At 59.3% G+C, this 55,528-nt stretch carries 57 protein-coding genes and 1 tRNA gene (2 of these 58 cut by a window edge); 27 read left to right on the top strand and 31 right to left on the bottom strand.

Going from position 1 to position 55,528, the window contains the following annotated elements; translation table 11 throughout:
• The 4 genes from ACYZUA_RS09805 to ACYZUA_RS09790 form a co-directional block, all read left to right on the top strand.
• Window positions 1-736, top strand: partial view of a LysR family transcriptional regulator gene (locus ACYZUA_RS09805; protein WP_461962930.1) — the 3' portion only. It extends 194 nt beyond the left edge of the window; the window shows 736 of its 930 coding nt (coding positions 195-930); its start codon lies beyond the left edge, outside the window; its stop codon occupies window positions 734-736.
• Between the two features lie 111 nt (window positions 737-847).
• Window positions 848-2,770: an IucA/IucC family protein gene (locus ACYZUA_RS09800; protein ID WP_461962929.1), complete on the top strand. Its 1,923-nt coding sequence runs from the start codon at window positions 848-850 to the stop codon at window positions 2,768-2,770.
• On the top strand, window positions 2,760-3,971 hold the full coding sequence (locus tag ACYZUA_RS09795; RefSeq protein WP_461962928.1) for an MFS transporter: 1,212 nt from the start codon (window positions 2,760-2,762) through the stop codon (window positions 3,969-3,971). The genes ACYZUA_RS09800 and ACYZUA_RS09795 overlap by 11 nt, the downstream gene beginning before the upstream one ends.
• 13 nt (window positions 3,972-3,984) lie before the next feature.
• Window positions 3,985-6,096 carry a TonB-dependent receptor gene (locus ACYZUA_RS09790; protein WP_461962927.1) on the top strand — a complete coding sequence of 704 codons (2,112 nt, stop codon included), beginning with the start codon at window positions 3,985-3,987 and terminating at the stop codon, window positions 6,094-6,096.
• Between the two features lie 79 nt (window positions 6,097-6,175).
• Here the strand turns inward: ACYZUA_RS09790 and ACYZUA_RS09785 are convergent, their stop codons facing one another.
• The 3 genes from ACYZUA_RS09785 to ACYZUA_RS09775 are packed head-to-tail and all read right to left on the bottom strand — an operon-like array spanning window position 6,176 to window position 8,037.
• Window positions 6,176-6,718, bottom strand: coding sequence for a DUF2937 family protein (locus ACYZUA_RS09785; protein ID WP_074874312.1), 543 nt, complete (start codon window positions 6,716-6,718; stop codon window positions 6,176-6,178).
• Between the two features lie 12 nt (window positions 6,719-6,730).
• The gene (locus tag ACYZUA_RS09780) at window positions 6,731-7,507 is read right to left on the bottom strand and encodes a class II glutamine amidotransferase (RefSeq protein WP_461962926.1); all 777 of its coding nucleotides are present in this window, start codon (window positions 7,505-7,507) and stop codon (window positions 6,731-6,733) included.
• A gap of 32 nt (window positions 7,508-7,539) precedes the next feature.
• Complete coding sequence (locus ACYZUA_RS09775; protein WP_461962925.1) at window positions 7,540-8,037, bottom strand: MFS transporter; 498 nt, start codon at window positions 8,035-8,037, stop codon at window positions 7,540-7,542.
• A gap of 204 nt (window positions 8,038-8,241) precedes the next feature.
• Between ACYZUA_RS09775 and ACYZUA_RS09770 the strand changes: the two genes are divergently transcribed.
• Window positions 8,242-10,296: a S9 family peptidase gene (locus tag ACYZUA_RS09770; protein WP_461962924.1), complete on the top strand. Its 2,055-nt coding sequence runs from the start codon at window positions 8,242-8,244 to the stop codon at window positions 10,294-10,296.
• A 224-nt stretch (window positions 10,297-10,520) separates the two neighbouring features.
• Window positions 10,521-10,994, top strand: a complete 474-nt coding sequence (locus ACYZUA_RS09765; protein WP_461962923.1) for a cyclic nucleotide-binding domain-containing protein — start codon at window positions 10,521-10,523, stop codon at window positions 10,992-10,994.
• On the opposite strand, the gene ACYZUA_RS09760 is transcribed toward ACYZUA_RS09765, so the two are convergent.
• The gene (locus ACYZUA_RS09760) at window positions 10,991-11,281 is read right to left on the bottom strand and encodes a hypothetical protein (RefSeq protein WP_461962922.1); all 291 of its coding nucleotides are present in this window, start codon (window positions 11,279-11,281) and stop codon (window positions 10,991-10,993) included. The genes ACYZUA_RS09765 and ACYZUA_RS09760 overlap by 4 nt on opposite strands.
• Before the next feature lie 98 nt (window positions 11,282-11,379).
• Here ACYZUA_RS09760 and ACYZUA_RS09755 point away from each other — a divergent pair, with 98 nt between their 5' ends.
• The 4 genes from ACYZUA_RS09755 to ACYZUA_RS09740 all read left to right on the top strand — a co-directional run bounded on the left by ACYZUA_RS09755 (window position 11,380) and on the right by ACYZUA_RS09740 (window position 13,639).
• Window positions 11,380-12,066: a spermidine synthase gene (locus ACYZUA_RS09755; RefSeq protein ID WP_007898703.1), complete on the top strand. Its 687-nt coding sequence runs from the start codon at window positions 11,380-11,382 to the stop codon at window positions 12,064-12,066.
• 49 nt (window positions 12,067-12,115) lie between these two features.
• Window positions 12,116-12,490 (top strand): YajD family HNH nuclease, encoded by a 375-nt coding sequence (locus ACYZUA_RS09750; RefSeq protein ID WP_157712199.1) that lies wholly within the window; start codon window positions 12,116-12,118, stop codon window positions 12,488-12,490.
• A gap of 208 nt (window positions 12,491-12,698) precedes the next feature.
• Window positions 12,699-13,169: an RNA methyltransferase gene (locus ACYZUA_RS09745; protein ID WP_129441984.1), complete on the top strand. Its 471-nt coding sequence runs from the start codon at window positions 12,699-12,701 to the stop codon at window positions 13,167-13,169.
• A gap of 92 nt (window positions 13,170-13,261) precedes the next feature.
• Window positions 13,262-13,639 (top strand): YgaP family membrane protein, encoded by a 378-nt coding sequence (locus tag ACYZUA_RS09740; RefSeq protein WP_461962921.1) that lies wholly within the window; start codon window positions 13,262-13,264, stop codon window positions 13,637-13,639.
• Window positions 13,640-13,767: 128 nt separating this feature from the next.
• On the opposite strand, the gene ACYZUA_RS09735 is transcribed toward ACYZUA_RS09740, so the two are convergent.
• Together ACYZUA_RS09735 and ACYZUA_RS09730 are read right to left on the bottom strand one after the other, a co-directional pair.
• Window positions 13,768-14,997, bottom strand: coding sequence for a hypothetical protein (locus ACYZUA_RS09735; RefSeq protein ID WP_461962920.1), 1,230 nt, complete (start codon window positions 14,995-14,997; stop codon window positions 13,768-13,770).
• A gap of 88 nt (window positions 14,998-15,085) precedes the next feature.
• On the bottom strand, window positions 15,086-15,535 hold the full coding sequence (locus ACYZUA_RS09730; RefSeq protein WP_461962919.1) for a YcgN family cysteine cluster protein: 450 nt from the start codon (window positions 15,533-15,535) through the stop codon (window positions 15,086-15,088).
• A 166-nt stretch (window positions 15,536-15,701) separates the two neighbouring features.
• Between ACYZUA_RS09730 and ACYZUA_RS09725 the strand changes: the two genes are divergently transcribed.
• On the top strand, window positions 15,702-16,295 hold the full coding sequence (locus tag ACYZUA_RS09725) for a nitroreductase family protein (RefSeq protein ID WP_461962918.1): 594 nt from the start codon (window positions 15,702-15,704) through the stop codon (window positions 16,293-16,295).
• A 126-nt stretch (window positions 16,296-16,421) separates the two neighbouring features.
• Here the strand turns inward: ACYZUA_RS09725 and ACYZUA_RS09720 are convergent, their stop codons facing one another.
• The 5 genes from ACYZUA_RS09720 to ACYZUA_RS09700 form a co-directional block, all read right to left on the bottom strand.
• Window positions 16,422-17,354 carry a D-2-hydroxyacid dehydrogenase gene (locus ACYZUA_RS09720; RefSeq protein ID WP_461962917.1) on the bottom strand — a complete coding sequence of 311 codons (933 nt, stop codon included), beginning with the start codon at window positions 17,352-17,354 and terminating at the stop codon, window positions 16,422-16,424.
• Between the two features lie 120 nt (window positions 17,355-17,474).
• Window positions 17,475-17,768, bottom strand: coding sequence for a YcgL domain-containing protein (locus ACYZUA_RS09715; protein WP_007898694.1), 294 nt, complete (start codon window positions 17,766-17,768; stop codon window positions 17,475-17,477).
• The gene (gene rnd / locus ACYZUA_RS09710) at window positions 17,765-18,898 is read right to left on the bottom strand and encodes a ribonuclease D (RefSeq protein WP_461962916.1); all 1,134 of its coding nucleotides are present in this window, start codon (window positions 18,896-18,898) and stop codon (window positions 17,765-17,767) included. The genes ACYZUA_RS09715 and rnd overlap by 4 nt, the downstream gene beginning before the upstream one ends.
• A 154-nt stretch (window positions 18,899-19,052) precedes the next feature.
• A complete protein-coding gene (locus ACYZUA_RS09705) occupies window positions 19,053-20,702 on the bottom strand; it encodes a phosphoethanolamine transferase (protein ID WP_461962915.1) in 1,650 nt (549 codons plus the stop codon).
• 172 nt (window positions 20,703-20,874) lie between these two features.
• Window positions 20,875-22,257: a glutamine synthetase family protein gene (locus ACYZUA_RS09700; protein WP_461962914.1), complete on the bottom strand. Its 1,383-nt coding sequence runs from the start codon at window positions 22,255-22,257 to the stop codon at window positions 20,875-20,877.
• 510 nt (window positions 22,258-22,767) lie between these two features.
• Between ACYZUA_RS09700 and ACYZUA_RS09695 the strand changes: the two genes are divergently transcribed.
• The 3 genes from ACYZUA_RS09695 (at window position 22,768) to ACYZUA_RS09685 (ending at window position 25,953) form a co-directional block, all read left to right on the top strand.
• Window positions 22,768-23,952, top strand: coding sequence for a cyanate transporter (locus ACYZUA_RS09695; RefSeq protein WP_461962913.1), 1,185 nt, complete (start codon window positions 22,768-22,770; stop codon window positions 23,950-23,952).
• A gap of 15 nt (window positions 23,953-23,967) precedes the next feature.
• On the top strand, window positions 23,968-24,885 hold the full coding sequence (locus tag ACYZUA_RS09690) for a DMT family transporter (protein ID WP_461962912.1): 918 nt from the start codon (window positions 23,968-23,970) through the stop codon (window positions 24,883-24,885).
• A gap of 132 nt (window positions 24,886-25,017) precedes the next feature.
• Complete coding sequence (locus tag ACYZUA_RS09685) at window positions 25,018-25,953, top strand: LysR family transcriptional regulator (protein ID WP_461962911.1); 936 nt, start codon at window positions 25,018-25,020, stop codon at window positions 25,951-25,953.
• 3 nt (window positions 25,954-25,956) lie between these two features.
• Here the strand turns inward: ACYZUA_RS09685 and ACYZUA_RS09680 are convergent, their stop codons facing one another.
• The 4 genes from ACYZUA_RS09680 to ACYZUA_RS09665 all read right to left on the bottom strand — a co-directional run bounded on the left by ACYZUA_RS09680 (window position 25,957) and on the right by ACYZUA_RS09665 (window position 28,255).
• Window positions 25,957-26,322 carry a 5-carboxymethyl-2-hydroxymuconate Delta-isomerase gene (locus tag ACYZUA_RS09680; protein WP_461962909.1) on the bottom strand — a complete coding sequence of 122 codons (366 nt, stop codon included), beginning with the start codon at window positions 26,320-26,322 and terminating at the stop codon, window positions 25,957-25,959.
• A 57-nt stretch (window positions 26,323-26,379) separates the two neighbouring features.
• The gene (locus ACYZUA_RS09675; RefSeq protein WP_461962908.1) at window positions 26,380-27,303 is read right to left on the bottom strand and encodes a LysR family transcriptional regulator; all 924 of its coding nucleotides are present in this window, start codon (window positions 27,301-27,303) and stop codon (window positions 26,380-26,382) included.
• 170 nt (window positions 27,304-27,473) lie between these two features.
• Window positions 27,474-27,665 (bottom strand): YegP family protein, encoded by a 192-nt coding sequence (locus ACYZUA_RS09670; protein WP_008074435.1) that lies wholly within the window; start codon window positions 27,663-27,665, stop codon window positions 27,474-27,476.
• Window positions 27,666-27,910: 245 nt separating this feature from the next.
• Window positions 27,911-28,255, bottom strand: a complete 345-nt coding sequence (locus tag ACYZUA_RS09665) for a hypothetical protein (RefSeq protein WP_461962907.1) — start codon at window positions 28,253-28,255, stop codon at window positions 27,911-27,913.
• A gap of 308 nt (window positions 28,256-28,563) precedes the next feature.
• Between ACYZUA_RS09665 and ACYZUA_RS09660 the strand changes: the two genes are divergently transcribed.
• A complete protein-coding gene (locus tag ACYZUA_RS09660; protein ID WP_461963930.1) occupies window positions 28,564-29,730 on the top strand; it encodes an MFS transporter in 1,167 nt (388 codons plus the stop codon).
• Between the two features lie 108 nt (window positions 29,731-29,838).
• Here ACYZUA_RS09660 and ACYZUA_RS09655 read toward each other — a convergent pair.
• The 5 genes from ACYZUA_RS09655 to dapA all read right to left on the bottom strand — a co-directional run bounded on the left by ACYZUA_RS09655 (window position 29,839) and on the right by dapA (window position 33,528).
• Window positions 29,839-29,928 (bottom strand) — tRNA-Ser (locus tag ACYZUA_RS09655).
• Window positions 29,929-30,011: 83 nt separating this feature from the next.
• Window positions 30,012-30,725 carry a phosphoribosylaminoimidazolesuccinocarboxamide synthase gene (gene purC / locus ACYZUA_RS09650; protein WP_008034929.1) on the bottom strand — a complete coding sequence of 238 codons (714 nt, stop codon included), beginning with the start codon at window positions 30,723-30,725 and terminating at the stop codon, window positions 30,012-30,014.
• 28 nt (window positions 30,726-30,753) lie between these two features.
• The gene (locus ACYZUA_RS09645; RefSeq protein ID WP_461962906.1) at window positions 30,754-31,512 is read right to left on the bottom strand and encodes an MBL fold metallo-hydrolase; all 759 of its coding nucleotides are present in this window, start codon (window positions 31,510-31,512) and stop codon (window positions 30,754-30,756) included.
• A 4-nt stretch (window positions 31,513-31,516) separates the two neighbouring features.
• The gene (bamC, locus tag ACYZUA_RS09640; protein ID WP_461962905.1) at window positions 31,517-32,632 is read right to left on the bottom strand and encodes an outer membrane protein assembly factor BamC; all 1,116 of its coding nucleotides are present in this window, start codon (window positions 32,630-32,632) and stop codon (window positions 31,517-31,519) included.
• Between the two features lie 17 nt (window positions 32,633-32,649).
• Window positions 32,650-33,528: a 4-hydroxy-tetrahydrodipicolinate synthase gene (gene dapA, locus ACYZUA_RS09635; RefSeq protein ID WP_046046122.1), complete on the bottom strand. Its 879-nt coding sequence runs from the start codon at window positions 33,526-33,528 to the stop codon at window positions 32,650-32,652.
• 328 nt (window positions 33,529-33,856) lie between these two features.
• On the opposite strand from dapA, the gene ACYZUA_RS09630 reads away from it, so the two are divergent.
• Window positions 33,857-34,417, top strand: a complete 561-nt coding sequence (locus tag ACYZUA_RS09630; protein WP_008034925.1) for a glycine cleavage system transcriptional repressor — start codon at window positions 33,857-33,859, stop codon at window positions 34,415-34,417.
• 11 nt (window positions 34,418-34,428) lie between these two features.
• Window positions 34,429-34,902, top strand: a complete 474-nt coding sequence (locus tag ACYZUA_RS09625; protein WP_461962904.1) for a peroxiredoxin — start codon at window positions 34,429-34,431, stop codon at window positions 34,900-34,902.
• Window positions 34,903-35,032: 130 nt separating this feature from the next.
• Here ACYZUA_RS09625 and ACYZUA_RS09620 read toward each other — a convergent pair whose 3' ends face one another.
• Both ACYZUA_RS09620 and ACYZUA_RS09615 read right to left on the bottom strand, forming a co-directional pair.
• Window positions 35,033-36,103: an AI-2E family transporter gene (locus tag ACYZUA_RS09620; protein ID WP_461962903.1), complete on the bottom strand. Its 1,071-nt coding sequence runs from the start codon at window positions 36,101-36,103 to the stop codon at window positions 35,033-35,035.
• Between the two features lie 31 nt (window positions 36,104-36,134).
• A complete protein-coding gene (locus tag ACYZUA_RS09615) occupies window positions 36,135-36,374 on the bottom strand; it encodes a sulfurtransferase TusA family protein (RefSeq protein WP_007930235.1) in 240 nt (79 codons plus the stop codon).
• 98 nt (window positions 36,375-36,472) lie between these two features.
• Here ACYZUA_RS09615 and ACYZUA_RS09610 point away from each other — a divergent pair, with 98 nt between their 5' ends.
• Complete coding sequence (locus ACYZUA_RS09610; protein ID WP_461962902.1) at window positions 36,473-37,906, top strand: M48 family metalloprotease; 1,434 nt, start codon at window positions 36,473-36,475, stop codon at window positions 37,904-37,906.
• A gap of 75 nt (window positions 37,907-37,981) precedes the next feature.
• Here the strand turns inward: ACYZUA_RS09610 and ACYZUA_RS09605 are convergent, their stop codons facing one another.
• The 4 genes from ACYZUA_RS09605 to rpoE form a co-directional block, all read right to left on the bottom strand.
• Window positions 37,982-39,409 (bottom strand): DegQ family serine endoprotease, encoded by a 1,428-nt coding sequence (locus tag ACYZUA_RS09605; protein ID WP_461962901.1) that lies wholly within the window; start codon window positions 39,407-39,409, stop codon window positions 37,982-37,984.
• A 181-nt stretch (window positions 39,410-39,590) separates the two neighbouring features.
• A complete protein-coding gene (locus tag ACYZUA_RS09600; protein ID WP_461962900.1) occupies window positions 39,591-40,544 on the bottom strand; it encodes a MucB/RseB C-terminal domain-containing protein in 954 nt (317 codons plus the stop codon).
• Window positions 40,545-40,552: 8 nt separating this feature from the next.
• Window positions 40,553-41,140 carry a sigma-E factor negative regulatory protein gene (locus ACYZUA_RS09595; protein ID WP_461962899.1) on the bottom strand — a complete coding sequence of 196 codons (588 nt, stop codon included), beginning with the start codon at window positions 41,138-41,140 and terminating at the stop codon, window positions 40,553-40,555.
• 30 nt (window positions 41,141-41,170) lie between these two features.
• On the bottom strand, window positions 41,171-41,752 hold the full coding sequence (gene rpoE / locus ACYZUA_RS09590) for an RNA polymerase sigma factor RpoE (RefSeq protein WP_007944079.1): 582 nt from the start codon (window positions 41,750-41,752) through the stop codon (window positions 41,171-41,173).
• 559 nt (window positions 41,753-42,311) lie between these two features.
• Here rpoE and nadB point away from each other — a divergent pair.
• A complete protein-coding gene (nadB, locus tag ACYZUA_RS09585; RefSeq protein WP_461962898.1) occupies window positions 42,312-43,928 on the top strand; it encodes an L-aspartate oxidase in 1,617 nt (538 codons plus the stop codon).
• On the opposite strand, the gene ACYZUA_RS09580 is transcribed toward nadB, so the two are convergent.
• Together ACYZUA_RS09580 and ACYZUA_RS09575 are read right to left on the bottom strand one after the other, a co-directional pair.
• Window positions 43,897-44,349 (bottom strand): protein YgfX, encoded by a 453-nt coding sequence (locus ACYZUA_RS09580; protein WP_461962897.1) that lies wholly within the window; start codon window positions 44,347-44,349, stop codon window positions 43,897-43,899. The genes nadB and ACYZUA_RS09580 overlap by 32 nt on opposite strands.
• Entirely contained in the window at window positions 44,333-44,587 is a 255-nt protein-coding gene (locus ACYZUA_RS09575) for an FAD assembly factor SdhE (protein WP_007944081.1), read from the bottom strand. Before ACYZUA_RS09575 ends, ACYZUA_RS09580 begins: the two co-directional genes overlap by 17 nt.
• A 149-nt stretch (window positions 44,588-44,736) precedes the next feature.
• On the opposite strand from ACYZUA_RS09575, the gene ygfZ reads away from it, so the two are divergent.
• The gene (gene ygfZ, locus ACYZUA_RS09570; RefSeq protein ID WP_461962896.1) at window positions 44,737-45,678 is read left to right on the top strand and encodes a CAF17-like 4Fe-4S cluster assembly/insertion protein YgfZ; all 942 of its coding nucleotides are present in this window, start codon (window positions 44,737-44,739) and stop codon (window positions 45,676-45,678) included.
• A 34-nt stretch (window positions 45,679-45,712) separates the two neighbouring features.
• Window positions 45,713-46,534 (top strand): HDOD domain-containing protein, encoded by an 822-nt coding sequence (locus ACYZUA_RS09565; RefSeq protein WP_461962895.1) that lies wholly within the window; start codon window positions 45,713-45,715, stop codon window positions 46,532-46,534.
• Between the two features lie 117 nt (window positions 46,535-46,651).
• Here the strand turns inward: ACYZUA_RS09565 and ACYZUA_RS09560 are convergent, their stop codons facing one another.
• Both ACYZUA_RS09560 and ACYZUA_RS09555 read right to left on the bottom strand, forming a co-directional pair.
• Window positions 46,652-48,037, bottom strand: a complete 1,386-nt coding sequence (locus ACYZUA_RS09560) for a sensor histidine kinase (RefSeq protein ID WP_461962893.1) — start codon at window positions 48,035-48,037, stop codon at window positions 46,652-46,654.
• On the bottom strand, window positions 48,030-48,701 hold the full coding sequence (locus ACYZUA_RS09555; protein ID WP_008153060.1) for a response regulator: 672 nt from the start codon (window positions 48,699-48,701) through the stop codon (window positions 48,030-48,032). The genes ACYZUA_RS09560 and ACYZUA_RS09555 overlap by 8 nt, the downstream gene beginning before the upstream one ends.
• Window positions 48,702-48,935: 234 nt before the next feature.
• Here ACYZUA_RS09555 and ACYZUA_RS09550 point away from each other — a divergent pair, with 234 nt between their 5' ends.
• From ACYZUA_RS09550 to ACYZUA_RS09530, 5 genes are read left to right on the top strand one after another with little or no spacing between them, the layout of a single operon-like run.
• Window positions 48,936-50,228, top strand: coding sequence for an OprD family porin (locus tag ACYZUA_RS09550; RefSeq protein ID WP_461962892.1), 1,293 nt, complete (start codon window positions 48,936-48,938; stop codon window positions 50,226-50,228).
• A gap of 39 nt (window positions 50,229-50,267) precedes the next feature.
• Window positions 50,268-51,245 (top strand): Bug family tripartite tricarboxylate transporter substrate binding protein, encoded by a 978-nt coding sequence (locus ACYZUA_RS09545; RefSeq protein WP_461962891.1) that lies wholly within the window; start codon window positions 50,268-50,270, stop codon window positions 51,243-51,245.
• 59 nt (window positions 51,246-51,304) lie between these two features.
• Complete coding sequence (locus tag ACYZUA_RS09540) at window positions 51,305-51,763, top strand: tripartite tricarboxylate transporter TctB family protein (protein ID WP_461962890.1); 459 nt, start codon at window positions 51,305-51,307, stop codon at window positions 51,761-51,763.
• Window position 51,764: 1 nt separating this feature from the next.
• Complete coding sequence (locus tag ACYZUA_RS09535; protein WP_461962889.1) at window positions 51,765-53,279, top strand: tripartite tricarboxylate transporter permease; 1,515 nt, start codon at window positions 51,765-51,767, stop codon at window positions 53,277-53,279.
• Window positions 53,272-54,312, top strand: a complete 1,041-nt coding sequence (locus ACYZUA_RS09530) for an AbrB family transcriptional regulator (RefSeq protein ID WP_461962888.1) — start codon at window positions 53,272-53,274, stop codon at window positions 54,310-54,312. The genes ACYZUA_RS09535 and ACYZUA_RS09530 overlap by 8 nt, the downstream gene beginning before the upstream one ends.
• Window positions 54,313-54,400: 88 nt before the next feature.
• On the opposite strand, the gene ung is transcribed toward ACYZUA_RS09530, so the two are convergent.
• On the bottom strand, window positions 54,401-55,093 hold the full coding sequence (ung, locus tag ACYZUA_RS09525; RefSeq protein ID WP_461962887.1) for a uracil-DNA glycosylase: 693 nt from the start codon (window positions 55,091-55,093) through the stop codon (window positions 54,401-54,403).
• A 132-nt stretch (window positions 55,094-55,225) separates the two neighbouring features.
• On the opposite strand from ung, the gene ACYZUA_RS09520 reads away from it, so the two are divergent.
• Window positions 55,226-55,528, top strand: the 5' portion of a protein-coding gene (locus tag ACYZUA_RS09520; protein ID WP_461962886.1) for an enoyl-CoA hydratase/isomerase family protein. It continues 801 nt past the right edge of the window; 303 of the gene's 1,104 nt are visible here — the first part of the coding sequence; the start codon lies at window positions 55,226-55,228; its stop codon lies off the right edge, out of view.

Raw genomic sequence — 55,528 nt, 5'->3', positions numbered from 1 at the left:
CGAATACGCCGAGCAAATGATGGACACCATGCAAGCCCTCAAGCAGTCGATCGAAACCCGCTCGAGCAAAGTCGGACGGGTTCGCATTGGCGTGATGGACACGGTCATCCATACCTGGTTGAGCCCGTTGGTGGCGCAAATGATGGATCACTATCCGCTGGTGGAAATCGAGTTAGTGGCCGATACCGCACTCAACCTCTGCGATCAGCTGCAAAAAGGCTTCCTCGATCTGATCCTGCAAACCGACCTGTTGCGTCAGGAAAGTGTGCGCAGCCTTGAGCTGGCCAGTCACCCGATGGGCTGGATTGTGGCGACTAACTCGATCTACAACCGCGAGTATTCAGGGATTGCCGACCTGGCGCGGGAACGGATCATTACCTATTCGAAAAACTCCCATCCGCATCAGGAGATTCTCGCCCTGATGCAGGCCAACGGCATCATGACGCCACGGTTGAACTGCGTGAACTCGGTATCGGCGATCACCCGGTTGCTGCGGGACGGTTTCGGTATTGGCGCGCTGCCGCCGGTGCTGGTCGCCGAGGAACTGGCGCGGGGGGAATTGACCTTGCTGGCCATCGATCAACGGCCACCGAATTTGCAGGTGGTGGTGTCGTGGCGGGTTGGCGTGGAGTGGGTCGAAGAAATCGTGGCGTTGTGTCAGCACGTCGTGGAGCGCTATGCGCAGAAAGTGGGCGAGCAGTACATCGTTTTGAGCAAGCCCATGGTCAGGATCTGAAGGACATTTCCCAAGTTTTAAATATGAACCACTATCATTTGCATTATTTTTTCATGACGGTATTCTCTGCGCGCTTTCAGCTAAACAACTGTCCACAAGGAATCGGACCTGATGCGCGCCTACACGCAAAAACAGCAGCAATTGCTCGCTCACTGGAGCGAAGCCCTCGGCACTGAGGCTTTCCAGTCCCACCGCATCACCCTCGATCATTTGAGCAATGCGCTCGAGCCCGCCGCCCAGCGCTGCTTCCAACGCCTGATCCAGGCGCTGTTTCGTGAAGGTCTGATCAACCCCGATGCTTGCCAATACGACGACAATAGTCACTGCTGGCTGCCGCTTGGCGATGGTGCGCATCTTTGCTTCGAGCACTTGTCCGGCGGAAGAATGAACAGCTGGGACGTGCGCGGCAGCATCGTCCTGCACACCCCCGACAGACTGCCCCACAAAATCCAGCTGCCCAGCGAATTGCTCGCTCACCTCAGCACTCAGCTCAACCCGCCAGCTTCACCGCAGGTACTGGAACGTCTGGCCCTGGAACTGGATGACAGCTTCAGCAACGACACCCTGTGCCTGGCGTTTCACCATGGATGGACCGAGCGCCTGAGAGAGCAGATCGATACCGAGTACGACGACAATCTGCTCGCTTGGCTCAAAGCCGGCCCCAGCCACCAGAACCCGACGTCACTGCTCGAACAGTGGGGCACTCTCGGCCATCCGTGGCACCCGAACTACAAGACCAAACTGGGCTTGAGCGCCGCTCAGGTCATCGCTTTCTCGCCAGAATTCGAAGCCAGTTTTCCGATTGTCCTGTGCGCCCTGCACCGCAAGTACACACACGTCGAAGCGCTGGCGGGTACCGCCGATTACTGGGACTGGTGGCAAGGTCACTTCCCACAGGCCGCCGAGCAATTGCAACGCCATTTGCAACAGCTGGGTCTGGAAATAAAGGACTACCTCCCGCTCCCATCGCACCCATGGCAAGCCCATGAAGAGCTACCACATTCGTTCGCCAACGAGATCGCCGACAACCTGCTGATCGTCACTGACATCGTGGCTTTTACCGGCCACTCGACCATGTCCTTCCGCACGGTCCTGCCGGAGGCCAGTCGCGTGGCGCCGATGGTCAAACTGCCGGTGGCTTTGCGACTGACCAGCGTGCAGCGCACCGTGTCGCCGCGCTCCGCCCGGATGGGTCCGCGCATCAGCCAACTGGTATTGGATATTCTCGATCAGGAGCCGCAGATTCAGCGTCTGCTGAACATCGTTCCCGAGCGCATCGGCGTGCACTACGCACCACTGCCGGCCGATGACGAGCGCTCCCGACATGCTGCCGTACTGTATCGCGACAACCCGCTTACCCTCCTGCAAGAAGGCGAGTTGGCGGTGCCGGTCGGCAGCCTGTTCGCCGTCAACGAATTCGAACAACCGCTGCTGCGTGATTGGGTAAGACTGGCTCAGGGCAGTGACGACAGCGAGGCCATGTTGGCGTTCTTCGATGATTACCTGTCGATTGCCGTACCGAGTCTGCTGGGCATTTACCTGATGTATGGCGTGGCGTTCGAAGCGCATCAGCAAAACAGTTTCATGGTGATGGGCGCTGACGGGCAGTTGAATCGGCTGCTGTTGCGTGATTTCGGTGACGTTCGTATCGATCGCAAAACCCTGCACGCCAAGGGCCTGGATATCCAGTTGCACGATCCGAAAATGACCCTGTATGACGAGTCCGGCTTTGTCCGCGACAAACTCCTGCACACCACATTCATGTGCCACCTCGGTGAGTTGACTTTGCTCTGTGCCCGCCATTGGAATGTGCCGGAAACTATCCTTTGGGAGAAATTGGCATCGCACGTTGCACAGTGCTTCGAGACCTTGCGCGACCGCGTTGAACCGGCACGCTGGGAAAGCGAGCGCCGGGCTTTGCTGGAACAGGATTGGCCCGCCAAATCGTTCATGCGCATGCGTTTGCTCGACAGTCATGCCGACATCGTCGGGCGCCTGAGTAACCCGCTGCGACCAAACGCCCATGCTTGCTGACGGTCGCGCCTTGCGACTGCTGATCATCATCCAGTTCGTCTCCATGGGCGCAATGGAAATGAGCGGCCCGTTCTGGCCCTTGCAGATCCAGCATCTGCTCGGGCCGGAGGGCGCCGGCTACACCGCACTGTTATCCGCGATGGTCTATGCCGGTCCGATGCTGGCGGCCATGCTCCTGACTCCCATGTGGGGCCGGTTGGGGGATCGCACCGGACACAAACCGATGATTGTTCGGGCGTTGCTGGCACTCGCGATGTGCCAAGGGTTGGCAGCCATCACCCTCGACCCATGGCTGCTGGTGGGTATTCGCGTGATGCAGGGCGCGTTGGCCGGTTTTCTGGCTGCCGCGCAAGCCTATGCCTTGGCCTGCTGCGACAGTTCCAGACGTGGTCACACCCTGGCCCGCCTGCAATCGGCAACCGCCGTCGGCTCACTGATCGGCCCAGTGCTGGGTGGCTGGCTGATGGACGTCTCGGGGTTTGCCCTGCTCTGTTATGGCGCGACGGCGGTTTGTCTGCTGTGCGCACTGGGGAGTTTTTTCCTGCCAGCCGACAAGGCTCGGACTTCGAAGAAAAAAGCTGTTGAACCGGTGGCCCTGCCCAAAGGCTGGCTCGGTGGAATCCTGTTGGTGATCGTGTTGATTCAGGCCGCGAAGATGATGCCGCAGTCGTTCTACGCGCTGTACGTCGCGAACATTCTGCATGCCCCAAACTGGCTTATCGGCGCCACCTACGCGGCGAGCGCCGCGACCCTGGCCATTTCCGCACCGCTGTGGGGACGCCTGTTCGACCGTTGGCAGCCGGCCTACACCTTGCGCGTCATTGAAAGCGTGGCCTGGCTGTGTGCCCTGACGCTGGCGGCCACGGCATTGGCCAACGAATGGCTTGGGTTTCTCGTCAGTCGACTCGTCTGGGGCATCTGGCAAGGCGCCCTGCTGCCCGTCGCCTATGCACTGATCGCCAACACCATATCCATAACCCAGCAGGGCTTCGCGCTCGGCCTCGGCAACAGCGCGGCAAAGGCTGGCGCTCTGCTCGGTGTCGTCCTTGGCGGGATCGGCATGGGCCTGGTCGGCCTGGCTCACAGTTTCTGGTTGGTGGCGCTGACCTACGCCATAGCCGCCATCGGGATCCGCTGGGTGCGGTCGTTCAACTCCGCGCCTGACCGCTCAACCTTATCGCCACACACTTATCACAACTAAAAAAGACCACATAATGACCCGGACCAAGCTCTCCCTGCTGATCCCGCTGCTCAGTACCTTCAGCGCCCAGACCTGGGCCGAGGATACCGAGCAGCAGCCCGGCATCTTGAACATGCAAGCCACCGTTGTCTCCGCTACTCGCAGCGAAGCGAGCATTGCTTCGATTCCGGGCTCGGTCCAGGTGATCGACGAACAGCAGGTCCGTGAACAGAGCGGCGCGGGTCGCCGGGTCGCCGATATCCTCGGGCAACTGGTCCCCGGCCTGGCGCCGTCCAGTGGCGGGATGAGCAACTTCGGTCAGACCCTGCGCGGACGCAACATGCTGGTGTTGATCGACGGCGTATCGCAGAACGCCACGCGCGACAACTTCCGCCAGCTCAACAGCATCGCCCCGGCCAGCATCGAACGCATCGAAGTAATCTCCGGCGCCAGCAGCATCTACGGTGCCGGTGCTTCAGGCGGCATCATCAACATCATCACCAAGCGCAATCAGGGCCAGGAAATTGCCTACAGCAGCAAACTGGGCCTGACCAGCGGCAACAACCTCAACCGCAAAGGCTTCGCCTACGAAGCCTTTCAGAGCGCGACCGGGCGCAAGGATGCCCTGGACTGGTACGTCTCCGCCGACCTGACCCAGCGTAACGATCAGTACGACGGCAACGGCAACCGCATCCCTCAGGACACCTCCCAGGGCAGCAACATGGACACCGAAACCTATGACCTGCAAGGTCGTTTCGGTTACGAGCTGGATGCCGACAAAAAACTCAGCCTGTCGCTGCAGGACTACAAGGATCAACAGGACACGGGCTACACCAAAGACCCGACAAACCGGCAGCAAGCCGTGGCAGTCAAAGGGCTGAAACTCGACGACCAACCCTATACCCATAACCAGTCGGTCAACCTCAATTACACCGACAAGGACTTCTACGGCCAGGGCCTGCAACTGGAAAGCTACTGGCGTCGCGCCGATGCACTGTTCTTCCCGGACCTGTCGCGGGGCAAGGCCGGGATCTCCGACAACAACAGCGTGCAGGATGTCTACGGCCTGCGCGCGGCCATCGACACGCCGCTGCCGGCCATCGGCAGCGCCACGGGCAACCTGGTCTGGGGCGCCGACTATGATCATGAGCGCTCCCGTCAACGAGGTGATCAATACACGCTCAAGGGCCTGACCTACACCAAGACCGGCACCACCTACGAGCTGGGCCCGGACATCGAAACCACCACCAGATCGCTGTTCGGGCAGATGTCCTGGGACATCGGTGACTGGACCTTGCGTGGCGGTGTGCGCCGTGAATGGATCGAAAGCGACATCTCCGACAGCATTGCTTATGGTCAGATCGTCCAGACCGGCGTACGCGCAACGCTGCCCGGCGACACCCTCAAATACGATGCCACGCTGTATAACCTGGGGGCGGTCTACCACCTGAGTGAAAACCAGGACATCTTCGCCAATTACAGCCAGGGGTTTTCGCTGCCGGATATCCAGCGCTTCATGCGTGACGTCAGCAGCACCTTCGACATTCAGAGTCTCAACGCCCAGGCCATCAAGGTCGACAGTTACGAGCTGGGCTGGCGCGGTAACTGGGACCAATGGCAGGCCGATGTCACCGTGTACGAAAACACCTCGGACGTGACCCAGTTCTACGATGCCAATGATCGCGTATTACGCCTGATCAACCAGAAAGAGCGAGTTCGCGGCATCGAAAACAGCCTGACCTACCGCGCGACCGATCACTGGTCGGTGGGTGGCACTTACGCCTGGGCCAAAGGCGAGACCGAGCAAAACGGCAAATGGATCGATCTGCCGGCCACACGCATCTCACCCGCCAAGACCACACTGTTCGTCGGCTACACCGAAGACGACTACACCCTGCGCCTGCAAGGCATGCATTTGTCCAGTTACGACGCCGCCGCCAAGGACAATAACGGACGCGACATCGAAGGCTATACGCTGGTGGACCTGCTCGGCTCCGTGCAACTGCCGGTCGGTCGTCTTGAAGGCGGGGTGTACAACCTGACCAACCGCACCTACCAGAACCTGTTCACCCAGGCCAACGCCAGAGCGCCGTACGCCAATGCCGAAGGTCGGACGTTGAGCATGAGCTACTCGGTCGACTGGTAAAAACAGGAGCCGGCTTGCCAGCGATGCGATTTGCCAGGCATACCGTGTCGCGGCAATCGCCGGCAAACCGGCTACAGGGTTAGAGGCCGCGCACATCCCGATCTTCGATCGGCCGGCTCTGGCGCAAGCGTTTGCCGCCCAGCACCACCCAGTCGATCAGACGGAACAGGCATTCAATGCCGAACGACAACAGCAACGCCCCGCTCATGCCCCAGATCATTGCTTCCGGCGTCAGCAGGATCTGGTAGCTGTAGCCGTTCCAGGTTTCCTTGCGAATATCCGGATCAGCCGCCAGTGCAACCTGCAGGAGGCGGATGTACCACGGGCCCTGCATGGCCTGGAACTGTTTATCCAGGGCCAACTGACGGGTCAACAAGGTGCTCAGGCTGTCGGCATCGCTGCGAAAGATCGGGTCTTCGCTGGCGCGGTAATGGGCCACCAACGCCTGCATGTCACCCTTGAAGAACTGATTCGCCGTGCCCTGAAAACCGCTCAGACCGGTCTGCGCCTCAATCAGATGCGCTTCGACCCGTTTGGCATAATCGCTGATGAACCCTGGCACCTGGACACCGATCAACAGGCCCGCCGCAAACAACACCAGCCGTAGATAACTGAGCAACATGAGGGGAAATCCTTATTCGGTCTTGCCCTGGCTGACGCATTCACCGCGTCGCCAGAGGCTCCATTGGCCCGGTTCGTAGCGGGTCCAGGTTTCGTTTTCGGTCAAGGGTTCGGTGGCGATCACCGTGACCACGTCGTTGGGCGTGGTTTCGGCCTGGAAGTCGACGATCACATCGACGTCCTTCAAGCGCGCCGGGCCAAAGGGTGCACGACGAGTGATGTGCGCCAGTTTGGTCGAGCAATAGCAGAACAACCAATCGCCATCGCTGAGCAGGCAATTGAACACGCCTTTGCTGCGGTATTCGGCGCAGGCGGCCACCAGATCTGGCAGCAGTTCTTCGACCTCTACCGGCTCCGGGAACGCGGCGCGCACGCGGTTGAGCAAATCGCAGAACGCCGCTTCGCTGTCGGTATCGCCGACGGGGCGGTAAAAACTCTTGATCGGTTGAAACTCCGCGAGCTGGCCGTTGTGGGCGAAACACCAGTTACGGCCCCACAGTTCGCGCACAAACGGATGGGTATTGGACAGGCAGACCTTGCCGACATTGGCCTGGCGGATGTGCCCGATCACCACTTCACTCTTGATCGGATAGCGCTGCACCAGGTTGGCGACTTCGGACTCACAGCTCGCCGCCGGGTCCTGAAACAGGCGCAGGCCACGACCCTCGTAAAAGGCGATGCCCCAGCCGTCACGGTGCGGACCGGTGCGGCCACCGCGCTGCATCAGCCCGGTGAAGCTGAACACGATATCGGTCGGCACATTGGCGCTCATGCCCAATAACTCACACATGCTCGGATTCTCGCTGAAAGGCAGGGGCAAGGTTACAGACGCGGTTCGACCCGCGATCGCTGAGGGTTGCTCGGCACCGGTGGACGACCGTAACGATCATCGCCCGCACCGCCGAAAGGATGATCCTCTTCAGCTTCATCGGCCCGGGCCGTAGCCTTGGCAGCGGCAGCCTGTTCCTTGCGAGCGTTGGACGCACGTTCGAGAGGGAACCGGATCGCCACGAACACCAGGTAAATGCCGAAGGCGATCATGCCGTACATGAACAGGTCGGACACCGCGCGCCAAGCGTTGTTGCCGACTTTGAACAGCAGATCAAGGGCAGTAATGGCGATGGCCGGAGCGACCTTTTCCTTCACCGGATCAATGATGGTCGGGCTGAACAGCAACACGGCAACCAATAGCCGCAGCGGCTCACGCAGCCAGCGCCACATCCAGCGGGTGATACGCATCCACACCAACAGGCAGCCCAAAGCGGCGAAGGCGTAGAGGCCCCAAGCGATCAGATAGTCGTTCTCGGTCATGGTGTCCATGGCAAGGCAGGCAAAGAGGCGCTTATAGTAACGACTTTTCGCACGTCAGGCTTGCTCCAATGCCAGTGTAGGAGCCGAGCTTGCTCGCGATGGCGATCTGTCAGGCACATCAATATTGACCGTGCCGGCGCCATCGCGAGCAAGCTCGGCTCCTACACTGCCGTCTGCGAAGCCCTTATTCTGTACATTGTCCGAGAGTCCTTCATGCCCCTATCCGTCAACGTTTCCGACGCTCCCATTGCCCGCAAGGCCGAAGGCGACGACCCGTATGCCTGGCTGCAGGAGCGCGACACCGACGCGGTGCTCGACTACCTGAATGCGGAAAACCGCTATCAAGAGGCGCAAACGGCCGATCAGGCCGGGTTGCGTGAAACCCTGTTCGAAGAGATCAAGGGCCGGATTCTCGAAACCGATCTGTCCTTGCCCTCTCCTTGGGGTCCGTACCTGTATTACACGCGCACCACGGCCGGTGATGAATACGCCCGTCATTACCGCTGCCCGCGCCCGGCCGATGACAGCCTGCAGCTCGACGAAAGCCAGGAACAGCTGCTGCTGGACCCGAATGAACTGGCCAACGGCGGCTTCTTTTCCCTGGGTGCGTTCAGTGTCAGCCCGGACCACCAGCGTCTGGCCTACAGCATCGACTCCAGTGGCGAAGAGATCTACACGCTATTCGTGAAGGAATTATCCAGCGGTCGTGTCAGCGAACTGGAATTTCAGGATTGCGATGGCAGCATGACCTGGGCCAATGACAGCCTGACGCTGTTCTTCGGCGAGCTGGACGACACCCATCGCCCGCACAAACTGTTCCGTTATAGGCTGGACGGTACGGCCGCTGAAGAAGTGTTCCATGAGCCGGACGGTCGATTCTTCATGCATTGCTACCGTTCCAGTTCCGAGCAGCAATTGCTGCTGTCACTGGGCAGCAAAACCACCAGCGAAGTCTGGGTGCTCGACGCGTTTCAACCGCAGCAGGCGTTTACCTGCATCGCCCCGAGGGTTGAAGACCATGAGTACGATGTGGACCACGGCGCGCTCGACGGTCAATGGACCTGGTTCATTCGCACCAATCGCGACGGCATCAACTTTGCCCTGTACCACGCCGTAGATACCGGCCTAGCGCCGACCGAGGCCGACTGGCAGAACCTGATCCCGCACAGCGACACAGTGATGATCGAAGGCATGAGCCTGAATACCGGGGCCATGACCCTGAGCCTGCGTGAAGGTGGCTTGCCGATCATCGAAGTTCATCCGCAAGACCTGCCGAGCTACCGTGTGCAATTGCCGGATGCGGCCTACAGCCTGCACGTGCAGAACAGTCTGGAATTCGTCAGCGACAGAATTCGTCTGCGCTACGAAGCCTTGAACCGTCCGGCGCAAATCCGCCAACTGGTATTGGGCAGCGGCGAGCAGAAAGTCCTCAAGGAAACCCCGGTGCTCGGCCCGTTCGACGCCGATGCCTACGTCAGCCAGCGCCTGTGGGCGACCGCACCGGACGGTACGAAAGTGCCGATCAGCCTCGTCGTCAAACGCGAAGCCCTCGGTAAGCCGACGCCACTTTATCTGTACGGCTACGGTGCTTACGGTGAAAGCCTCGACCCGTGGTTCTCCCACGCTCGTTTGAGCCTGCTGGATCGTGGCGTGGCGTTCGCCATCGCTCATGTGCGTGGCGGCGGTGAACTGGGCGAAGCCTGGTATCGCGCCGGCAAGCAGGAACACAAACACAACACCTTCAGCGACTTCATCGCCTGCGCCGAACACTTGATCGCCAATGGCTTCACTACTTCACAGCAACTGGCGATCAGCGGCGGCAGCGCCGGTGGTCTGCTAATCGGCGCGGTGCTCAATCAGCGGCCGGATCTGTTCGGCGCGGCGATTGCTGAAGTGCCGTTCGTCGACGTGCTGAACACTATGCTCGACCCGGATCTGCCGTTGACCGTCACCGAATACGACGAGTGGGGCAATCCTGAAGAACCGGACGTCTATGAGCGGATCAAGGCCTACGCCCCGTACGAAAACGTCACCGCACAAGCTTATCCGGCGACCCTGGTGATCGCCGGCTACAACGACAGCCGCGTGCAGTACTGGGAAGCGGCCAAGTGGGTGGCGAAATTGCGCGCAACCAAAACCGACACCAATCCCCTGCTGCTCAAGACCGAATTGGGTGCCGGGCATGGCGGGATGAGCGGTCGTTATCAGGGATTACGTGACGTAGCACTCGAATACGCATTTGTTTTCAAGGTTTTGGGCATCGCCTGAGGAACTTGGCCCGGTGATTAGGTCTTAAGACCAGACACCGGGCCCGAGGCGACACAACTCCCCTTTGGGAGCGAGCCTGCTCGCGAAAGCGGTCGTTCAGTCGACATTGATGTTGAATGTGCTGGCCTCTTCGTCGGAACGCCGCCCGGAGCAGGCTCGCTCCCACAGGGGATTGGGGACGTCCAGAAAACCGGAACCAGACACAAGAAAAAGACCGTGACGACATGTCAGAACCGACCTTACTGAACAACGAAATTCGCGACTGGCTGATGGACTGTGGCCTGTTCGATCAATTGCTGCCGGCGGACTTCGCCACGGCCTCGGGCTACTTCAGCCTCAGCACCATTGCTCAGGGCGAAGAGATTTTCCACGAGGGGGATGCCGGTAGCTTCATGTGCATCATCCACACCGGCCAGGTGGCGGTGCAGAAAACCAACAGCGACGGGCACCTGGTGACCATGGCAACGTTACGCAGCGGTCGGGCGTTCGGCGAAATGGCCGTACTCGACGGCGAACGGCGCTCGGCCAGTTGCGTGGCCGCGAGCAATTGCCAGTTGCTCAATCTGGGCAAGGACTCGCTGGAAAAGATGCTCAACGATGCGCCGAAAATCGCTGCCAAAATCATCCGCGCCCTCGCCGTCTCCCTCTCCAAGCGCCTACGCATGGCCGATGGGCAACTGCTCTCGCAGCAGGTTTAACCACCGGGTGACTTGATCTTCGTGCTATTTGGCTCAAGACCCGGCAACGGTTGATCCTTGGTCGGAGGACTGGGCATCTCGATCGGCACCAGCGGTGGGCCACCACTGCCAGTTCCAGCCTTGGGCAAGGTGGTCGGGGTAATTTTCGGGTACGGCGCAGGGGTCGCGGTACCGGGCGAACCGGGCTGCGGCGCAGGGTTGGTTGGAATGGTTTGCAACTGCTGGGCCTGCACTGCAGTTATCGAGAGCGCGGCCAAGGCAATGACCGTTAGAATGGTGCGCTTCATCAATGGCTCCGTTGGCCTTGTGGTCTTTTTGCAGGCTACTCCCAACTGCGCGTGTTTGCCTTCCCCCTCTTCTGCCAATTTCTCCTCAAGTGAGCCCCATGAAACGTTTCGTTCTGCTCGACACCACTCCAATTCCTGAAAATGGCGGTGCCTTGTGCCTGTTCGAATACGGCGAGGATTTCGTCATCAAGATCCAGGGCGGCGACGGCGGGCAACTGATGAACACCCGCATGCACGGCTCGGAAGACGCTCTGGCGGAGATCCCGTGCCGTAAAGTGGCCGGCCGGCCAAATTCGCGCGTGCTGATCGGCGGCCTGGGCATGGGTTTCACCCTCGCCTCGGCCCTCAAGCATCTGGGCAAGACCGCTGAAGTGGTCGTCGCCGAACTGGTGCCAGGTGTGGTGGAGTGGAACCGTGGACCGCTGGGAGAGAAAGCCGGGAACCCGCTGCTCGACCCGCGGACGGTCATTCGCATGGAAGACGTGGCCAAAGTTCTGCAAGCCGAGCCGCAAGGTTTTGACGCAATCATGCTCGACGTCGACAACGGCCCCGAAGGCCTGACCCAGAAGGCCAACAGCTGGCTCTACTCCGCTGGCGGCCTGAGCGCCTGCGCCAAAGCCCTGCGGCCCAAAGGCGTGCTGGCCGTCTGGTCCGCGAGCGCTGACCGACAGTTTTCCGACAAACTGAAGAAGGCCGGCTTCAAGGCTGAGGAAGTCCAGGTCTTCGCCCATGGCAACAAAGGCACCCGCCACACCATCTGGATTGCCGAGAAGCTCAAGGGCTGAGCTAAACTCACGTCATAACCGTCATTAGTCTTTTTACAAAGGTGAACCCATGAGTTCGTCAACGCCACCGACCAACACGTCGAAACTGGACCGCATCCTTGCCGACAACCAGCGCGACAAGGAAATGGGCTACCGCGACAAGGCCCTGAAAATGTACCCGCACGTGTGCGGTCGCTGCGCCCGTGAGTTTTCCGGCAAGCGCCTGAGCGAACTGACCGTGCACCACCGCGACCACAACCACGACAACAACCCTCAGGACGGCTCGAACTGGGAATTGTTGTGCCTGTACTGCCACGACAACGAACACTCGCGGTACACCGATCAACAGTATTTCGGTGAAGGCTCGCTGAGCTCGCCGAAAATCGCCAAGGCGACGCATAACCCGTTTGCCGCGTTGGCCGGGCTGATGAAAAAAGAAGACTGAAGATCTTCAGTGCTTCGACCGGCCTCATCGTCGGAACGCCGCCCGGAGCCGGCTCACTCCCACAGGGATCCTGAGTGTTCACACCTATCATGTGTACTGAAGATCCAGTGTGGGAGTGAGCCTGCTCGCGATAGCAATCGTCCGGACACCGCCAATCTCAAACCAATCCCCCGTATAATCGCCGTTTTTTCCCCGAAGGCACCCGCTCGTGGCAGACAAACGGTACAGCTGCATTGGTTTGTATAACCCCAAATCACCGGAGAACGTCGGTTCGGTGATGCGCGCCGCTGGCTGCTATGGCGTGGCCTCCGTGTTCTACACCGGCAAGCGTTATGAACGCGCCGCCGACTTCGTCACCGACACCAAGCGCGTCCACTACGACATTCCGCTGATCGGCATCGACGACCTGAAAAAAATCCTCCCGCTGGGCTGCGTTCCAGTCGCTGTGGAACTGGTGGACGGCGCCCGTTCGCTGCCGGAATACACCCATCCGGACCGCGCGCTTTACATCTTCGGCCCGGAAGACGGCTCGCTGGATAAAGAGATTCGCGACTGGTGCGAAGACGTGGTCTACATCCCGACCACCGGTTGCATGAACCTGGCGGCCACCGTCAACGTCGTGCTCTATGACCGCCTGTCCAAGGGACTCAACACCCGCTCCGGGGCGAAATTTCGCTGATTCAGCGCACATCCGATGGAACAAGCCGCCCGCCTCGGGAGTCAGCTTAAGTATCTATTCCTGAAGCAGCTATTCCCGACTGGAGACAGATCATGAGCGAACTCAAACGCGTAGAACGCATCGAATCCACCCCGTTCCAGACTCACACCGAGCAGAACGTGCAGGGTTGGGAACGCATCGGTTCCCTGGCCGGCGGCGTGGTGATGGTCGGCAAGGGCCTGCGTCGCGGCGGTCTGTTCGGGTTGATTCAAGTGGCGATCGGCGGTGTGGCCCTGGCGCGTGGTATTACCGGGCACAGTTCGGCGAAAAGCCTGCTGGAGAAAAGCCGCCAGGACATGAACAACGTGCGGGCGAAAATTCAGCGGGCGGGTGAAGAGTTGAACCGGTTGAAGGCGAATGCTGATGCGGCGACCAATACCGCTACCGTGACCGGTAATGATTCGTTGAAGTCGCCTAAACCCGGGGCTTAATCCAGACGATGTAGTGAGGCTTAAGGCCTCTTCGCGGGCAAGCCTTGCTCCTACAGGTGCTGTGTCGATCACGACATTTGTGAACGACACTCAACCTGTAGGAGCAAGGCTTGCCCGCGATGGCGGTATTACTGAAGCAACCCGGTATCGAGAACTTGGGAAGATTCACCGATGATGCTTTCGGCCAACTGAACAAATTCCGTGGTATCCACACTCTCCAGATGCATCGCCCCGCGCAACACATCATCCAGCGAACGCTTGTTGCGGGTCTTCAGGCGAATCTCGCGGTCCAGCTCCTGCAATAACACGACCGCTTTTGACACCTGCGCCGGGCTGACCTGCTCAGCGCGCAAGGTTGTGACGTTCTGGCTGTCCTTGGCCAACTTCTTCTGCAAACTCTCATACCGCTCATCACTCATGCCGCCGGCGCGGCGCACCAGTTCGATGGCGTAATACTCGGCAAATCCTTCGCTGATCCAGTCACTGCGCTGCTGGTCGTTGATTCGTCCGAACACCTGCGCCAATTCCCGCACCAGCGCACTGCTGCCGCTTTCGCTGACCAGCGGCAGACGGGTGTTCAGATAGATCGATTCGCGCGCGCCCAGACTGCCGCGCCACATCGGGTCGTTGGCGCCGACAATCAACAGTTTGACGGGATGACGGGGGTACACCGCCTGCACTTGCGGCCAGACAAAGGTCAGCAGCGTCAGCACATCCATGCGGCGCATCCCTTGGCCTTGGGGCGAGGCGACGGTGACTTCGGTTTCCCCAAGCCGCGTGCGACGGCTGCCGAGGTGGCCGGCGAGCATCCAGCCCGTGGGCCGGTCGAACAAGCGAAAAACGTTATCGACCCGAAATTTGTTCTTGCCGATTCGCGGCCAGGCGGTTTCAACGCTTTTCCAGCCGGCGGGCAGTTCGAATTCAAGGCGTGAAACCAGCTCGATGCCGTCCGGCTGATCGAGTTTGGCCGCCGGCACCAGATCGTCGCCGCGCATCAGCGCCCAGGTTGGCGTCATGCGTGTATCGAAGCTGCCGCTCTTGCGCCCGTGGCTGATGCGTACGCGGTAGGTCAGGCTGGCCTTGTCGGCGGCCGGACGCCAGACACCACGGGCCTGCTTGCCCGGCGTGAGCTGCCATTGGCCGTCGGCCTTGAAATCGCTGTAGTGGCTGCCATCGCCCAGATCGAAATCCAGACTGCGCACCGCCGAACCCTGAGCCAGGGTCAGCCGCACTTCAGCCTGATCGCTTTGCGGCAACAGGCGCACGTGGTAATCCAGATCAACCTTCTTCGTCGCCCACGCGGACGAACCCAGGACCAAAAGCCCAAAGGCCAACGCCAGCCGCAATCCCACAGCCATACACACTCCTTGTGGCGAGCGAGCTTGCTCGCGCCGGGCTGCATAGCAGCCCCGAATTCTAGTAATCACCGCCGGTTTTGAGTGGGAATTAACCCGCCCGAAAAATCAGATGGTCTTCCCAATCGTCTTCGGCCACGCTGCCTTCGGCGAGCATGCGCCCGGACTGGGAAATACGTTCGTGGTGCACCGCATCGCGATCACCGCACACCAGGTGATGCCAAAGCGGCAGGTCCTTGCCTTCACTGACCAGTCGATAGCCGCAGGTCGGCGGCAACCATTTGAACTCATCAGCCTTGCCTGGCGTGAGCTGGATGCAGTCGGGGACGAAATCGCGGCGGTTCGGGTAATCGGTGCACTGACAGGTTTTCAGGTCCAGCAGCTTGCAGGCGATGCGTGTGTAATAGACGCTGTTGTCGTCTTCATCTTCGAGCTTTTGCAGGCAGCACAGGCCACAGCCGTCGCACAGCGATTCCCATTCCTCTTGATCGAGTTGATCGAGGGTTTTGCGTATCCAGAACGGTTCGACTTTGGCGACCATGGCTCAAGCATCAACATCAGGTGGTGAAAAGGCCGCCAGTCTAGTGCCAAGGCCCTTGTGGGCCAAGCGTTGGCGACTGCCGGTAAGAACGAGCTTGTCAGTTATTGCGCCGCCCAGTAGGGTTTTGCGTCGCCCCTCACCTTCAAACGTAGCAAGGAATCTCCTGATGAGTGCCAATCCACGCGTTGCCGACTATGCCATCCACCCTCAGTTCACCGATCGCTGGTCGCCCCGCGCCTTCACCGGTGAAAGTATCCCGGAAGAAACCCTGCTGAGCTTCTTCGAAGCCGCGCGCTGGGCGCCATCGGCCTACAACTCGCAGCCTTGGCGGTTTCTGTACGCACGTCGCGACACGCCGAATTGGGAGCGCTATCTGGGGCTGCTGAACGAATTTAACCGCAGCTGGGCGCAACACGCCTCGGCACTGGTGATCGTGATCTCGAAAACCACCTTCGCGGTGCCTGGCGCCACCGAAGAAACCCCGGCCTTGTGGCACACCTTCGACACTGGTTCCGCTTGGGGTCATCTGGCACTGCAAGCGAGCATCAGCGGCTGGCACACCCACGGCATGGCCGGTTTCGACCAGGACCTGACCCGCAAGGAGCTGAACATTCCCGAGGGTTATGCGCTGCACGCGGCGGTGGCGGTGGGCAAACTGGGCGACAAGGCGACGCTGGCGGACTATCTGCAAGCACGTGAAGAACCGAGCCCACGTCGTCCGCTGAGCGAGTTGGCCGCCGAAGGCGACTTCACCCTCTAAGCCACACCGAAGATCTACTGTAGGAGCCGAGCTTGCTCGCGATGGCGGTCTCACAGTCAACGATGATGTTGAATGTGATTGCCTCATCGCGAGCAAGCTCGGCTCCTACAGGTTCAAAGGATGGATTTAATACCCGCGCGAGAAATCCACTTCCCCGCGCAATGCCTCACCCGCCTGATACGCCCGCAGGTTCTCGACAAACAGATTCACCATCATCGATGGCGAGGTCGGTGCCGAGCTGTGGCCGGTCAGCAGCAAGCCCCAAGCGGTCCAGAACGGATGACGTTGCGGCAACGGCTCCTGACGGCAGACGTCGATCACCGCACCGGCCAGATGCCCTTCTTTCAAGGCCTCCACCAAGTCCGCATCGACCACTGCCACGCCGCGCCCGACGTTGATGAACAATCCGGTCGGCTTGAACTGCTTGAACAGCGCCGCGTCGTACAGGTCGTGGGTGTTCGGCGTATTGGGCAGCAGATTGATCACGTAATCCACTTCACCCACCAGACGCGGCAGATCAGCCAGCGCCCCGACTTCGACAAACGGCACCTGCTCGCGGGCTTCACTGGCGATGCCGTACAACTCCATGCCAAACGGCACAAGGAACTGCGCCACGGTCTGGCCGATGTCACCGGTGCCGACGATCAACACTTTGCGCCCGGCCAGGCTTTGGCCCTGGCGACTGTCCCACTTGCGCTCGACCTGGCTGACCAGCCGCGGCAGCACTTCGCGCTCGTGACCGAGCATGTAGGTCAGCACGTACTCGGCCATGACCTGACCGAAAATCCCCACCGCCCGAGTCAGGCGATAGTGCCGAGGCAAGCCGTCGGCCAGCAGCGGCGTGATGCCCGCCCAGGTCGATTGCAGCCATTGTGGCTCGTGGCCCTGACGCAGCAAGGTCGCCAGCAAGTCCGGCTGACCGAGCCAGATCGGACAATCAGCGGCCTGGCTGGCCAGTTCGGCGGAGTCGCCGCTGGTCAGCACTTCCAGGTCGGGCGCTGCTTGACGCAACAGCTGGGCGTACACCGGGTGGTCGTGTTCAGCAATCAGAACGCGCATGGTTCAAACCTTTCAAAAACAGTGCAGACGGCCGCCGATGGAGTAACGCTCCATCGCCCTGGCCCTCGCCAAAATCATTCCAGTGTTTCATAAAGGCTCTGAACAGAGCCTGTCTGCCGATTACATCGGGTCGTTGCGGCGCAGTAACTCTTCCGGCAAGTGTTCGATGTACTCGTCTTCGGCCGGCGGCATTTGCAAGTGGTAACCCTGCTTCTCAAGGTTTTCCAGCACCACGGTGATGTCCTCGCGCGACAGTTTGCGCTCGGGGGTCAGCACCAGGTCGAAGGCGTGATGCGGTTTGCCGAAGGCGGCCATCAGACTTTCCGGGACGCGCTCCAGTGCATCGCTTTTGAGCACATAGAGGTACATCTCGTTTTTCTTCAGGCTTCGATAAATGGAGCAAATACGTTTCAAGGCTGTTCTCCGGCGGTGGCCAGGCTGTCGAGCAGCGCCTGGCCCATCAATTCGCGGCGCCAGCCACGCAGCGAATCAGGCAATTGGTAAGGACCGTTGGGGTAGCCGCTCTTGAGCAGCGCTTCCAGGGTTTTCTTGCGCAGCATCAGCTCTGGCGCAATGTTCAGGCGTTCGGCTTCGGCCTGGCCGATCGCACGCAGCTGTTTGACCAGCGTGGCGGCGTCCACCGGCAAAGGCTCCGGCACCGCTGGCGGCCATTGATCAGGCGACACACTGCCAGAGCGCTTGATCAGATCAAGCAGAAATTCGCCGTCCTGACGCACGGTACGCGGGTGCATGTCTTCGATTTTCGCCAGCGCGCCGAGGTTGTCCGGCTGAGTCCGCGCCAGCGGCCACAAGGAATGCTCACGCACGATGCGGTTGCGCGGCAAATCACGGGCGCGGGCCTCACGCTCACGCCAGGCACACAGCTCACGCAACACGGCGAGTTGGGCGCGGGAGAGTTTCCAGGCCAGCTTGGCTTCGCGATAGACCTCATACGGATCAACTTCGCGTCGCAGGTTGGCCACCAGCTCGGCGCCGTCTTCCAGGACCCAGGCGTACTTGTCGTCGGACAGCTTCGGGCGAAGCTGTACGAAAACCTCCGCCAAGTGCAAAGCATCTTCGGCGGCGTAGCTGATTTGGGTGTCGGAAAGCGGACGTTGCAGCCAGTCGGAACGGGTTTCGCCCTTGGGCAGGTCGATGCCGAGCACTTCCTGCACCAACCGCGAATAACCCATGGAAAAACCCAGGTTCAAGTAAGCGGCGGCCAACTGAGTGTCGAACAGCGGCGCTGGCAGGCTGCCGGTCAGGCGCAGCAGGACCTCGAGGTCTTCGCTGCACGCATGGACGACTTTGACCACGGCCGGGTTTTCCAGCAATTCGGCCAGCGGCTGCCAGTTGTCGATGGTCAGCGGGTCAATCAGGTAAGCGCGTACGCCATCGCCGATCTGCAGCAGGCCTGCAATCGGATAAAAGGTGTCGACCCGCATGAATTCGGTGTCGAGGGCAACGAATGGCAGCTGCTGCCACTCGGCGCAAAACTGACCGAGGCTATCGTTGTCGCGAATCCAGTGAATATCGATGGCCACACGGCTCTCCCTTGAAGAATGGCGCGCAGTATATATCGCCCCCGGCGATTTCCGCGCATCCACTGAACAAGAGCTTTAGCGAATATGCCTGCCAAACAGCAAGAAATGTCTGACAAGCGGAGACTAGCCGGCGTTACGCAGTAGGTTGAAGACCTCACTCCTTGGCCAATACGCCGTCGATCACCGTACCGCGACACCCGGCAAACATATCCAGGTCCTGGTTGTAGACCTTGCTCTTGACCTCCAGCAAACCGAGCATCGAATGGAACAGGTTGTCCTGGCTCAAGGGCTTTTCGCGACTCAGTTGCAGGCAATGGGTGTCTACCGAGAACGACTTTTGATAGCTGTCGGAAAACCAGGCCAGCATCGCGACATGCTTTTGTTGTTCCGGTGCCAGCATGTAAGGCGTGCCATGCAGGAACAGGTTGTACTCGCCCAGGGATTCGCCGTGATCCGACAGATAGAGCATCGCGGTGTCGACTTTGTCCTGATTGTTACGCAACAGATCGATCAGGGTGGACAGCACGTGGTCGGTATACACCAGGGTGTTGTCGTAGCCATTGACGATGCTTTCGCGACTGCAATTGTTCAGGGCGTTACTTTCACACACCGGGGTGAAGCGCTCGTATTCTTTCGGGTAGCGCTTGAAGTATTCCGGACCGTGACTGCCCATCTGGTGCAACACCAGTACCGTGTCTTTATCCAGGGTATCGATGAAGTGCTGCAAACCCTGCAGCAGGATTTCATCGCGGCATTCGCTATTGGCGCAAAGCACCGGGTCTTTCAGGTTACTGACGTCGTCGAGGGTGACCCGATCGCAAGTGCCTTTGCAGCCCGATTGGTTATCGCGCCAGATCACGTCGAGCCCCGCTCGTTTGAGTACGTCCAGCAGGCCTTCCTGGTTCTTTGCCTTGCTGGCGTTGTAATCCTTGCGGCCCATGTCGGAGAACATGCACGGCACCGACACCGCTGTTTCTGTCCCGCAGGAATGCACATCGGTAAAAGCGATCAAGCCGGCTTCTTTATCCAGTTTGGGTGTGGTGTCACGGTCATACCCCAGGATACCGAAGTTCTCGGCCCGGGCACTTTCGCCCACCACCAGCACGGTCAGGGATTTGCGGCCGTGGGTTTGCCAGGCGGGATTTCGCTGGGCATCTTCGCCCAGTTTGATAAAGGGCTGCTGTGCAGACGCGACCTGCTCACGCAGATAGCCGAAAGAGGCACTGATGTAGTTGCTTGGCACCACCATCAAGCGCAGTTCATGATGATTGCGAAACAAAGAAGACAGGCCCTGATAGTTGACCAGCGCAACGCCTCCGATGACTGCAACCGACGCGACACTTACCAACACCTTACTTAATAGTTCATGGTGCCAGCGACGGTAATTAATCGGGGTGTTCCATAACAACAACGAAGGCAAGACACCCAACAGTCCAATATAAACAAACAGCTTCAAGGACAGTAAGTCGCGAACCTCGGCCGGGTTGGTTTCTGCGAAGTTACGCAACATACCGGCGTCAATCAAAACACCATATTGACTCATGAAATACGCCACGCCCGCACTGACCATGAAGATCAGCGTCAGCACCGGTTTCATCACGGACCGGAAAGCCAGCAGGGTCAGCACAATGTTGAAGGCGGCCAGGATCATCAACCCGAAAGCCACGCGCATGACGATGCCTTTACCGTCCGATGCCGTGATGTCAAACAGGTGTTGCCAGAGAACAAGGTTGAAGCCCGTTAATAGATAGGCACTGGCAATCAGTGTCACCCACTCGGGGCGGGCGGCTTTAATTTTCAACATGATGGTTCCTGAAAAGAAGTGCCTGCGGTAAATGTGAAAATTTCATTTACCGAGACAGCACTAACTTTAGGCAGCCAACCATCAATTTTTTGTGAAAAAGAAGCCAACGATTAGTTGGCTCATGGCACTAGGCCAAAACTTTTAACTTATTTGAGAATGATTCAGGCTCTGTTCAGGCTTGATGCAAATACCAGCGCCAATCCTGTTCGCCGACTTCACCCATGAACTGTCGATACTCGGCACGTTTTACCGCCAGGTACACACCGAGGAACTCACCGCCGAATGCTTCCCTCGCCCAGGTGGATCCTTCCAGTGCTCGCAAAGTAGTCAGCCAGTCAGTCGGCAACAGTTCCGTGGCCTGGGCGTAGCCATTGCCCTCCACCGGCGCGCCAGGATCGAGTTGTTCGCGAATACCGCGATGGATCCCGGCCAGAATCGCCGCGGCCGCCAGATACGGGTTGGCGTCGGCGCCACAGATACGGTGTTCGATATGCCGGGAAAACGCCGGCCCGCCGGGCACGCGCAAACTTACGGTGCGATTGTCCACGCCCCACGTGGGTGCCAGCGGCGCATAACTGTTGGTCTGGAAGCGACGGTAAGAGTTGGCGTTCGGGCAGAACAGCAGCAATGAATCGAGCAGTGTACTGAGCATCCCGCCGACCGCTTGTTTGAGCAGCGGCGTGCCGTCCGGGGCTTCGCTGGCGAACAGGTTGTTGCCGTCCTTGTCCGCCAGGCTGACGTGCATGTGCATGCCAGTGCCCGCCAGGTCATCGAACGGTTTGGCCATGAAGCACGCCGTCATCCCGTGCTTGTGGGCCACGCCTTTGACCAGCCGTTTGTAGCGCACCGCTTCATCCATCGCCTGCAAGGCATCGGTGCGGTGTTCGAGGGTGATTTCCACTTGCCCCGGTGCGTATTCGGAAATCGCCGTGCGCGCCGGAATGCCCTGGAGTTTGCAGGCGCTGTAGAGATCGGCCAGAAACGGTTCGATCTGTTCCAGTTCACGCAAGCCGTAGACCTGAGTCCCTCGCGGCCGCCCGCCATCGACATCCCGCGCCGGTTGCGGCCGACCGTTGCTGTCGCGCTGCTGATCCAGCAGATAGAACTCCAGCTCTGCCGCCATCACCGGGTAATAACCGTCGGCCTGCAAACCTTCGATGACTTTCGCCAGCAGATGCCGTGGATCGGCAATCGTCGCGGGCATGCCCTCCTTCGGGTGCATGCTGACCTGCACCGCCGCCGTAGGAATCAGCCGCCACGGCATGCGCGTCAAACTGCCGCTGATCGGGTACGCCCGGCAGTCGATATCGCCAACGTCCCAGACCAGGCCGGAGTTTTCCACGTCATCGCCGTTGATGGTCAGGCCAAGAATGGTGCTCGGCAATGGCCGTCCGCTTTCGTACACCGCCAGCAATTCATCGCGGTGCAGCAACTTGCCCCGCGGTACGCCGTTGTTGTCGAGGATGAACAACTCGAACATCTCGATATCCGGGTTCTGTTCCAGAAAGGTCAGGGCTTCTTGTGTGGAGGCGAAAGATGTCGTGGCAACACTCATGGGAATTCTCTTATTTCCGCGTCAGGCAAACGCTCAGGCGTCGCCGCTTGATCCCGGCGCATAGCGCGGGACCTGTAAGAACAATCAACGGGAAATGCAGGAATCCGGTGGGCGCGCGTGACGGCAGTGCCACAGCGCCCAAAAGGCTAATTCGGAGGGAAGTGCGACGGGACAACCGTCCATAGATAAAACCGCAGAGAACAGGTGAGCAGCAGCGTCACACGGGAGGTTAAGTCGTTAAATCGGGATTTGAAGAACTTTGGTTGCGACATGGCTAAACATTCTATAGACATCCTAGATCCCCTGTAGGAGCGAGCCTGCTCGCGAAGGCGGCGTGACAGTCGATGTTTATGGAAACTGACACTCCGTCTTCGCGAGCAGGCTCGCTCCCACAGGGGATCAGTGTCTCGGTAGAGGTATTTAATTTCTAAATACTGCTCCGGACTTTCTGATTTGCGGCCCGCAGGCCTCGCGCGCCTAATCGGCTCCTTGTCATTCAAGGTCCGATAGATGGAAAACGTTCGCGCAACCTCTCGCCCCGCCCTCTGGCTGATGTTCAGCATCATTCTTGTCGCCCTGAACCTGCGGCCTTCCATGGCCGCAGTCGGTCCTTTGCTGTCGGCGATTCGCGGTGACATTGCACTGAGTTTCAGTCTGGCCTCGCTGTTGACCATGCTGCCAGTGATGGCGATGGGGCTGGCGATGTTCTTTGGGCTGAGCATCAGCCAACGAATCGGCGAACAACGCACCGTGGTGCTCTCGCTGCTGATCATCGGCGTGGCCACAGTGTCGCGGTTATTCCTCGATTCGGCGGCTGAACTGATCCTCAGCGCCGTGCTGGCGGGTATCGGTATCGCGCTGATCCAGGCATTGATGCCGGCGCTGATAAAATCCCGCTTCAGCGATAACGTTTCCGTGTGCATGGGGCTCTACGTCACATCAATCATGGGCGGCGCAGCGATTGCGGCGTCGTTTGCGCCGCTGGTGATGATCCGCACCGGAAGCTGGCGTGTAGGCCTGGCGATCTGGGCGGCGCTGGCGCTGGTCGCGTTGCTGTTTTGGCGCGTGCAACGTGAAAGGCTGCCAGCGCAGCCTGCTCAGGCGCAGCGAAATGGCTCTTTCTTCGGCAATTCCCGCGCCTGGTTACTCGCCATCTTCTTTGGCCTGGGCACGGCGTCCTACACCTGTGTGCTGGCCTGGCTGGCGCCGTACTACGTGGAAAAGGGTTGGAGCGAACAAAACGCCGGGTTGCTGCTGGGTTTCCTAACCGCCATGGAAGTGTTGTCTGGCCTGCTGACACCCGCCATCGCCAACCGCAGCCGTGATCGGCGCGTGGTCCTGGTGGTGTTGCTGGTGCTGATCATGGCCGGTTTCTGCGGGCTTGTTCTCAGCCCGCAACACCTGACACTGTTGTGGCCATGCCTGCTGGGGCTCGGCATCGGCGGACTGTTCCCGATGAGTCTGATCGTGTCCCTGGATCATCTGGACAATCCCCAGCGTGCCGGCGGCCTGACGGCGTTCGTGCAAGGCATCGGCTACCTGATCGCCGGTCTATCGCCGCTGATTGCCGGGTTGATCCGCGATCAGCTCGGCAGCTTCGAATGGGCCTGGTGGTCACTGACCGGCGTCATGGCACTGATGATCCTGATGGTTTTGCGCTTCGATCCACGGCATTACGCCCGACACATTCACTGACCCGGACACCCCACCATGAAGCACACCGGTTTCGTCGCCGCTCACGTCGGCATGCTGCTCTGGGCACTGCTGATCGCTGCTTCGTTTTCTGCGGCAGCGCAGGTCAGCCAGGCCATCGACCCGATCCTGCTGACCGGTTTGCGCCTGCTGTTCTGCGCCCTGGTGTTTTTGCCGCTGCTGCTGTTCAAGGGCGATACCGCCATGACCGCTCGCGGACTGTTCGGCCATGCCGTGCTCGGCTTGCTGCTGGCAGTGTATTTCGGCTCGCTGTTCGAGGCATTGCGCTACACCTCGGCCGTCAATACCGGAACGATGTTCACCTTGGTGCCACTGCTGACATTGCTGTTCGAAGCCGTATTGATGCCCGACAGCAACCTGAAACAGCGGGTGCTACCGATGCTGATTGCCGCTGCCGGGGCCGTGTTGCTGGTTTTGAAAGGCACAGGCCCGGGTGAGCTGCCTTCGCTGTATGCCGTGTCGGTGTATGGCGTCGGTTGCCTGGCGATGGCGCTCTACTCGCCCCTGAGTCAACGGCTCAAGGCCGGCAGCCTCCAGAGTCGCGGCCCGGTGGGCATGACTTTCTGGAACATGCTGTTCGGCGCGCTGTTTCTGCTGGCATTCTGTGGGTTCAGCGGCGGCTGGCGATCGGCGTCATTGCTGACCGTGAGCGATTTCTGGTGGCTGATGTACCTGGCGGTGTTCGCCACGCTGGCGACGTTCTGGCTGCTGCATCGGGCCATCGGCGTCATCGCCCCTTCCTCGGTTATTTCCTACATTTACCTGAGCACGCTGTTCCTGACATTGTTTCATTGGTTCTGGTTACGTCAGTCGCCACTGCCGCTGGAAATCATCGGCGCGCTGCTGGTGGGAATCGGTATGTGGGCACTGCTGATGTCCAGCCGCCGCGGGGTGCCTGCAGCCGTTCAAAGCTGAAGGCCTCTGGAACTGCCCCACAACTTTCCATGAAAACTCCTACAAGGCATTCTCCTGGCACCATCGTTCCGTTAGGATCACTCGCACAAGTTTGCGCACAGTCAGCGCAAGGAGCACAGCGAGACGAAGTGGATGTTGAACAGTAACTTGCTTAGAAAGCTCGATATGCAGGACCTCATGGTATTTATCGCCGTGTATGAGCAAAGCAGCGTCAGCGGTGTATCCGAAGCGCTCTGCGTCAGCCAGTCCACCGTGAGTTACTGCCTGAAGAAGCTGCGCACCAGTTTCGAAGACGAACTGTTCATCAATACCCGCGCGGGCATGCGCCCCACTTACAAAGCCAGCACCATGTACGCCCACGTGCTGAAGATCCTCGAAAGCATCAACCTGTGTCACGCCGGTGCGCCAGCATTCGACCCCACCCTGCAACCAGTCACCTTCAATATCTGCGCACCGGAATACTTCGAGCAGTTGATCCTGCCGCGTCTGTTGAGAAGCTTCGATTTTGCCGACCTTCCAGTCATGGTCAACATGCACAAGTTCGAAACCGACATCCCGGCCGAAGAGCTACGCGATGGCAGCCTCGACCTGGTGATTTGCTTCGGCCCGAACTTTCATCGTAATCATGGCGATTTCAAATCCCGGATGCTGCTGGAGGACGACCTGGTCTGTGTCTTCGATAAACGTGCCACGCCACCGGAACCACGTTTAAGCTTGCAAGCCTTCGTCGAGCGTCGGCACGTGTTCCCGACACCCTGGACTTCCACCACCAACATGGTCGACGGCTGGCTGGCGCAGCAGGCGAAAAAACGGCAGATCGTCGCGCGCTCCAACAGCTACAGCGCGGCACTGAAGATGATCACCGGCACCGACTTCATCCTGACTTTGCCTCGGCGTATCCAGCAATTGCTGGCCAACAACGCGATCTTCAATCATTGCGAAGCGCCCAGTGGCTTGCCGGGGTTCAGCCTCGACATGCAGTGGAGCCAGAATGTCGATCAGGACAGCGCCAACACCTGGCTGCGCGAGCAAGTGGTCAAGGCCTGCACCGAGCAGGAAATGGCCTGAAACTCAGTGGCTGATGGCAATCTTGGTGTAGGACTCTCGATCGATGTCGAGGATTTCCACGGCCAGTTGGACTTCAATGTCCGTCGGCCAATCACACAGCTCCTGCACCACGGCCAGCAAACTTTCGGACAACTGCTTCTTGATCTGCGGTGAGCGACCGCTCAACAGTGCCAGTTTCACATGCACAAAGGCTCGCTCAGCTAACACCGTGCCGACCTTGAACGTCTCAACCTTCACCGCTCGACTCTTGATGTCGTATTCGGCAGCAAACTGACCGGAAGCCACCAACGCATTGTTGAGCCGAATCAACGCCACGTCGGCATTGAGCTCGGGCAGGTTGGCGGTGTATTCCATGTGCAGGTGAGGCATGACTGAGCTCCTGAAAGTGGGCAGAAAGGTCGTACATATATCACAGCATCGCCCTACTCACTCGAGCGGTAAAAACGCGCGTTCACTCATGAATGCCTCCAGCCGCGACCTCAACCAGCGCTCGGCGGGGTCGGTATCGACATGGCTGAGCCAGACCATCGACAGATCCAGGGTCGGCGTCTTGAACGGGAACGGTTCCTTGAACAGCTGGCCAGACGCGGCCATCGCTTCGGCGGCGTAATCCGGCAGACTGGCGATCAGATCGGTCCCGGCGAGCAAGGCCGGTAGCGAGCTGTATTGCGGCACGGAAAGGACGACTTGGCGCGTACGACCAATCTCCGCCAGCCACTCATCGGCGTAACCACTGACATTGGCGGTATGGGAAACCAGCACGTGCGGTCGCGCGCAATATTCATCGAGCGTCAACGGTGTGTCCGATGCGTCGGCGCGCAAAATGCTCGGCAGGATGTGCCGCAACAACTTGCGCTTGGCGTTGGCCGGCAACCCGCGAGTCTGGCTGATACCAACGGTGATATCGCCGGACGCGAGCAAATCCGGAATCCGCCAGTAATCGACATGCTGCACCACGAACACCACCGTTGGTGCTTCCTGGCGCAAGGCACGCAGCAATGGCGGCAGCAGGCCAAACTCGACATCATCTGACAGCCCGATACGAAAGGTCATGGTGCTGCTGGCGGGGTCGAAATCATGGGTCAGACTCAACGCCACTGACAACGAATCCAGCGCCGGCGACAGGTGCAGAATAATCTCCTCGGCCCGCGCCGTCGGCTCCATACGATGCCCGACACGTATGAACAGCGGGTCATTGAACATCGTGCGCAAGCGATTGAGCGCCGAACTGATTGTCGGCTGACCGAGAAACAACTTTTCCGCCACCCGGGTGACGTTGCGTTCGAGCATCAGCGTTTCAAACACCACCATCAGATTGATGTCGGCCTTGCGTAGTTCGTTACGATTCATCCACTGACCCTGGTCCTAAATCTGATGACAGTTTAGGTAGCTGTCGCAATCGGCGTCTATGCGACTCAAGCAGTTTGCGTTTAATCCGGATTCAGGCAGCGGCACTCATAACCGTAAGACCGCCCGTTGCAACGAAGCTGCTCAGACCGAGCAGCTTCACCATCCGAAGCCTAGATTTCCTTGACCGGGGTCTGATCGTGGGTTCCTTTGATCAAACTGATGGCGTGCACACAATCAGACTTGTTGACGTACGCCTCCCCGCTGGCAATCGTTTCATGGTTACCCGCCCTCAAACGCCACCGCCATTGACCTTTGCCGGTCTGTGCGATGCCACGGGTTTGCCTGTAAATCTCAAAATACATTGCTCGCTCCTTGCGATTGCTGATGACGGCAGATCAGTGATCTGCGAAACCAGAGTAGATGAGGTTTTTTTGAGGCAGGGTCTTTCAATGTCAGGGGATGTTTCGCAGACAAAGCCTTGATTGGCGGGACGACCAACAGATTCGGGGGGCGGTAAATTGGGTGACTGCGCTAAGTAACTTTTCCCTTGAAGAAGCATATTTTTCTTACGCTGCGGTGCTGTCTGGTCCGACGCAAAAACTCTGGTTCACTGATTTTTCTGCTGAGTTGAATCGTCAACTGACAGGGCCAAAGGCTGTTCTTCCATCAGCACGGCATCTTCCTCGAGTTCTGTTTGAGGTTGAGCCGCTACCGTGGTGGTAACTGGGTCAGGATGGGGCAGGATATTCCGTACAGCCCTTTCAATCAGTGAAAGGACTCCATAGGTGATGAAGCCAAAGATAAGCCCAACAACCAAAATGCTCAAAGGGTGCATCTGCGCTGCATCGGGGCTTTCCAACATGTAGTTAAAAGCTTGAACAGCAACGGCCAGGCAAGCCATAAATGCGGCCACCAGCTTCACAAACACCCAAAACCGTCGCCATCTGTTCATGCATTCCCCCGTCATCCGGTGATTTGCCCTGTATTGCATGATAGCTAATGACCAGGGTTACACCGAAAGCCATCGCTGGCAGAAAGGCGACTCTCTTCAGCAGATTGCGCAATCTGTTGATCGAAATCACTCGTTGATACAGCGTATCTTGGCGAAAGTAGCGGCAACACGGCTGCAGGGGTGCGAGGCGCTATTAGTTGCCTACGCCAAACAGGCTTTCGAGGCTCAGGATGAAAACTACTGACAAGTCGGGTGGCACTTCGGCTACTGCGCCAATCGAGAAGGCGTCAGGCAATGTCTGGCGCACCATGCCTGGCGGCATCTGGGCGCTGGGCTTCGTCTCGATGTTGATGGACATCTCCTCAGAAATGATCCATGCATTGTTGCCGCTTTATATGGTCACCGTCCTGGGTACCTCCGTTTTGGCAGTGGGTCTCATCGAAGGCATAGCCGAGGCTACGGCCTCGATCACCAAGGTATTCTCCGGGGCACTCAGTGACCAATTGGGCAAGCGCAAACTGCTCGCGGCGCTGGGTTATGGACTAGGGGCACTGTCCAAACCGATCTTTCCTTTGGCGGGCTCGCTGGACTGGCTGATCGGGGCTCGTTTTATCGACCGCATTGGCAAAGGTATTCGCGGCGCCCCGCGCGATGCGTTGGTCGCCGACATCACGCCGCCCGAGATACGGGGGGCAGCTTTCGGCCTGCGGCAAACGCTGGATACCGTGGGTGCATTCCTGGGACCGTTGCTGGCGATCGGATTGATGTGGCTAACCGCGAACCACTTCCAGACTGTGTTCTGGGTGGCCGTCATCCCGGCCTTCCTTGCCGTCGCGGTGCTGCTGGTGTTCGTTCATGAGCCCAAACAAGTAGAAGGGACGCGCCGGGTGCGCGCGCCTCTGAGCCGACGGGAATTAGCCCGACTGGGCGCTGGCTACTGGTGGGTGGTGGGTGTCGCTGCGGTGTTCACCCTCGCGCGTTTCAGCGAAGCCTTTCTGATTCTGCGCGGTCAGGCCATCGGGCTGGCGCCGATGTGGGCGCCGGCGGTGCTTGTCCTGATGAGCGTGGCGTATTCACTGTCAGCCTATCCCGCCGGGGCCTTGTCTGATCGTGTCAGCCGCGTGGCGGTGCTCGGCGCAGGTCTGGTATTGCTGATTGCTGCCGACCTGACTCTGGCATTCGCGCCGGGTATCGGTGGCCTGGTCGTTGGCGTCGTTCTATGGGGGCTGCACATGGGGCTTACCCAAGGGATATTCGCCGCCCTGATCGCCGATTGCGCGCCGGCTGAACTGCGCGGAACGGCATTTGGCATGTTCAATCTGTTGACCGGGTTGACCTTGCTGCTGGCCAGCGTCATCGCCGGCGCGTTGTGGGACACGGTAGGCTTCCAAGGCACTTTCTTGATGGGCGGGGGCTTTGCTGTTCTGACTTTGCTGGGATTGTGGGTGATCCAGGCGAGAGTTCCAGTTCGATAGTAAAGAGCGATACCGGCTGTGTGCGGAAAACTGCCCTAAACAAAACGCCAGAAACGAAAAAGCCCCTGAAATCTTTAACAATTTCAGGGGCTTAGTCTTATTCAATAATGGCGGAGAGATAGGGATTCGAACCCTAGGTACCGGTGAAGGTACAACGGATTTCGAATCCGTCCCATTCGGCCACTCTGGCATCTCTCCAACGGCGCGCATCATAACAACACTTTTGCCGGAAGCGAACCCCCTAAGCGAAATTTTTCCGTGCTATCAGATGCTTGCGTCGATTAAAGCGGTACGCCCAGACGATTGGCGACTTCTTCGTAGGCTTCGATGACATCACCGAGGCCCTGACGGAAGCGGTCCTTGTCCATTTTCTTGCCGGTGGCCTTGTCCCACAGACGGCAGCCGTCCGGGCTGAATTCGTCGCCCAGGACGATGGAGCCGTCGGAGAACACACCGAATTCCAGTTTGAAGTCGACCAGCAGCAGGCCGGCGTCGTCGAACAGTTTGCTCAGGACTTCGTTGACCTTGAGCGACAGTTCTTTCATGCGAACCAGTTGCTCGGCGGTGCCCCAACCGAATGCCACGACGTGGGATTCGTTGATGAACGGGTCGCCCTTGGCGTCGTCCTTCAGGAACAGTTCGAAGGTGTAAGGGTTGAGCTTCATGCCTTCTTCGACGCCCAGGCGCTTGACCAGGCTGCCGGCGGCGTAGTTACGCACGACGCACTCGACCGGGATCATGTCGAGTTTTTTCACCAGGCATTCATTGTCGCCCAGCAGTTTGTCGAATTGAGTCGGCACGCCGGCTGCTTCGAGTTTCTGCATGATGAAGGCGTTGAACTTGTTGTTCACCATGCCTTTGCGGTCGAGCTGCTCGATGCGCTTGCCGTCGAACGCCGAAGTGTCGTTGCGAAACAGCAGGATCAAGCGGTCAGCGTCGTCGGTCTTGAAAACCGATTTGGCTTTGCCGCGGTAGAGTTCTTCACGTTTTTCCATGATGGGCTCCGCTTGCTAAGTAGGTGGGCTAGGCGATGTGTCGCCAGTCGAGCCCTGAATCTTGATCGGCCAGTTGCAGCCAGTCCGGGTCGCACCCGAGGGTGTCGACAAAACATTGCCGGGCCAGCTGCGGCAGGTTGTTCTTGCTGCTCAGATGGGCCAGGACCAGATGTTGCAGGCCTTGCCAGCCCAACTCGGACACCAGGAATGCCGCCTGATGGTTGTTCAAATGCCCCAGCTCACCGCCTACCCGCAGCTTGAGAAAGTACGGGTAGTGACCGCGCGCCAGCATGTCACGGCAATGGTTGGCCTCGATCATCAACGCATCGAGGTCCCGATAGCCGTCCAGCACCTTGTTGCAATACGAGCCCAGGTCGGTCAACAGGCCGAAACGCCGCTCACCGTCACTGAAGACGTATTGCGTCGGCTCCTGTGCATCATGGGCCACGGCAATGACGCCGATGCTCAGTGCGCCGATCTGCAGTTGCTCGCCGCCGGCCAGAAGGCCAGCCGGTTCAATTGGTTTGCGCATCCCGCGCAGGGTGCCGCGACTAAGGTAGACAGGCAGATTGTAGCGCCGAGACAGCAAACCCACGCCATGCACATGGTCGGCATGTTCGTGGGTCACGAGTATCGCGCTCAACTGCGCAGGGTTCACACCCAGGCGCAGCAGGCGTTTTTCGGTTTCCCGCAGGGAGAAACCACAATCCACCAGCACATACGTGTCAGCGCTGGCTATCAGCGTGCCGTTCCCTTGGCTACCGCTGCCGAGAACGGCAAAACGCATGTGATCAGCCCAGGTTGTCCTGAATCACGCTCAACACTTTGCGCGCCACGTCTGCTGGCGCCACGGTGTTGATGTTTTTCTCGACGGTGACCTGGACGTTTTCGCCAACCTTGCTCAGGCGAACCTGATAACGCTCGGCACGGGCTTCAACTTCTTCCTTGTCCGGCTTGCTGCCGAACAGACCACTGAAGAAACCAGGCTTCTCGTCTTTCTTCTCGGCTTTTTCGGCCAGGTTGATGTAGTACAAGCCCAGACTGCGGTTGATGTCTTCAACGCGCCATTCGCCCTGTTCCAGCGCACGACCGACGCTCGACCAGGCACGATCCAGGTCGGTGCCGACGTTCAGGACAGGGTTACCACTGCCGTCTTCGCTCAGGCTGACACGACTTGGCGTATCGGAGTCACGCGAAGCCAGCATGGAGACCGAACCGCCCTTCTCCGAGATGCGGCTCATGCTCGCGAGCATGTCGTCGACCAGTGCCGCGTCCAGGCCAGTGTTGACCGAACGGTTGGTGAAGGCCACGTCGGAGGTGCTGCCGGCAGGACGCTCGGCGCTGACCACGTAGATTTCACTGGTGTTGCGCTGCACGCCTGGCTCGATGCGGACCCGCACACGGGTTTCGCTGTCGGCGCCGACACCGGCTGCGCTCAGGCGCTTGGCCATCGCGGCGGACAGTTCGTCGGAATGCTGCCAGGTGGTGGTGAATTCGCCGGTTTGCGGACGCTGTTCGTCCAAACGGAAACCGTTGTCCTGGAAGAATTGCACAGCCACTGGCCAGGCTTCGGCCGGCGGATTCTGAGAGACAATCCAGCGCGAATCACCGGTCTTTTGCAGGGAGTAGGCGCTGGCGTCGGCCCCTGCCGACAACGGCTGCGGACGAGGCACGATGTACTCGCCCTTGACGGTGTCATCGGCCACGTTGCGCGGGATCGGCAACAGCGGATCCAGACGTTTGGCGGTGCTGACGTCCGAAGGCAATTGCATGGGTGCAGTCTGTTGCGCTTCCAGGTAATCGCTACCGCGGTCACGGAAATAACCTTCCGGGCCCCAGACCCACCCGCAGCCACTGGTGCTGGAGATGATCAAGGCAAGTGCGGAAAGTCCGGCCAATCGCTTCATGCGTATTACTTCCTCAATTAAACCAGGACGCTGCACTGGCGCAGGGCCGTGCGAAGCGTTTCATGACAAGGTGCGCTCAGCCAGGTCAGCGGCAGGCGAATGCCTTCGTGCATCAGGCCCATTTCGACCAAAGCCCACTTCACCGGAATCGGGTTGGCTTCGATGAACAGATCCTTGTGCAGCGGCATCAATTTTTCGTTGATTGCCCGTGCAGTCTCGGCGTCGCCCTTGAGCGCGGCCTCGCACAGGTCAGCCATTTCGCGCGGGGCGACATTGGCGGTGACGGAGATGTTGCCCTTGCCGCCCATCAGGATCAGTTCGACAGCGGTCGGATCATCACCGGACAGCACGATGAAGTCCTTGCTCACGCCATCAAGGATTGCCTTGGCACGCTTCATGTCGCCGGTGGCTTCCTTGATACCGATGATGTTCGGCACAGTGGACAGGCGAATCACGGTCTCGGCCTGCATATCGCAGGAGGTGCGGCCAGGAACGTTGTAGAGGATCTGTGGAATGTCGACCGCTTCAGCAATATGCTTGAAGTGCAGGTACAAACCTTCCTGAGTCGGCTTGTTGTAGTACGGAACGACCAGCAGACAGGCGTCGGCGCCGGCCTCTTTGGCGTTGCGGGTCAGTTCTACGGCTTCGCGGGTCGAGTTGGCGCCGGTACCGGCGATGACTGGAATACGGCCATTGACCTGCTTGACCACGGCCTTGATGACGGCGATGTGTTCGTCTACATCGAGGGTTGCCGACTCGCCGGTAGTACCGACCGCGACAATGGCATGGGTGCCGTTTTCAAGGTGGAAGTCCACGAGTTTGCTGAGGCTGTCCCAGTCAAGACGCCCTTGTGCATCCATGGGTGTGACCAGTGCCACCATACTGCCCGCAATCATGAAACCGCTCCTGCCGGAAAAAGAGAGCGGTAATGGTACTGGCGCCAAGATGCTTGCACAAGCGAAGTACTGCGCTGCTGCCATTCCCCTTGGCGCTGCTTTTCGCTACCCTTCAGACTTTGATCGGTACTGATAAGCTCGTACGCCGGGTTCCAGCCTCCATTTTCGGCATCACAAGCCCCGATCCAGCGTTGCCGCCCTTCGCTCTTGCCACTCTGGAGCACGTTGCAACCTTGCGGCTCGGGTTTTTTGAATTCGCATCCGCAGGCTCGCTCCCGGTAAAAAAGCCCGTAGAAGTATCGACCGCTCATCGCTTTAGGAATGCTGCATGTCCACCCCCACAGTTCGCGAACAATTCCTTGTCATCAGTGCCCTCGGCGCCAACCCCATGGAGCTGACTAACGTCCTGTGCCGCGCCAGCCATGAAAATCGCTGCGCCGTGGTCACTTCTCGCCTGACGCGCCATGGCGAGTGCAGTGCGTTGATCCTCGAGATCTCCGGCAGCTGGGACGCCCTGGCGCGCCTCGAAGGCAGCTTGCCGAGCCTCGCCAAGAAGCACGCCTTTACGGTTAACGTGGTGCGTAGCGCAGCGCTGGAGAATCGTCCTCAAGCCCTGCCATACGTCGCTTATGTCAGCTCGGCTTACCGCTCGGACATCATTAACGAGCTGTGTCAGTTCTTCATGGACCACAACGTCGAGCTCGAGAACCTGACCTGCGACACCTATCAGGCTCCGCAAACCGGCGGCACCATGCTCAATGCCACGTTCACCGTGACCTTGCCGGCCGGCGTGCAAATCAGCTGGCTGCGCGATCAGTTCCTGGATTTCGCCGACGCGCTGAACCTGGATGCCCTGATCGAACCGTGGCGCCCACAAAACCCAATGTAAGGAAGCTTTACATGGCCGTTGCCATCGACCAACCGGTTGCCGACTTCGAAGCACCCGCCACCAGCGGGCAGACCGTCAACCTCGCGAACCTCAAAGGCAAGCAGGTGGTGATTTACTTCTATCCGAAGGACAGCACGCCAGGCTGCACCACTCAGGGTCAGGGCTTTCGTGATCAGCTTGATGCGTTTAAAGCCGCCAACACCGAAGTCTTCGGCGTGTCCCGTGACAGCCTCAAATCCCACGAAAACTTCAAGGCCAAGCAGGCGTTCACCTTCGAGCTGATCAGCGACAAGGAAGAAGCGCTCTGCCAGCTGTTCGACGTGATCAAGCTGAAAAAGCTCTACGGCAAAGAATATATGGGCGTTGATCGCAGCACGTTCCTGATCGACAAGGACGGTGTGCTGCGTCAGGAATGGCGCGGTGTGAAGGTGCCGGGCCATGTGGATGCGGTGTTAGCTGCGGCTCAGACGCTGAACAAGGCCTGATTCATCTGGCGCCTGTTCCAACGCTATCGCGAGCAGGCTCACTCCTACAGTTGACCGAGTTGTTTTGACTGACGCGATCTAATGTGGGAGCGAGCCTGCTCGCGAAGAGGCCATCAGCCTCACTAAAGAATTAAAGCAGCGGCGCCACCACCGGCTCTTTGCGCGGCCAGGCGTCCAGTACAGCCTTGAACAGGGTTGCTAGCGGAATCGCAAAGAACACGCCCCAAAAGCCCCACAGCCCGCCAAACAACAACACCGCGCAGATGATCGCCACCGGATGCAGATTGACCGCTTCCGAGAACAGCAGCGGCACCAGCACGTTGCCGTCCAGCGTCTGGATGATCCCGTAGACCGCCATCAGATAGATGAACTGATCGCTCCAGCCCCACTGGAACAGCGCAATCAGCATGACCGGCACGGTCACCACCACTGCGCCGACGTAAGGCACCACCACCGACACACCCACCAGCAATGCCAGCAGCGCCGCGTAGTTCAGGCCCAGAACAACGAAACCGATGTAGGTCACGCCACCGCAAATGAAAATCTCGATGACCTTGCCGCGAATGTAATTGGCAATCTGCCGGTTCATCTCATGAGCAACGCGGGTGATCAGCGCCCGTTCACGGGGCAGATAACCACGCACCCACTGACCGATCATCTCCCGGTCCTTGAGAAAGAAAAACACCAGGATCGGCACCAGCACCAGGTAGATCATGATGTTCACCAGCAGCGGCAGACTCGACAGCGAGAACGTCAACGCCCACTGACCGAACTTGCCAATCTCGCCACGCGCTACTTCGATGGCTTGCAGCACCTGCTCGTCGGACACCAGATGCGGGTAGCGCTCGGGCAGCAGCAATAACAGCGACTGCCATTTGGCCAGCATGCCGGGTAACTCGTTGAACAGCGTGATCAGTTGATGCCAGAGCAACGGCACCACGACGATAATGAATACCAGTAAAACGCCCATGAACAAGGCGAAGACCAACCCCACCGCCACCCCGCCCGACATACGCAGGCGTTCGAGAGTGACGACCAACCCTTGCATCAGATACGCCAGCACCATGCCGGCCAGCACCGGTGCGAGCATGCCTCCCAGTGTGAGCACGGCGGTAAACGCCAGAAACAGCAGAACCGCCAGCACCACGGCCTCTTCATCGGAGAAGTAGCGCTGAATCCAGTCGCGTAACACCTTGAACATCAATAATCCTTAGAAACGAACGCAGCAGAATTCAGGCTTTTTTCAACCAGTAGCGGTAAACACCCGCTTCATCTTCTTCACGAAGCAGCGTATGACCGGCCAATCGGGCAAAGGTGCGGAAGTCGCGCTGCGAGCCCGCATCGGTGGCAATTACCTTCAGCACTGCGCCACTGGCCAGGCGATTGAGTTCCATCTTGGCCTTGAGCAACGGCAAGGGGCAGTTCAGGCCGCTGGCGTCGAGCTCGGCGTCATGGGCTACAGCGTCGGTCATTGCATCACTCCGGGGTCAGGTGGTCGAGTGGCTAGAATATCTGGTCCGAAGCGTAGTGTCCGGCTACAGTAAGGTCTTTGTCGACTAAGGCTTTGTGCATGACTTTTTTGCGCCCTACCCTGCTGACGCTCGCTTGCCTGCTCGCCTCACCGGGCTTCGCCGACGACCTGCCGTCACTCGGCGACGCCAGTTCTGCCATCGTCTCGCCGCAACAGGAACATCAGTTGGGCCGTGCCTGGCTGGCGCTGTTGCGCAGCCAGGTTTCGCAACTCAACGATCCGCAACTCAAGGACTACGTCGAATCCAGCGTCTACAGGCTGGTAGAGACCAGCCAGGTCAATGACCGGCGCCTGGAGTTCATCCTGATCAACAGCCCGCAACTCAACGCCTTCGCCGCACCGGGCGGGATTGTCGGGGTTAACGGCGGCTTGTTCCTCAATGCCCAGACCGAAGGCGAATACGCCTCGGTACTTGCTCACGAATTGGCTCACTTGTCGCAGCGCCATTTCGCCCGTGGCGTCGAAGCCCAACAGCGCATGCAGGTGCCGATGATGGCCGCGCTGCTGGCCGGGATCGTGATTGCCGCAGCTGGCGCCGGCGATGCCGGGATCGCGGCCATTGCGGGTACGCAGGCGGCGGCCATTCAGGAACAACGGCGCTTCTCTCGCCAGAACGAACAGGAAGCTGACCGCATCGGCATCCTCAATCTGGAAAAGGCCGGCTACGACCCGCGCTCGATGCCCACCATGTTCGAGCGATTGGCGCGCCAATACCGCTTTGACGCCAAGCCACCTGAATTTCTGCTGACTCACCCGGTAACAGAGTCGCGGATCGCTGACACCCGCAACCGCGCCGAACAGGCAAAAGCCGGCGGCATCGAAGACTCGATGCGTTATCAGCTGATTCGTGCCCGGGTTCAGTTGATCTATGAAGAAACCCCAGGCCTGGGCGCCAAACGCTTTCGCGCCCAACTTGATGAAAACCCGAAAAATGATGTCGCTCGCTATGGCCTGGCCATCGCCCAGATCAAGGGTGGCCAGTTGAATGAAGCACGGGAAAACCTCAAGCTTCTGCTGGCCAAGTCGCCGAACGAGATCATCTACAACCTGGCGCAGGTCGATCTGGACATCACCAACAATCGTCTGCCGGACGCTCAGTCCCGGGTTGACCGGATGTTGACGCAGTATCCCGGCAACTACCCGCTGAATTCGGTGCGTGTTGACCTGCTGCTCAAGCAGAACCGTGCGCCCGACGCGGAAAAAGCACTGGAGAATCTGCTCAAGAGCCGGCCTGACGATCCGGACGTCTGGTACATGGTGGCCGAGACTCGCGGCCTGTCAGGCAACATCATCGGCCTGCATCAGGCCCGCGCCGAGTATTTCGCCCTGGTCGGGGATTACCGTCAGGCCATCCAGCAACTGGATTTCGCCAAGCGCAAGGCAGGCACCAACTTCCCGCTGTCATCTCGAATCGACGCACGGCAACGTGAGCTGATGGAACAGGAGCGCATGATCAAGGACATGATGGGCTGACGCTTGTCAGAAAAAATTGCAGATATAAAAAAACCGCCTCTTTCGAGGCGGTTATTTATTTAGCCAACAATCGGATTACTCAGCCAGTTTGAAGGTGATGAAGCTGGCGCGACCTTGACGCAGAACCCGCATCGACACCGAGCGGTTCTTTGGCAGCGCCTTGGCGATATCCGTGAACTCCTTGGCAGAACCGATTGCCTGATTGTTCAGGTGAGTGATCACATCGCCTGGCTGCAGGCCAATCAGAGAAGCAGGACCGTCCTGGACTTCCTTGATGACCACGCCGCCTTTGAGGTCGTAGGTTTTCTTCTGTTCCTCCGTCAGCTCAGCCACCGAAACACCCAGCCGATTGCTGCTGCGCTCGGTGCTGGATTTCGGCAGCGCATCCAGCTCTTTGCCTTCTTCCGGGATAGCGCCGACAGTCAATTCGACATTCTTGCGCTTACCTTCACGAATCACTTCCAGATCAGCCTTCGAGCCGGCCTTCAGCGCGCCCACCAGATGTGGCAGATCGGCAGACATGACGATCGGTTGGCCGTTCATGCTCAGGATTACATCCCCTACTTGCAGGCCACCCTTGGCAGCCGGGCCGTCATCCTGGATCTGAGCCACCAGCGCGCCGGCTGGCTTATCCAGACCGAACGACTCGGCCAGGTCCTTGTTCACTTCCTGGATGACTACACCCAACCAGCCACGGCTGACTTTGCCGCCGCTTTTGAGCTGATTGGAAACGTCCATTGCGACATCGATAGGGATCGCGAACGAAACGCCCATGAAGCCGCCGGAACGGGTGTAAATCTGCGAGTTGATGCCCACCACTTCACCGGCCAGGTTGAACAGCGGACCACCAGAGTTACCTGGATTGATCGGCACGTCGGTCTGGATGAATGGTACATAGTTTTCGTTCGGCAGGCTGCGACCGATGGCGCTGACGATACCTTGGGTCACGGTATGGTCGAAACCGAATGGCGAACCAATCGCCACGACCCACTGGCCGGCTTTCAGATCCTGGGATTTGCCAAGTTTCAGGACCGGCAGATCTTTGCCTTCGATTTTCAACAGCGCCACGTCGGAACGCGGATCGGTGCCAACCAGTTTGGCTTTCAATTCGCTGCGGTCAGCGAGGCGGACGAGGATTTCGTCGGCATCGGCAATCACATGGTTGTTGGTCAGGATGTAGCCATCAGGCGAGATGATGAAGCCCGACCCCAGGGATTGGGCTTCACGCTGACGATCGCCGCGTGGTGTACGCGGTTGTGGCGGCATACCGCGCTCGAAGAACTCCCGCAACATGGGCGGCAAACCTTCAAGGTCGGGCATCTGCTCGTTCACCTTGCGGTCCGGCAGTTTCTGCGTGGTACTGATGTTCACCACCGCGGGCGAGGCCTGCTCGACCAACTGTGTGAAGTCAGGCAACTCGACCGCCTGAACAGCGACCGCCTGACCAAGCACCAGCACGGTGGCAAAAATAGAGAGATAAGACTTCAAGCGTGGTATCGACATACGGCTCCCGTTACGACGAGCATGGTTAAGCGATATGGAGCAAGGAACACCGGGAACGATACGCCGGTATTTTTGTTCCGGGAACAACAAACAAGGCCAGAGCCGAGGGGCTCTGACCTATAGAAAAAATCGGGGATATTTGCAAGTTGAAATGCTCACCAAACATTTCGATTTCAGCTCACTACTTGGTTGCAGTGGCGTCGTTGCGCATGGATAGCGCAATCCGTTCAGCGGTGCCAATCGGAATCTCACCGACCACGGTCACCATCATCTCGCCTTGCGGGGTAGTCAAGCGTCGGGAAACTGCAACGGTCGGCCCCAACTGGGTGCGAGTGTCAGTGATTGCTGCGCCATTCAACGGCTCAAGGAAAACCGAGAAACGGGCCAGACCATCGTCATACATCAGACTGTTGACTTGGGTTTTGGTCTCTGGATCCTTGCGGGAGGTACTGCTGGTCAGCTCGAACCCAGGTGGTAACCAGTCCGAACGCCATACTTGCGCCGCCTTGATTGCAGAAGCCTTGTCGCTGTCGAGGGCAACCGTTTTGCAATTTGCGCCAGGCTGCAAGTCGCTGTCGGACGGACCATCGGTGGTGAGTTGCGTGAACTGGAATCGCTCCAGCAATTGCCCTTTTTCATTCAAAAGCAATGATTTGAGAGGCAGGCCGGTTTCTTTATCCAGATGCAATTCAAAACCGTAGCGGTGTTGATCGCGAGGTGTCAGTGCAACGATTACTGCCGCACGCCCGGCCACACGCGACTTGCCGATGACGGCAAGGTCGTACCAATTCTTTAGCTTTTGTGGATCGAGTGTACGAGCAGCGGAGCTGGGGGAATCTCCAAGCCCTGCTATCAGAATGCCGCTGACGCATTGAGTACGCCCATCAATGCGCACGACTTCCTGTGCCGAGCCGTCGAGCTGGAGTAACCGCTCGCGGACCTTGCCATCCTGGACGCGGTGCCAGATGTTGTGGGTAGAAAAACTACCGTTACGCTCGTAGACGAATGTACCGTGAAAGCTTTGCTGTTGCTCGGCTTGGCCCAGACGGGTCAACCAGTCCTGGGCTTCATCAGCATGGGCTGGAACAACAAACCAGCCACCGAGCAGAAGCGTAAGTAGAGGGATGGCGCGCATGATCCTCCTTAACGGTTTTCCAGACTTGCTGCACGAGCGTAAGGCAGAGCGCTCTCAGTACCTTTCAGTGCAGCCTGTTGAGCATGTTGGCGCAAGTAACCTGGCAGACGCTGATCGTGCCAGCCTGGCTGACCTTGCAATACGCCGTTGGCCATAGGGCCAGTGGCTTCCGAACTCTCATTGTAGCCTGCTAATACAGCTGGACCCTTGACCTGAGGAACGGCCAGACCAGGTTGACTGGATTGCTGAGCCAGTTCGACCCCAGCGATCTCGTCCTGGTTGTACAGACGAACACCTGCCAGTACGGCGAGGGTTACCGAAGCAGCGACCGCCAGACGACCCAGGCTGCGCCATGGACCACGGGAGGTTTTTGCAGGTACGGCTTCGTCAGCCAGCGCAGCAGAGACTGCCGCAGCGATATCCAGACGTGGAAGCAGCAAATCCTTGTGCATAACTGCCCGAGCGATTTGATAACGAGCCCAGGTATCACGGGTTTCAACATCGTCAAAGGCATTCAATACCCGACGCAATTCCAATTCGTCCGCTTCGTTATCCATCACTGCGGACAGCGATTCCTGCAGGGCTTCACGACTCATGGCGTTCCTCTCTTGGCTGTCGCCGCTGTCTCAGTTTTCCTGCAACAACGGCTGCAGGGCTTTATCGATGGCTTCCCGAGCGCGGAAAATCCGGGAGCGCACGGTACCCACCGGACACTGCATGACGGCCGCAATGTCCTCGTAACTCAGACCATCGAATTCACGTAAAGTTAAAGCCGTACGCAAATCTTCTGGCAGTTGCTGAATGGTTCGATGGACGGTGCCTTCGATCTCATCCCGCAGCAATGCACGTTCTGGCGACTCGAGATCCTTGAGGCCATGATCGCCATCGTAGAACTCTGCATCCTCGGAACTGACATCGCTATCCGGCGGCCGACGGCCGCGTGAAACCAGATAGTTTTTCGCCGTGTTAATGGCGATACGGTAAAGCCACGTATAAAACGCGCTGTCTCCGCGAAAATTTCCAAGTGCACGGTATGCCTTGATAAAGGCTTCCTGCGCCACATCCTGGGCTTCATGGGTGTCGTGCACGAAACGCACGATCAACCCGAGAATTTTGTGCTGGTATTTCAGCACTAGCAGATCGAAAGCTCGCTTGTCGCCGCGCTGAACGCGTTCGACCAGCTGCTGATCCTCTTCCTGGGTTAGCATGAACACTCCTCGATAAGCTCGGAGGAGGCTTGCATAACTAAACAACCAGACTTGCAAACATAGACTCGGGCTTTTCGCAAAAGTTCTCCCCCTCCAAGCAAGTTTCCTGCGGGCTCTGATTTGGCACGCACGAAAAGCGCAGCGCGGGTCAACCCGGCTGCGCGAATAATCTTGTCATCGGATTCGCCGGCAAGGATCAAATCACAGATCCCGCGTTGAAGCCGACACTGTCCCTTGAATCAGGCAACGGTCTATTGATCTTGGGCCTTTGGCAAAAGTTCCAAATATTTATAGCTGCGCATGACCGACATTGTGCAACCGTGAATAGAAAAAGACTGTTAAATCGTTGATACAGTCGTCTTGTCGCCGAACCGGCCGAAAAACCATCCGACGAAGCGTCAGGTATTTTCCGTCACAGTAGTTTCACAATGCCATGTGTGCTCGGCTATTGTGCCGCTCCCCCCCTCTATATACTAGTGGGCTGTGTGGCTGTCTTGACTCGCCGATCCAGGTGTCTTGCGCCAACCCCGACCCGGGTCGCTTTGAGCGGAATCCTGAAATGAGCCAACAGTTTCAACATGATGTTCTGGTCATTGGCAGCGGCGCTGCCGGTTTGAGCCTTGCGCTGACCTTGCCCGGTCATTTGCGCATCGCCGTATTGAGCAAAGGCGACCTCGCCAATGGCTCGACTTTCTGGGCGCAGGGTGGCGTCGCGGCCGTCCTGGATGACACCGACACCGTTGAATCACATGTCGATGACACCCTCAATGCCGGCGGTGGCCTGTGCCACGAAGACGCCGTGCGCTTTACCGTCGAGCACAGCAAAGAGGCGATCCAATGGCTGATCGACCAAGGTGTGCCCTTCACGCGCGATGAACAGTCCGGCACCGAAGATGGCGGATTCGAGTTCCACCTGACCCGCGAAGGCGGTCACAGCCATCGGCGTATCATCCATGCCGCCGATGCCACGGGCGCAGCGATTTTCAGAACCTTGCTCGACAAGGCCAGGCAACGACCGAGCATCGAACTGCTGGAACAGCGGGTGGCGGTCGACCTGATCACCGAAAAGCGCCTGGGTCTTGAAGGTGATCGTTGCCTCGGCGCCTACGTCCTCAATCGCGGTACCGGTGAAGTCGACACCTACGCCGCTCGCTTTGTGATCCTCGCATCGGGCGGCGCGGCAAAGGTCTATCTTTACACTAGCAACCCCGACGGCGCCTGCGGTGATGGCATCGCCATGGCCTGGCGCTCGGGCTGCCGGGTGGCGAATCTGGAATTCAACCAGTTCCACCCCACGTGCCTGTATCACCCACAAGCCAAGAGTTTCCTGATCACCGAAGCCCTGCGCGGCGAAGGCGCACACCTGAAGCTGCCCAACGGCGAACGCTTCATGCAACGCTTCGACCCTCGCGCCGAGCTGGCCCCGCGCGACATCGTCGCCCGGGCCATCGACCATGAAATGAAACGCCTGGGCGTCGATTGCGTCTATCTGGACATCAGCCACAAGCCGGAAGCGTTCATCAAGACTCACTTCCCGACGGTGTACGAACGCTGCCTCGAATTCTCCATCGACATCACCAAGCAACCGATTCCGGTGGTTCCGGCGGCGCACTACACGTGCGGCGGCGTGATGGTCGATCAGCAGGGTCGCACCGACGTGCCGGGGCTATATGCCATTGGCGAAACCAGCTTCACCGGCCTGCACGGCGCCAACCGCATGGCCAGCAACTCGTTGCTGGAGTGTTTCGTTTACGCGCGTTCGGCGGCGGCGGACATTCTTGAGCAACTGCCGCAGGTTTCGATTCCGATCGCCCTGCCCGTCTGGGATGCGAGCCAGGTCACCGACTCCGATGAGGACGTGATCATTGCGCACAACTGGGACGAACTGCGCCGATTCATGTGGGACTACGTCGGCATTGTGCGTACCAACAAGCGCTTGCAACGGGCACAGCACCGCGTGCGTCTGTTGCTGGATGAAATCGACGAGTTCTACAGCAACTACAAGGTCAGTCGGGACTTGATCGAATTGCGCAACCTGGCCCAAGTGGCCGAGCTGATGATCCAGTCAGCCATGGAACGCAAGGAAAGTCGCGGCCTGCATTACACCCTCGACTATCCAAACATGCTGCCGGTTGCCCTGGACACTATTCTGGTGCCGCCCACCTACGTCGACTGAACGAGAGCCGAACCCGCAGGCGCCGGTGCAGATCCGCCGCCTGCGAGTCACGAGGCACACAAATCGCCCTGATCCGCCGTTCACCCCGCAGCCGAAAACGCAGCACAACCAGCAAAGGTAGCGCCAGGCTGTCCGGTCGTAGCTGCACCGATTGCCAACCCTCCTCCTGATTCCACAACTGCCAGCCATCGGCATTGCGACGCAAGCCGCGAAATGCCCTTGGGTGTGTCAGCAGAATCTGTCGCGGCAACGCCCAAGCGCCGTGAGCCAGACAGCAAAAAGCGCCGAGCAGACTGGCCCAGACCGGTATAGAGAGAAGGCACAGCGCACCCAGCGCGAACAGCTGGGCCAGAAGATACGCCGCCAGCAATTGCCGTGAGGCATGCCAGCGGCATTCGAATGAATTACTTGGGCTGGACACGATCCAGGATCATGCGAACCATGCGCTGAAGCTCCGGATCTTCCGATTCGGCACGTTCCATGAACCAACCGAACATGTCCTGATCTTCGCATTCGAGCAGCTTGCGGTAGCAATCGCGGTCGACATCATTGAGGTGCGGATAGACCTCTTTCACGAACGGTACCAGCAACACGTCAAGCTCAAGCATGCCGCGGCGGCTGTGCCAGTAGAGGCGATTCAGTTCAACATCTTCGACCATGGAGCGCTCCTCAAATAGGCGGCAAGTATACAGCCCCAGGCAGAGTCGAACACTCGGCTTTGGTCGGCCACCGGCGATCCTTTGTAAACTACCCATTTCAAGAGCGCCCCCTTATGATGTCCCCCAGACTCTTTACCCTGCGATGACCCATGGCCGATTCTGCTTTTTTCTGCACCCTGTCTCACGAAGGCGTTCTCGCAGTACGCGGCGCGGATGCCGGCAAATTCCTGCAAGGCCAATTGACCTGCAACCTCAATTACCTGAGTGACACCCAGGCCAGCCTCGGCGCCCGCTGCACGCAGAAGGGCCGGATGCAGTCGAGTTTCCGCATCCTGCTGGAAGGCGACGGCGTTCTGATGGCCATGGCCACCGAACTGCTGGAACCGCAACTGGCAGACCTGAAAAAATACGCGGTGTTTTCCAAATCCAGACTGACCGACGAAAGCGCCGCCTGGGTCCGCTTCGGCGTCGACCATGGCGATGCGGCACTGATCAGCCTCGGTCTTGAGCTTCCGGCCAACACCGACAGCGTCGCGCGCAATGACGGCTTGATCGCCATTCGCGTCTCGCCGGACCGCGCCGAACTCTGGGTCGCCGCCGATCAGGCCGACCTCATCAAGGGCAAACTGTCCGCCGCATTGGCCGAGGGCGATCTGAATCAATGGCTGTTGGGCCAGATCCGCGCAGGGATCGGTCAGGTCATGCCGAGCACTCGCGAGTTGTTCATCCCGCAGATGCTCAATCTGCAAGCCGTGGGTGGCGTGAGCTTCAAGAAAGGTTGCTACACCGGCCAGGAAATCGTCGCGCGCATGCAGTACCTGGGCAAACTCAAGCGCCGCTTGTATCGCCTGAAACTGGATGCCAACGAGTTGCCTGAACCTGGCACACAATTGTTCTCCCCTACCCACGGCAGCTCTATCGGCGAAGTGGTGCTGGCCGCCAGCGCCGGGCAAAACATTGAACTCCTGGCCGTGCTGCAAGCCGAAGCAGCAGAAGGGGGTGATATCCATCTGGGCGCGCTCGAAGGGCCAGCCCTGCACCTGCTCGACCTGCCTTACCAACTGGATCGCGATCGCGAAATCCAGCGTTAACAGCAGCATTTGTCGCAATACCTAGAGAAACGAAATGAGCGAGCTGGCGGAAAAGGTCCTACAGGATTTGGTTGAGGCCATCGATAACGATGACCTGGTTCTGCCAACGTTACCGGAAGTGGCCCTGCAGATTCGCAAGGCCGCTGAAGACCCGGAAATCAGTGTCAGCACCCTGAGCAAAGTGATCGGCCGCGATACCGCGCTGTCGGCGCGCCTGATCAAAGTGGTCAATAGCCCGCTGTTGCGCGCGACCCAGGAAGTCACTGACCTGCACACGGCAATCACTCGACTGGGCATCAATTACAGCAGCAACCTGGCCATCGGTCTGGTCATGGAACAGATTTTCCATGCCCGCTCCGAGGTGGTGGAACACAAAATGCGCGATGTCTGGCGCAAAAGCCTGGAAATCGCCGGCATCAGCTATGCATTATGCCGCAGGTACACGCAACTCAAGCCCGACCAGGCAGCCCTTGGCGGACTGGTGCATCAGATCGGTGTGTTGCCGATCCTGACCTACGCCGAAGATCACTATGAACTGCTGGCTGACCCGGTCAGCCTCAACCATGTGATCGATCACATTCATCCACTGCTCGGCGACAAACTGCTCAGGGTCTGGGAGTTTCCGGAGATGCTGGTACAGGTGCCGGGGCTTTATCTGGATTTCAATCGACAGTCCGAGCGGGTCGATTATGTCGATCTGGTGCAGGTGGCCAGCCTGTATTGCCACAAAGACACCGACCATCCCCTCGCGCGCATCGACGCATTCAGCGTGCCGGCGTTCAAAAAGCTGGGAATTGATCCGGAGAACGAGGCGATGTGCCGCGATCTGGAAGAATCGCGGTCGATGTTTTACTGATCAAGAGACCGCGTCGTGCCCTTCACGAGCAGGCTCGCTCCCACATTTGATCTGTGCTCACAGGACCCATGTGGGAGCGAGCCTGCTCGCGAAGGGGCCAGTCCAGACACCACAAAACTACCCGGCGATAAAACTCACCCGCACCTTCAACCCGGCCTGTTCGCCATCGTGCAGGCTGATTTGAGCCAGGTGTGCGCGGCAGATCTCGCCGACAATCGCCAGCCCCAACCCCGAGCCAGCCACCTGCTGGTTGCGCCGGTAAAAGCGCTCGAACACCCGATCACGCTCTTCAAGAGGAATGCCCGGGCCGTCGTCTTCGACCTCCAACACGGCCGGTGCCGTGACCCGAAGAATCACGTTGCCACCCGACGGCGTATGGGCCAGCGCGTTATCCACCAGATTGCTCAACAGTTCGTTCAACAGCGTTGGCTCGCCGCGCAACCACACCGGTTCGTCCGCTTCCAGCGCCAGCGCCACACCGCGCGCGTGGGCCAGCGGTGCCATGGCCATGCCGAGTTCGCGAGCCAGCTGACTGAGGTCAAGTAACTGAGCACCACCTTCGGCGATCGCCCGGGCACCATTTTCGACCCGTGCCAGCGAGAGCAATTGATTGGCAAGATGGGTCAATCGGTCCGTGCCTTGGGCGGCGGTTTCCAATGTACTGCGCCAGGTTTCAGGTTCGGTCGAGCGCAACCCCAGTTCCAGTCGCGCCTTCAGCGCCGCCAGGGGAGTACGCAGCTCATGGGCGGCATCGGCGATGAACTGCGCCTGACGCTCGAACTGCCCGCGCAGGCGCTCGGTGAAGTGATTGAGCGCGCGCACCAGCGGCCATAATTCGTGCTGCACTTCCACCAACGGTAATGGTCGCAGATCGTCTGGCTGACGTTCTTCCACCGCAGTGCGCAAGCGTTCCAGCGGACGCAACGCGGCACTGACCGCAAACCACACCAACAACAACGCACCGATCGCCAGCATGCCCAGACGCAGCAATGTGTCCGCCGCCAGACTGCGGGCCATGCTGACCCGCGCCTCATCGGTTTCCGCCACGCGGATTTCCGCCATGCCGTTCATGTTCGGCTCGCTCACGGGTTTGAGCAGGCTCACCACGCGTACGTTCTGCCCCTGGTACTTGGCGTTATAGAAACGCGCCAGTGCCGGATAGTCATCGGTGCGCGGCGTTCCCGGCGGCGGTGGCGGCAGATTTTCGTAGCCGGAGATCAGCTTCTGATTGATGTCGTTGACCAGGTAAAAAATCCGTCCCGCGCTGTCGTAGGCGAAGGTGTCGAGGGCCACGTACGGCACGTCGGCGCTCAGCGTGCCGTCGCGCTGGGAGACGCCCGCCGCGATGGTCCGCGCCGAGGCCAGCAAGGTCCGGTCATAGGCGGTGTCGGCAGCTTCGCGACCGTTCCAGTAAGCGCTCAAACCACTGGCCAGCATCAACACCACCAGCAACAGCGCCAGATTCCACAGCAACCGCCAGCGCAGGCTGCTGGGCTTATGCATCGCGGCTTTCCAGCAAGTAGCCGAGACCGCGGAAGGTCACGATGACCACCGGTTGGCCGTCTAGCTTTTTGCGCAGGCGATGGACATAGATCTCGATGGCGTCGGGGCTGGCCTCTTCGTCCAGACCGAAGACTTGCGAGGCCAGTTGCTCCTTGCTCATCACCCGACCGGGACGGGCGATCAGGGCTTCGAGCACTGCCTGCTCGCGGGAGGTCAGGGTCAGCAATTCTTCGCCGAGGGTGAAGCGCCGAGTGTCCAGGTCATAGGCCAGTACGCCGCAGCGCTGCAGGCGTTCACCGCCGAGCACACTGCGGCGCAGCAAGGCTTTGACCCGGGCTTCGAGTTCGGTCAGTTCGAAAGGTTTGGCCAGGTAATCGTCAGCGCCGAGGTTCAGGCCGTGGACCCGATCCTTGACGTCGCTGCGAGCGGTCAACATCAACACCGGCAGGTTCTTGCCCCGCGCCCGCAGGCGCGCCAGCACTTCGAAGCCATCCATGCGCGGCAGGCCGACGTCGAGGATCGCCATGGCGTATTCCTCGCTGCTCAACGCCAGGTCGGCCGCCACGCCGTCGTGCAGCACATCCACGGTCAACCCGGTGCTCTTGAGCGCCTGGGCGACACTTTCGGCGAGCTGAAGATGGTCTTCGACGAGCAGAACACGCATGGATCTTTACCTCATTCTGGGATGGTCGGCGCCATTCTTTGGCGCGGAGTTTACAGCCGCAACCGCCGCTGTGAAGCCCGAAAACCGTGAAAGTCTTCTGAAAGGTTAGCGAAAGGTTGGCCGGTTAGAGTCCAGCCACGGACAGTTTCGACTGCCCGTCGCTACCGCACATAGCGTACGAAAAACGCCTCGAAGCGTTTTCGCCAATAAGAACAATAAACGGAGTACTTCAAGATGCTGTCCATGCAGCTACAGGCTTGCCCGCCTGCTCGCTTTTCCCGCCTCAGCCACACCGCCCTTGCCAGTGCCGCCGCCCTCGCCGGCTTTTCGCCGTTGAGTCAGGCTGCCTTCTTCGAAGACAGTACGGCAACCTTCGAAACCCGCAACATGTATTTCAACCGCGACTTTCGCGACGGCACCAGCGCTCAGCAATCCAAGCGGGACGAATGGGCCCAGGGGTTCATGCTCAACCTGCAATCGGGTTACACCGACGGCACCGTGGGGTTCGGTGTCGATGCGCTGGGCATGCTGGGGGTCAAACTCGATTCGAGTCCCGACCGCACCGGCACCGGCCTGCTGCCAACTCATGACGACGGTCGCGCGGCTGATGAGTACTCCAAGCTTGGCCTGACCGGCAAAGTGAAAATCTCCGCCACGGAACTTAAAATCGGCAGCCTGATTCCGGAACTGCCGATCCTCAAGGCCAACGACGGGCGCATCCTGCCGCAGACCTTTGAAGGCGGCCTGCTGAGCTCCAAAGAGATCAAGAACCTGACCTTCACCGGCGGGCGTCTGGAGAAAGCCAAGGACCGCGACAGCACCGACTTCGAGGACATCGCCCTCAACAACAAGAACAGCCGTTTCGCCGGCACTGTGGCCGGCAAGCACTTTGACTTTGGCGGCGTGGACTACAAGTTCACCGACAAGATCACCGGCAGCTACCACTTCGCGCAGCTCGATGAGGTCTATAACCAGCACTTCCTCGGCATGGTGGCCTCGGAAAAATTCGGCCCAGGCACCTTCGGCACCGATCTGCGCCTGGCCATCAGTGATGACCAGGGCGCGGCCCGTGGCGGCAATATCGACAACAAGTCCCTCAACGGCTTGGTGAGCTACGCCTTGAGCGGGCATAAATTCAGCGCCGGCTATCAGCACATGTCCGGCGACAGCGCGTTCCCTTATGTCGATGGCAGTGACCCGTACCTGGTCAACTTCGTTCAGATCAACGACTTTGCCGGCGCCGAAGAACGTTCCTGGCAGGCACGTTACGACTATGACTTCGCCAAACTCGGCATTCCGGGTCTGAGCTTCATGAGCCGTTACCTGAGCGGCGACAACATCAAGCTCAAGAACGGTGACGAAGGCAAAGAGTGGGAACGCAACACCGAAATCAAATACGTCGTACAAAGCGGCGCGCTCAAGGATGTCGCCGTGCGCCTGCGTAATGCCACTTACCGCTCCAACTACTCCGCTCGCGATGCCGATGAAGTGCGTCTGCTGGTGAGCTATAGCGTTGCCCTTTGGTAATTCAGTACACCTATAACAACAACTCCCAAGGAGACTTGAATGAACTTATCACTGCGTAAAGTTGCTCTCACCGCCAGCGCCCTGCTGTTCGCCGGCCAATTGCTCGCTGAACCCAAACGTCCGGAATGCATCGCCCCGGCCTCACCAGGCGGCGGTTTCGACCTGACCTGCAAACTGGCGCAAAGCGCGCTGGTGAATCAGAAACTGCTGACCAAACCGATGCGCGTGACCTACATGCCCGGCGGTGTCGGCGCGGTGGCGTACAACGCGGTGGTCGCCCAGCGTCCAGCCGATGCCGGCACGTTGGTGGCGTGGTCCAGCGGTTCGCTGTTGAACCTGGCCCAAGGCAAGTTCGGTCGTTTCGATGAAAACGCCGTGCGCTGGCTGGCGGCGGTTGGAACAAGCTACGGCGCCATCGCGGTGAAAAGCGATTCGCCTTACAAGACCCTGGACGATCTGGTTCAGGCGTTGAAGAAAGATCCGAGCAAAGTGGTGATCGGCTCCGGCGGCACCGTTGGCAGCCAGGACTGGATGCAGACCGCCCTGATCGCCAAGGCTGCCGGGATCAACCCGCGCGACCTGCGTTACGTCGCCCTCGAAGGCGGCGGTGAAATCGCCACCGCCCTGCTCGGCGGCCACATCCAGGTCGGCAGCACCGACATTTCCGACTCCATGCCGCACATCCAGAGCGGCGACATGCGCCTGCTGGCCGTGTTCTCCGAGAAGCGTCTGGACGAGCCAGAAATGAAAGACATCCCGACCGCCAAAGAGCAAGGCTACGACATCGTCTGGCCAGTGGTTCGCGGCTTCTACCTCGGGCCAAAGGTCAGCGACGAAGACTACGCCTGGTGGAAAGACGCTTTCGACAAGCTGCTGGCTTCCGAAGAGTTCGCCAAGTTGCGCGATCAGCGTGAACTGTTCCCGTTCGCCATGACCGGCCCGGAGCTGGACACCTACGTGAAGAAGCAGGTCACGGACTACAAAGTGCTGGCCAAAGAGTTCGGCCTGATTCAGTGATCGCCTCTGTCTAGCGGCTGCGGCCCCCGTTCTGGAGGGCTGCGGCACAGGAGTTTCCCATGCTCTTACAACGCATTTTTGCTTCGGTGCTCTTGGTGGCCTGTCTCAGCCTGGTGCTGATGGCCTGGCCCTACCAGGCACCTTTTTCCTACGAACCGATCGGCCCACGAGCCTTTCCCCTGTTGATGCTCGGGCTGATGGGCCTGGGGTTGGTTTACATGGTGTATCGCCCTTCGCCGATCAAACACACCGATGAAGATCCGCCGATGGATCGCGAAACCCTGAACAAAATCGGTATTTGCGTGCTGTTGTTGCTGATCTTTGCCGGGCTGTTCGAACCACTGGGTTTCATCCTCAGCAGCATGCTGATTGGCATTCCGATGGCGCGCCTGTACGGCGGACGCTGGTTGCCGAGCGCGATAATCATCAGCCTGATGAGCATCGGTCTGTACCTGCTGTTCGACAAAGTCATGGACGTGCCACTGCCTCTGGGCCTGCTCGCCGTTCTGGAGAACTGATATGGATACGCTTGGTTATTTGAGTCACGGCTTTGGCGTTGCACTGACCCCTTACAACCTGGTGACCGCACTCAGCGGCACGCTGATCGGCACCGTCGTCGGCCTGCTTCCCGGCCTGGGTCCGATCAACGGCGTGGCGTTGCTGATCCCGATCGCCTTCGCCCTCGGCCTGCCACCGGAGTCGGCGTTGATCCTGCTGGCCGCGGTTTATCTGGGTTGCGAATACGGCGGCCGGATCAGTTCGATTCTGTTGAACATTCCGGGCGAGGCCTCCACCGTGATGACCACCCTCGATGGCTACCCGATGGCCCGTAAAGGGATGGCCGGGGTTGCGTTATCGCTTTCGGCGTGGAGTTCGTTCATCGGCGCCTTCATTGCGACCTGCGGGATGGTGGTGTTCGCACCGATTCTGGCGAAATGGGCGATTGCCTTCGGTCCGGCGGAATATTTCGTACTGATGGTGTTCGCGATTGTCTGCCTCGGCGGCATGGCGGGTGATCGACCGCTCAAGACGTTTATTGCGGCGCTGATCGGTCTGTTCCTGTCGACGGTCGGCATTGATGCCAACAGTGGCGTCTACCGTTTCACCGGTGACAACATCCACCTCACCGATGGCATTCAGTTCGTGGTGCTGGTGCTGGGTCTGTTCTCGATCAGTGAAATCCTCCTGCTGCTGGAAAAAACCCACCGAGGCCAGGAAGCGTTCCAAGCCACCGGTCGCATGATGTTCAACTTCAAGGAGGCCGCTTCGGTGTTCTGGGTGAACATACGTTGCGGTGTGCTCGGCTTCATCATGGGCGTGCTGCCCGGTGCTGGCGCGACACTGGCCAGCGCCGTGGCTTACATGACCGAGAAACGTATCGCGGGTCCAAGCGGAAAATTCGGACAAGGCGACAAGCGTGGTCTCGCCGCTCCGGAAACCGCCATCGGCGCTGAAGCCTGCGGCGCTCTGGTGCCAATGCTGACGCTGGGTGTTCCGGGTTCGGGCACGACGGCGGTGATGATCGGCGCACTGTCGCTGTACAACATCACCCCCGGTCCACTGCTGTTTCAACAGCAACCGGACATCGTCTGGGGCCTGATCGCTTCGTTGTTTGTCGCCAACATCATGCTGGTGATCCTCAACATTCCAATGATCCGCATCTTCACCCGCATCCTCGCCGTGCCGAACTGGGCGCTGGTGCCGATGATCGCGATCATTACCGCCATCGGCGTTTTCGCGGTGCATGCCACCACCTTCGACCTGTTCCTGATGATCGGCATCGGCATCTTCGGCTACATTTTGCGTAAGCTGGATTTTCCGTTGTCGCCAGTGTTACTGGGCTTCATCCTCGGAGGCTTGATGGAACAGAACCTGCGCCGAGCCTTGTCGATCTCCAACGGCTCACTGGAGATTCTCTGGTCGAGCGGGATCACCATGGGTGTCTGGGCGTTGATCGTCGTGATGCTGCTGGTGCCGATCCTGCGGATCTGGCGCAAACGTTCGGTCGCCCGGCGCGTTATCGCCGATGTCTGATCGAACACCCTTCAAAGCCTGGTGGGGAACGCCGCTGGTCGGTCTGCTGGGCGGTTACCTGGCCAGCCAGATCGGCTGGCCACTGCCGTGGATGGTCGGCTCGTTGCTGGCGATCATCCTGGTGCGTTGCCTGACACCCTGGCAATTGGCGGAAATCCCTGGCGGCCGCAAGTGCGGCCAGTGGATTGTCGGTATCGGGATCGGCCTTCACTTCACCCCGGTGGTGATGGAGCAGGTCCTGAGCCACTTCGGTTTGATCTTCTTCGGTGCGTTGGTCACCAGCCTGTCGGCCGTGGTCGGGGTCTGGTTGATGCGGCGCACCGGTGAAGATCGCGCCACCGCGTTCTTTTCCAGCATGCCGGGCGGCTCCGGGGAGATGGTCAACCTCGGCGCGCGTAACGGCGCGGTGCTCAGTCGTGTTGCGGCGGGGCAAAGCCTGCGGGTGTTGGTGGTGGTGCTGTGTGTACCGGCGGCGTTCAAGTATTTGTTGGGTGACGGTGCACCGCTGGCCCATGCCACTTCCGTTGACTGGCGCTGGCTGGCGCTTCTGTTTCCGGCGGGAGCTCTGCTCGCCTGGGGCTGGCAGCGGTTGCGTCAACCCAATCCGTGGCTGTTCGGGCCGTTGCTGGTGAGCGCGGCGGTGAGCATTGGCTGGGATCTGCACATCAGTTTGCCCAACGGCGGCAGCCAGATCGGCCAATGGCTGATTGGCAGCGGGCTGGGGTGTCACTTCAATCGGCAGTTTTTCCGGCGTGCCCCTTCTTTTATGGGGCGGACCTTGATCGGCACGGTGCTGACCATGTTGATCGCCACGCTGGCTGCATTAGGGTTGAGTGCGCTGACCCACCTGGATTTGCGTTCGCTGACGTTAGGCATGATGCCCGGCGGGATTGCGGAGATGAGCCTGACGGCAGAGACATTGCAGTTGTCGGTACCGCTGGTGACGGCGATGCAGGTGATGCGGCTGTTGTTTGTGTTGTTTCTGGCGGAGCCGTTGTTCAAGTATTGGAATCGGCAGCCGGATTCTGTCTGAAAGACCGAGTCGCCCCCTTCGCGAGCAGGCTCGCTCCACAGGGTGTGGGAGCGAGCCTGCTCGCGAAGGGGGCGACTCGGTCAACGCATCAAACTGGCGGCAATCGCCACTCAATCGGCGTTTCGCCATTCTGCTCAAGAAACTTGTTGGTTCGACTGAAGTGCCCGCACCCAAGGAAGCCGCGATAGGCGGACAACGGTGACGGATGCACCGACGTCAGCACCAGGTGCTTGGTGGCATCGATCAGTTTCTGCTTGCTCTGGGCATGCGCGCCCCATAGCAGGAACACCAGATGTGGCTGGTGTTCGCTGACCACTTCGATAATCCGATCGGTAAAGTGCTGCCAGCCTTTGCCCGCATGGGCGTTGGCGTTGGCGCGTTCCACGGTCATGGTGGTGTTGATCATCAGCACGCCCTGGTCAGCCCAGCTTTGCAGGCAGCCGTGGGTCGGGATGTCGATGTTCAGATCGCGTTTCAACTCTTTATAGATGTTCACCAGCGACGGCGGCGCCGGTACGCCCGGTTGCACCGAAAAGCACAAACCATGGGCCTGTCCCGGACCGTGGTACGGGTCCTGGCCGAGGATCACGACTTTGACTTTATCCAGCGGCGTCGAATTGAGCGCGTTGAAAATCATCGGTCCTGGAGGGTAGATTTCCTTGCCTGCCGCGCGCTCCTCTTGCAAGAAGTCGCGCAACTCTGACATGTAGGGCTGGTCGAATTCGGCACGCAGTGCCTCCTTCCAGCTCGGTTCGAGTTTGATACGGTCGTCAGCAGTCATGGTCATATCCGGCAAAAACAATGGGGCGAACCCTAGGAAAGCCCATCACGCTTGTCAATTGATCTGACGCAGATCCGGCACTTTCCTGTACAGCGATCATACTGAACGCTCAAATTCCCGATCGAGGTCACGATGAATCTGCACTTCGAAGAACTCACCGGCACCGACGGCGCACGCATCGGAGTCGCCAGCCTGGATGCCGAGCAATCTCTCAATGCCCTGTCCTTGCCGATGATCAACGCCTTGCGCGATCAACTGGACGTCTGGGCCAAAGAACCACAAATCGTCTGCGTCGTGTTGCGCGGCAACGGTGCCAAAGCCTTTTGCGCCGGTGGCGAAGTCCGCAGCCTGGTGGAAGCCTGTCGCGCCCATCCCGGCGAAGTACCGCCGTTGGCCGCGCATTTCTTTGCGGCGGAATATCGCCTGGACTTCAAT

This window comes from Pseudomonas sp. LS2P72 (assembly GCF_054897865.1).
Note: the sequence above shows the minus strand (reverse complement) of the source record. Positions and strands in the feature narration are given on the sequence as shown.

Coding starts and splice junctions, on each gene's coding strand:
- ACYZUA_RS09800 (WP_461962929.1), top strand. CDS start 848: ATGCGCGCCTACACGCAAAAACAGCAGCAATTGCTCGCTCACTGGAGC.
- ACYZUA_RS09795 (WP_461962928.1), top strand. CDS start 2,760: ATGCTTGCTGACGGTCGCGCCTTGCGACTGCTGATCATCATCCAGTTC.
- ACYZUA_RS09790 (WP_461962927.1), top strand. CDS start 3,985: ATGACCCGGACCAAGCTCTCCCTGCTGATCCCGCTGCTCAGTACCTTC.
- ACYZUA_RS09785 (WP_074874312.1), bottom strand. CDS start 6,718: ATGTTGCTCAGTTATCTACGGCTGGTGTTGTTTGCGGCGGGCCTGTTG.
- ACYZUA_RS09780 (WP_461962926.1), bottom strand. CDS start 7,507: ATGTGTGAGTTATTGGGCATGAGCGCCAATGTGCCGACCGATATCGTG.
- ACYZUA_RS09775 (WP_461962925.1), bottom strand. CDS start 8,037: ATGGACACCATGACCGAGAACGACTATCTGATCGCTTGGGGCCTCTAC.
- ACYZUA_RS09770 (WP_461962924.1), top strand. CDS start 8,242: ATGCCCCTATCCGTCAACGTTTCCGACGCTCCCATTGCCCGCAAGGCC.
- ACYZUA_RS09765 (WP_461962923.1), top strand. CDS start 10,521: ATGTCAGAACCGACCTTACTGAACAACGAAATTCGCGACTGGCTGATG.
- ACYZUA_RS09760 (WP_461962922.1), bottom strand. CDS start 11,281: ATGAAGCGCACCATTCTAACGGTCATTGCCTTGGCCGCGCTCTCGATA.
- ACYZUA_RS09755 (WP_007898703.1), top strand. CDS start 11,380: ATGAAACGTTTCGTTCTGCTCGACACCACTCCAATTCCTGAAAATGGC.
- ACYZUA_RS09750 (WP_157712199.1), top strand. CDS start 12,116: ATGAGTTCGTCAACGCCACCGACCAACACGTCGAAACTGGACCGCATC.
- ACYZUA_RS09740 (WP_461962921.1), top strand. CDS start 13,262: ATGAGCGAACTCAAACGCGTAGAACGCATCGAATCCACCCCGTTCCAG.
- ACYZUA_RS09735 (WP_461962920.1), bottom strand. CDS start 14,997: ATGGCTGTGGGATTGCGGCTGGCGTTGGCCTTTGGGCTTTTGGTCCTG.
- ACYZUA_RS09730 (WP_461962919.1), bottom strand. CDS start 15,535: ATGGTCGCCAAAGTCGAACCGTTCTGGATACGCAAAACCCTCGATCAA.
- ACYZUA_RS09725 (WP_461962918.1), top strand. CDS start 15,702: ATGAGTGCCAATCCACGCGTTGCCGACTATGCCATCCACCCTCAGTTC.
- ACYZUA_RS09720 (WP_461962917.1), bottom strand. CDS start 17,354: ATGCGCGTTCTGATTGCTGAACACGACCACCCGGTGTACGCCCAGCTG.
- ACYZUA_RS09705 (WP_461962915.1), bottom strand. CDS start 20,702: ATGTTGAAAATTAAAGCCGCCCGCCCCGAGTGGGTGACACTGATTGCC.
- ACYZUA_RS09700 (WP_461962914.1), bottom strand. CDS start 22,257: ATGAGTGTTGCCACGACATCTTTCGCCTCCACACAAGAAGCCCTGACC.
- ACYZUA_RS09695 (WP_461962913.1), top strand. CDS start 22,768: ATGGAAAACGTTCGCGCAACCTCTCGCCCCGCCCTCTGGCTGATGTTC.
- ACYZUA_RS09690 (WP_461962912.1), top strand. CDS start 23,968: ATGAAGCACACCGGTTTCGTCGCCGCTCACGTCGGCATGCTGCTCTGG.
- ACYZUA_RS09685 (WP_461962911.1), top strand. CDS start 25,018: ATGTTGAACAGTAACTTGCTTAGAAAGCTCGATATGCAGGACCTCATG.
- ACYZUA_RS09680 (WP_461962909.1), bottom strand. CDS start 26,322: ATGCCTCACCTGCACATGGAATACACCGCCAACCTGCCCGAGCTCAAT.
- ACYZUA_RS09675 (WP_461962908.1), bottom strand. CDS start 27,303: ATGAATCGTAACGAACTACGCAAGGCCGACATCAATCTGATGGTGGTG.
- ACYZUA_RS09670 (WP_008074435.1), bottom strand. CDS start 27,665: ATGTATTTTGAGATTTACAGGCAAACCCGTGGCATCGCACAGACCGGC.
- ACYZUA_RS09665 (WP_461962907.1), bottom strand. CDS start 28,255: ATGAACAGATGGCGACGGTTTTGGGTGTTTGTGAAGCTGGTGGCCGCA.
- ACYZUA_RS09660 (WP_461963930.1), top strand. CDS start 28,564: ATGCCTGGCGGCATCTGGGCGCTGGGCTTCGTCTCGATGTTGATGGAC.
- purC (WP_008034929.1), bottom strand. CDS start 30,725: ATGGAAAAACGTGAAGAACTCTACCGCGGCAAAGCCAAATCGGTTTTC.
- ACYZUA_RS09645 (WP_461962906.1), bottom strand. CDS start 31,512: ATGCGTTTTGCCGTTCTCGGCAGCGGTAGCCAAGGGAACGGCACGCTG.
- bamC (WP_461962905.1), bottom strand. CDS start 32,632: ATGAAGCGATTGGCCGGACTTTCCGCACTTGCCTTGATCATCTCCAGC.
- dapA (WP_046046122.1), bottom strand. CDS start 33,528: ATGATTGCGGGCAGTATGGTGGCACTGGTCACACCCATGGATGCACAA.
- ACYZUA_RS09630 (WP_008034925.1), top strand. CDS start 33,857: ATGTCCACCCCCACAGTTCGCGAACAATTCCTTGTCATCAGTGCCCTC.
- ACYZUA_RS09625 (WP_461962904.1), top strand. CDS start 34,429: ATGGCCGTTGCCATCGACCAACCGGTTGCCGACTTCGAAGCACCCGCC.
- ACYZUA_RS09620 (WP_461962903.1), bottom strand. CDS start 36,103: ATGTTCAAGGTGTTACGCGACTGGATTCAGCGCTACTTCTCCGATGAA.
- ACYZUA_RS09615 (WP_007930235.1), bottom strand. CDS start 36,374: ATGACCGACGCTGTAGCCCATGACGCCGAGCTCGACGCCAGCGGCCTG.
- ACYZUA_RS09610 (WP_461962902.1), top strand. CDS start 36,473: ATGACTTTTTTGCGCCCTACCCTGCTGACGCTCGCTTGCCTGCTCGCC.
- ACYZUA_RS09605 (WP_461962901.1), bottom strand. CDS start 39,409: ATGTCGATACCACGCTTGAAGTCTTATCTCTCTATTTTTGCCACCGTG.
- ACYZUA_RS09600 (WP_461962900.1), bottom strand. CDS start 40,544: ATGCGCGCCATCCCTCTACTTACGCTTCTGCTCGGTGGCTGGTTTGTT.
- ACYZUA_RS09595 (WP_461962899.1), bottom strand. CDS start 41,140: ATGAGTCGTGAAGCCCTGCAGGAATCGCTGTCCGCAGTGATGGATAAC.
- rpoE (WP_007944079.1), bottom strand. CDS start 41,752: ATGCTAACCCAGGAAGAGGATCAGCAGCTGGTCGAACGCGTTCAGCGC.
- nadB (WP_461962898.1), top strand. CDS start 42,312: ATGAGCCAACAGTTTCAACATGATGTTCTGGTCATTGGCAGCGGCGCT.
- ACYZUA_RS09575 (WP_007944081.1), bottom strand. CDS start 44,587: ATGGTCGAAGATGTTGAACTGAATCGCCTCTACTGGCACAGCCGCCGC.
- ygfZ (WP_461962896.1), top strand. CDS start 44,737: ATGGCCGATTCTGCTTTTTTCTGCACCCTGTCTCACGAAGGCGTTCTC.
- ACYZUA_RS09565 (WP_461962895.1), top strand. CDS start 45,713: ATGAGCGAGCTGGCGGAAAAGGTCCTACAGGATTTGGTTGAGGCCATC.
- ACYZUA_RS09560 (WP_461962893.1), bottom strand. CDS start 48,037: ATGCATAAGCCCAGCAGCCTGCGCTGGCGGTTGCTGTGGAATCTGGCG.
- ACYZUA_RS09555 (WP_008153060.1), bottom strand. CDS start 48,701: ATGCGTGTTCTGCTCGTCGAAGACCATCTTCAGCTCGCCGAAAGTGTC.
- ACYZUA_RS09550 (WP_461962892.1), top strand. CDS start 48,936: ATGCTGTCCATGCAGCTACAGGCTTGCCCGCCTGCTCGCTTTTCCCGC.
- ACYZUA_RS09545 (WP_461962891.1), top strand. CDS start 50,268: ATGAACTTATCACTGCGTAAAGTTGCTCTCACCGCCAGCGCCCTGCTG.
- ACYZUA_RS09540 (WP_461962890.1), top strand. CDS start 51,305: ATGCTCTTACAACGCATTTTTGCTTCGGTGCTCTTGGTGGCCTGTCTC.
- ACYZUA_RS09535 (WP_461962889.1), top strand. CDS start 51,765: ATGGATACGCTTGGTTATTTGAGTCACGGCTTTGGCGTTGCACTGACC.
- ACYZUA_RS09530 (WP_461962888.1), top strand. CDS start 53,272: ATGTCTGATCGAACACCCTTCAAAGCCTGGTGGGGAACGCCGCTGGTC.
- ung (WP_461962887.1), bottom strand. CDS start 55,093: ATGACTGCTGACGACCGTATCAAACTCGAACCGAGCTGGAAGGAGGCA.